This window comes from Halobacteriovorax sp. GB3 (assembly GCF_028649655.1).
Lineage (GTDB): Bacteria > Bdellovibrionota > Bacteriovoracia > Bacteriovoracales > Bacteriovoracaceae > BSW11-IV.
Window position 1 is genome coordinate 289,766 of the sequence record NZ_JAQSLN010000005.1, and the last position, 56,387, is coordinate 346,152.

Consider the following 56,387-nt stretch of genomic DNA (forward strand, 5'->3'; position numbering starts at 1 on the left):
AGCAGAAGTAAAAGATATTATTGAGAGGGTAAAGAACCCAAATACTCAAAAAACTCTAACAGAAGAGTCAAGAATTGTTGAAATGGTAATAGAAGATGACTCTTTTAGTCTGACATATAAAAGAGATGGAATCACACCTGCACAGAAAAGACAGGTTGAAGATGTCATTGTTAATGAGCTCAGCAAGTATTACAGCGAAGAAAAGATAACTGTGAAAACAGTATCAACAGACTCAAAAGACGTCTTAGGAGCGAAACCAGCGCCTGCTAGTGCTCCAAAACAAGATAATGCACAGATTAAAGCGGGACATGGTCCTGTAGGGGCAAATAAGAAACGTGTACCAGGTGTTAAAAATGTTATTGCCGTCTCATCTGGTAAAGGTGGTGTTGGTAAATCAACTGTAACAACGAATATGGCCTTCGCTCTTAAGAACCAAGGAATGAAAGTTGCGATCCTAGACGCCGATGTCTACGGTCCATCAATTCCAATGCTTATGGGAAAAAGAGATGCTAAGCCACAGGCAAATGCAGATAAGAGAATTATTCCAGTTGAGACTAACGGAGTTGGATTTATCTCATTTGGTCTTTTTATTGGGGAAGATGATGCCGTTATTTGGCGAGGTCCAATGCTTGGTGGAGTTCTAAATCAATTTCTTTTTGATGTTGAGTGGGGAGAGCTTGATTATCTTCTCATTGATCTGCCTCCTGGAACGGGTGATATGCAGCTTTCTATGGTTCAGGCAACTGAAGTTGATGGAGCTCTTGTTGTTTGTACTCCACAAGATGTGGCCCTTCTAGACGCTAGAAAAGGTGCTCAAATGTTTAAAAAAGTGAATGTTCCAGTTCTTGGGATGATCGAGAATATGAGTTACTTTGCACCAGATGATATGCCAGAGAAAAAGTATTATATTTTTGGTGAAGGTGGAGTGAAAAAGGCCGCTACACAATTTGAGGCACCATTTTTAGGTGAAATTCCAATGGAAATCGCGCTTCGTGAAAGTTGTGATAACGGGAACCCATATATGAGTAATGGCGACTATGAAGGTCGTCCGGTATGGAATGCCTATATGGAGTTAGCTTCAAAGCTTGTTAACATGAATAATGGTGATGAGAAGAAGGGATTCTTTTCTAAAATTTTTAAGAGATAAACATTGGCTTTTTTAACGACAATTGAAGAACAGGCATCTTTTAAGTTTACTGGTCGAATTAACGTCCTAAGTGTTGAGAATAATCAATTCTATGGTTATGTCTTAATGAGGGATGGTTATCTTGTTCAGGCGAAATTTAGAGGAGAGAAACTAGAACATGCTCTTTATAGTATTGTTTTTGCCGATATTGAGAACCAACTCAATCTAAAATTTGTTGTCGAGCCAGAAATCGTATCTGATGATGAAGCAATCTTTAAAATGTCGTTTTCAGACTTGAAGAAAAACGCTGAGACATCTTATGCTAAATTCAAAGATTCTATAAAGTTACGTCCTCCTGCGGACCTACATCTATTGATTAGGCCGGAATTTATTATCGAGGGTGCTAATTTAGAATTGATAGAGTTTAAGACTTTAGAGACAATAACCGAGTATTCTAAAGTAGAAGACATCTATAAAAATAGTGATTTATTAGATCATGAAATAACAGAGGCCCTCGTTTCTTTAAGGAAGAAAAAGGCCTTAAAAGTTTGTAGGTAAAATAACTTAGGAGAACCTGTGAAATCTCAAGTCCACAACGAAGGCGAGCTAAGAGAGCTCAAAGTAAACATCGAAAAAAACGTGGTTGATTCAATTGAAAGAATGGCCGAGAACTCGGGCTATACGATTGATGAAATTGTGGTAATCGCTTTAAAAAGATTTAGAGCAAGCCACTCTGATTATGACGGTAGCATTCTAAACGGTGACTAAAAAAATAAAGGCCTCTATATCGAGGCCTTTATTTTTACCAAATTTCAATAGTTTACTAAGATAGCTTTTTTGAACATATCTCCTTACTCCCAGTAAAAATCGTCCTTTTTTTAGATAGTGTAAAAGAATTAAACAGTCCTGTAATAAATTCTCTTCATTTGATTCACGTAAATTCAGTCACTTCTACTATGTTTTGGTCTTATACCCCTGTTAAGTCCTTTGGCATGCGCGTTGCATTAGTATTAGGCATACAGGGGAATACTTATGAAACTACTAACAACAAAAAAACTTATGACAACTTTTGCATCACTTGGATCTGTTCTTGTTATGGCATCAGCTTACAAGACAGCTCAAATGAATAGTGCAGATTTTATGCAAGATTCTGAGATCAAGTTTGCTAAGAGATTTGATAGTTCAATGGTTAGAAATGTTGCCTCTGCTAATAAGAATACACCAGAGATTTTCCCATTTGTATTCAATGCTCAAAATAGAGAACTAATTGCAGGACAGTGGGAAGTAGTAAGTATTAGAGATGAAAAAGAGAATAAAGTTTATGATATTTCTGAAGAAGATAAGCAACTTATGATTAACCTTGAGTTAATTGGATCAAGTCTTGTTAGAGTTGGAAATGATGAAGAAATGAAATTTGATATTTCTTTCATGCACGAATCAGGAAAAACAATCACTCTTTTTAGATCATTCAATGGTGGATATGAGATGATCAACGCTAGAAGAGTTAGAATTGTTACAGAAACTTATGAAGAAACAGTTGCACCATCTAGAGATGAAGCTCCTGCAAAGAAATCGGATGTACTTGTAAATTCTTTAAATAGAAATACAGTTCTTGAAAGAGCTCTATTCCCAGAGAAAACAAGTGAAATTCTAAAGAATAGAAGTGTTGAAGGTGAGCTTGCTCTTGGTGAAGGTTCAATTGAAAACTTAAGCTTCATCATCGAGATTAACGAAAATGAAGTAATCGACTTCTCTCAAGCGGGAATCACATTACAAGATGGTGGATCGTTTCAAGCTGAAGTAGATGGAGAAGTTATCTCAGGAGTACTTACTAACAACGGAAATAATGGAGTACAAATTAGATTTGTAACAGGAACAAAGCTTAAAGGTGCAATGCTTAGCTTTGTAACATACGAAGAAAAAGAAAGAATCAGAATGAAAGAAGAAGAAGCTGAAATGTTTAAAGAAGAAAAACTAGCTGAAGAAGTAGAAGTTAAGACAGAAGAGAACATGATTCAAGACCAAGTAACTAATGAGAGAGAGCAACTTGCACAAGAAGAAGCGATGGAAGTAGAAATGGTTTCTGAAGAGCAAGCTGCGGAAATTGCCCAAGAAGAAGGATTTGATTGGTAAGTCGATACAAAATGAGAAAAAAGAATCATCTGAATAGGTGACTCAAAGGCAAAAAAAAGCCCCTCAAATTGAGGGGCCTTTTTATTTCTTAACCAAGAACTTTCTTTAATTCATCTTTAAGAATTGGAACAATTTGGAAAAGATCTCCAACGATTCCATAGTCAGCTTTAGTGAAGATTGGAGCATCAGCGTCAGTGTTGATAGCAACGATAACTTTTGATGTTCTCATCCCAGCAAGGTGTTGAATAGCACCAGAGATACCACAAGCAATGTAAAGAGTAGGAGCAACAGTTTTACCTGTTTGTCCAACTTGCATTGATGGAGCAGCATATCCAGAATCAACAGCTGCTCTCGATGCACCAACTGTTGCACCAAGAACGTCAGCTAGCTCTTCAAGAATTTTGAAGTTCTCAGCAGACTTCATTGCACGACCACCAGAAACAATAATATTTGCTTCAGTAAGGTCTAGCTTTTCAGAAGCACCTTTAATGATTTCTTTAATAGCGGCACGGATATTTCCAGCATTACCAGTTACTTCATTTGTAGCACCAGCACCAGCTGTTGGAGCCTCTGGCATACCAAGAGCGTTTGGTCTAATTGAAACAAAGTGTGGCTTAGGTCCAGAGATTTCAACTTTTGCAAGACACTTTCCAGAGAACATTGGTCTCGTTCCTGAGAAATTATCTCCATCCATAACAAAGTTTGTTACATCTGAAGCTAGACCAGCTTCGAAAGCACCAGCTAATCTTGGAAGAAGATCTTTACCAAGAGAAGTTGCACCACCAAAAACGAAGTCATAGTTTGAACCGATGAATTCTTTAAGAGCATTTGTATAACCCTCTGGTGAGTAGTTATCTAGACCCTTAATTGAGTGAACATTAGCTGCACCATATTTTGCAAGTTCAGTTACAGCAGCAGCTGGAACTTCACCAACAGCAGCAACGTCAACATCGTGTCCTGTAAGTTTTCCTAGAATTTCATAAGTTACAGACTTAACTGTATCACCTGATATTTCAGCAAGTACTAATACTTTAGCCATTTTATATACTCCTAATTAAATAACTTTTGCTTCTTCTCTAAGAAGCTTAACAACGTCTGCAACAATAGAGGCTTGGTTAGCTTCTTCCATTGCATCAAATTTCTTACCAGCTGGTTTCTCTGGTGGAAGTTGGAACCCAGAGTATTTAACTCTTCTGTCATCTTCAGAAACACCAACGTCAGCAAGTGAGTGTTGTGTAAGTGGTTTTCTCTTAGCTTTCATGATTCCTGGAAGAGAAGCATATCTAGGAGTGTTAAGACCTTTGTTACAAGCGATAACAACTGGTGCGTTTACTTCGTAAACTTCCATTGCTCCACCTTCGATTTCTCTTTTTAGAGTGTACTTTCCACCTTCTTCGTTGCATTCAACTACAACTGAAACGTGTGGAAGATCCATCATTTGAGCAACAAGTTGTGGAACTTGAAGACAGTCATCATCAATAGCTTGTTTTCCAGTGAAAACTACATCTGGAGTTTTCCCAGACTTCTCAATCGCACCTTTGATTGCCTTAGCAGTCATGAATGAATCAAGATTATCGTCACCTTCAACAAGGATTGCTTCATCAGCACCCATTGCAAGAGCTGTTCTTAGGGCTTCAGTATCTTTAACACCACCAACTCTAACAACTGTTACTGTTGAACCACTGTTAGCTTGTTTTGTTAGAAGAGCTTGCTCAACTGCGAACTCATCATAAGGGTTCATGATCCATTTAATCGAAGTCGTTTCGATAAATGAACCGTCTGCTTTAGGCGTAATTTTAGTTTCCGTGTCTGGAACTTGCTTAATGCATACGAAAATGTTCAATTTTAGCTCCTTGAAAAAATTTCTTTAGCAATTACTAATCTCTGAATTTGTGATGTTCCTTCATATATCTGAATGAGTTTTGCATCTCTCATCAGTTTTTCTACTGGGTATTCTTTAGAGTAGCCATAGCCTCCAAAAACCTGAACAGCATCAGTGGCTACTTCCATGAACGCATCTGCTGAAAAAGCTTTCGCATATGAAGCAAGTTGCGTATTAGGCTTACTATTATCTAACAACCAAGCCGCTTTGTGAACTAAAAGACGAGAAGCTTCTACTTTCATTGCCATATCAGCAATCATGAATTGGATGGCTTGGTGCCCCGAAAGGGGTTTACCAAATTGTGATCTTTCTTTTGAATATTTGACTGCGTGGTCAAGAGCACACTGCGCTCCACCAACGGCGGAAGCTGAAACCATCGGTCTAGAATGATCTAGTGTCTTCATTGCAATCTTCCAACCTTCGTTAACATTTCCAAGGACATTTTCTTTTGGAACTTTAACGTTGTTAAAAGTTACAGCTCTTGTATCAGAACAACGATGTCCCATCTTATCTTCTTTCTCTCCAATTTCTATGCCTTCACATTTCTCAACAACAACTGCAGTGATTCCCTTATGCTTTAGTGCTGGATCTGTTGTGCAATAAACAACAAAGAGATCAGCGTAACCTGCATTTGTAATCCACATCTTGTTACCATTTAAAAGATAGTGATCGCCATTATCTTTAAGAGTTGTCTTTATGCCGGCAGCATCAGAGCCATTTCCCGGTTCAGTTAAACAGAAGGCTGCAATTTTATAATCTTCTGTGAATGGAGTAAGAAATCTTTTTTTCTGTTCATCGCTTCCTCCAATGACAATTGGAAGGAGAGCAAGATCATTTGCCATGATGGCCGTATTCATACCTAAGCATCCATAGGCGAGAGATTCTGTGATAATCATAGAATCCATTGCACTAAAACCAGCTCCACCATATTCAGCTGGAATACAAGTATTGACTAAACCTAGCTCCCAAGCCTTTTTGAGAATAGGTAGTGGCATTTCAGCTTTTTCATCATATTCACCAGCCTTTGGCATCATTTCATTACGAGCAAATTTTAGGGCCATGTCATGAATTTCTTTTTGTTCGGGAGTCAATTCGAAATTAATCATAAGAAGATCCTTAGATAAGAAAATAATATAAAGAAATTATAGGTAGTGACTGGACTGGGGTCAATTTATGAAAAACTAGGCAAGTTTAATATCGAACTTTGGTTGAGCACAGTTGTCAAACTTCTTAGGAAACGAGAAATGCTTTTTGAGTACTTGAAAATATGGAAGTTCTTTTAAAGGTAAAACAACAAAACTTCTTTCAAAGAGTCTTGGGTGAGGAGTTGTTAGTACCTCTGTATTAATTTTGTCTAAACCGTAGAAGAGAATATCGATATCAATGAGTCTAGGCCCTTTATCAATATCACGAGTTCGTCCTAGAGATTTTTCGATCTTTAGTAAGTGCGCCATAATATCTTCTGGCTTTCTATTGCGTGGAAGTTCACACTCTATAACCATATTATAAAAATCAGGTTGATCACAATAATCTACTGCTTCAGATTCATATACTTTGCTAAGAGCAATGATAGGATACGAAAGATGGATAAGCTTAAGTGCTTCAATGAGATTATTTTCGCGGTCAGCTAAATTTGTTCCCAGTGCTAAAACTAATGACATTAATCTTCCTTCTTAATAGAGGACTGATCATCACTATCATTTTCATCTAAAGTATCAGAATTTCCTGTTTCTACTTTTGGAATGACATATTGGTATTCTGCCGATGGAAGAACGCGACCTGATTTATATCTAGGAGGAGACTTCACACCGCAACCAAGAAGTAGAGAAGAAAGAAGAATAAGTGTGAGCTTAAAACTCAAGGCTGAATCCAACATTAAGGATATCATTACCAAAATCCGCACGTAAAAACCAGCCTGGAACAAGCCTTTTTAGAACAGTGACACCAAAAACAACCTGCTTCTTTTGGATTTCACTTACGAGATTGAGCTCATTTTGGAGTTCAGTATCTGTTTTTGGATCGTCGGGATCTTGTACACCTGCACCAGGGCTATCTGCGTTTACAATTTGAAACCCAAGATAAGGTTGGAAATAAGTAAACATTGGTCCTGCAAAAGTGTACTTTGCTCTCAGAGTATAAGTTGTAATTTTTGTACCAAGTCCGTCATCAGGAAAGTCCTGAAGAACACCCTCTCCATAGAGCGCTTCACCCCAAATATTGTCATCGAATTGATAGGCCCACGTCGCATTGAAGAGATTCGTTCTACTTGTGTTTTTGTCTTTGTCTAAAGTAGAGAGAAACCCTAGGTTTGCAGAAATGATATTATCTGTTTTGATGGCCCTATTTTTATTATCCTCGATCTCTAAATTGTCATCGAGAAGTTCTGTACTATAAAGATCTTCTTCACTGTTGATAAGAGTCGCTTCTTCCTCTTTCTCTTTCTTTTTAACTTTAAAAAAACTGTCATCACCACGTATCACTTTAACTTCGGTGCCAAGTCTTAACTCTTTGAAGAGTTCCATCGAATAAATTTTTAAGATTTTAATACCAGAGACATCGGATGTATCTTTTGCTACTAGAGCACGCGTTACAAGCTTATTAGAGTGAACGAGAGAAATGAAATCACCTTTTTGAAAAGATTGATTTGAATTCGTTAATATAATGATGCGTCCAGATGTTGATATCTTTGTAATCTTCTCTGTTGGAAGATCTGATGCGAATGAATCGAGACTTCCCTGATCCTCAAATTCATCAACGAATGATTGAGCAAATGAAAAGTTGATTAAAAAAGTCAATATTAAGAGAGTTATAACTTTCATCGTTATATTGTAAATGACTAGGAAAATATCGTCTATGCGGACGAAGTTTCTCTAATAATTTGAAAAAAAACTAAATAAAGATTTTTATGCGCCGAGTGGGTAATTGAGTATGACCAAAGAAGGGAGCATCTTATGAAATTAAAGAATATACTACTCGTTTTATCAGTTTTTTCACTGGTAGCTTGTTCGTCTAACAGCGAAAAGAAAGAAGTCGCTGAGACGAATGTTGAAACATTAGAAGATCAATTACTTGAAGAAGATGCGGACTTTATAGTTGATGCAGATGATTCAGCCCTTTTAGAAGAGGCAAAGACTGACCAACCGCTAATGGCAGAACAAGAAAAAGTAGAAGAAACGAATCCAATCATGGCAGAAGCAACTATGGCGCCATCGATTATGGAGCAAGCAGAATATACAGTTCAAAAAGGTGACACTTTAATGTTAATTGCTTTCAAAGTTTGGGGTGATTATGAGAAGTGGAGAGAGCTATCTCAAGCTAACGGTGGAATTCAAGAGAAGAATTTAAAGCCAGGAACTGTTCTTAGATATGCACCAAATGGTTTTGCTTGGAATCCACAAGGACTACCTCACTTAATTAAGACAGGTGAGACTCTTGGAACTATTTCTGTTGATAAATATGGAACAGATAGAAAGTGGAGAGATATCTGGGACAATAATAAGCCAATGATTAAAGATCCAAATTTGATTTTTGCTGGTTTCACGCTGTATTATATCCCTAGCGATAATAGAGATTTGGCATCAGAGCCTGAAGCACTATAAGAAGTATTTATATGTTGAAAATATCTGGCCCTCTAACGAGGGCCTTTTTTATTTGTATTGTTCTATTAATAACAGGTTGCTCGACTAATAGGAGTAAGCCGGAATGGAATTTTGAAGTTAATAAATCTGCAAAGGGTGACTATGGCGATCATTTTGAAAGTATCGGCCAAAGTTTTTTAAAAACTCCTGGTACGAGAGTTATTAATCTTACATGGTCATCGAAAAACTATCTGAAAGATATTTACGATAGAATCGTAAAAAACAATGAACTTCTTCTAGCAAATGCTCCAAGACCAACATTTAATATCATTAAATCTGATACGCCTTTTTACTTTTCCTTACCTAAGGGACATTTCTTTTTTAGCTCTGGCTTGATTACGAAGTATCTTAGAAATGAACAGCTCCTTGTGGCCATGATGTCAGCAGAGATCTTTAGAAGTGTTAATTCAATTTATGAGAAAAACGTCGTAGTTCCTGTTGGGTATATGACCTTAGAACACATCTTATCGATTCTAAAAATATCGTTGAAATTAAAATCTGAAGTAAATAAGAATTCATATATTCTATTAAGAAGAGCTGGATATGATCCATCGGCATATTTAGTTTGGCTACAAACACAAAATAAAAACATGCTCGACTTTGCTCTTCAACACGGTACTTCGAGAAGAATGTCAAAAGAAGAGTATTTATTCAAAAATTATATCGCATCTAAGAAAGACCGATTTGAAGGTATCGAAGAGAAGAACTCAAGTCGAAGTTTTTATAGATTCCTAAATAACATCAAGGGTAGAAGATGAAATTAGAGCAATCTGAAAGGTTATTTGTCGAAGAGCTCTTTGAGCAGTCAGTGAAAAAGAAGGGCGATCTTGGTGAACTGAAGGATGTTATTCGTCTTACTGGTGATGCGTCGACAAGACGTTATTATCGAATTGAAACATCGAAAAAGTCATATGTGATCTGTATCGATGGCCCAAGTGATAAAGACTGTGACTTCGATCAAATGCAATGTCTCTTAGAAGAGCATGGCGTTCGAGTTCCGATGATTCATGATAAAAGAAATGAATTTGGATATCTATTAGAAGAAGACCTAGGTGATGTAACCTTATTGTCAAAGCTCGCTGGGATCGACAAGGAAGAAGAATTTGTACTTTATAAGAAAGCGATCGAAGAACTAGTTAAGATTCATTCTATCGATATTGAACTAAACGCTCCTTTTCGCGAAAGGTATTTCGACTTTGATAAACTAAATCAAGAAACAAATATGACTCATAATTATTTTGTTCTGCAATATTTAAAAAATACGAACGAACAAGATCAAGTTACGGTTAAAGAAGAGTTTGAAAAAATAAACTCATATTTAGAGCAAGGAAAGCAAGTCGTCTGCCATCGAGATTATCATAGCCGAAATTTAATGCTCAAAGGCAATGAAATGATCGTTATTGACTTTCAAGACGCACGAATTGGATTGCCACAATATGATTTAGTCTCCTTATTAGAAGACTGTTACTACAAGATTAATGAAGATAATAAAGCGAAATTAATTCGCTTATACATCGATAGAATGAATTTTTCTGAAGATGACTTAGAAGAGTTTTATAGGGCCTATGATTATTCTGCGCTCCAGAGAATTTACAAAGCAATTGGTAGTTTCTGTTATATTAACTTTGAAAGAAAAGATAGTCGATATTTAAAATATGTCGGCTATAGCTTCGAAGGAATGAAAACAATATTACAACGAAGACCTGAGCTTAATGATCTCTATATAAGTTTATCTAAAATATATTATGAAAGTTAAATCAGCTCTTATCTTATCAGCAGGATTTGGAACAAGAATGGGGAAGATTGGAAAATCTCTGCCTAAACCTTTATGGCCATTCAATGGAACAACTCTGTTAGCTGAGCAAATTCAATTTGTAAGATCACTTGGAATAGAAGACATTTATGTCAATGTCCACCATCAAGCAGAAGATGTTATTAGTTACGTTGAACGATTTTTTCCTTCTGTTCACATTCTTCATGAAAAGGAAATTCTAGGATCTGGGGGAGCGATACATAACGTCGCCCATAAACTGTCTTATTGTGGTAGCTTACTTACGATAAATAGTGATGTACTCATTAGTATGAATCACGACGAATGGAAAGAGTTCTTCTTACCATTAATGGGATGCTCTCGTTTACTGGCCTTACCTGTGAAAGAAATAGGATATAATGAATTCATATTGAATAAGTCTCTGTTGTCTAAAATCGAAAAGTCGACGAAAGAAAATTATTATACCTATGCAGGTGTAGGAATCATTGACTTAGAGAAGATTGATGAGACTCCTGGAGAAAGTTCATTTTTTCAAACGGTGGCAGACTTTAAAAATAAAGAAGTAGAAGTCTATCGTCCTAAAACTTTGTCCTACACTGATTATGGAACGCTGGATCTCTATCTTGCAAATATTGGAAAGATAAAAATCTCTAGTGAAATAGGATTTTTAAAAATCTTAAAAAAAAATGGAAAGACGAAACTCGAATACTTGAATTATGGATCAAAAACAATAACTCAAGATGAGATTAACCCTCTTCCTGAATAAGTTTAATACAATCAACAGGACATGCTTCAACGCACAAGTCACAGAGAGTACAACTCCAATTATCAATCGTGTAAACGTTATCGTTCACAATGATCGCGTTTTCTGGGCAGACCACATTGCAATTGTCACATTGAATACATCTATTGTTGATTTGTAATTTAGGTAGCATAATATTTAAATAATGCCACTGATTAAGATATATGCAATAGAGGGGTTTTTTCCTTAAGATGAAAATTATAAGTAGAAGTGCAGTTGTTCGAAATGTCTTGTTATTTAGCCTCCTAAGCTTGGGCTACTTGCATATTGTTTATGCTTTTCACGCAGGAAAGAGTGCGGTTTCAATGCCAGATATTATTGCCTTTTTGAAATCAAATTTTCCATTGCTTGCTCTTACATTGGCCACAATAGTATCTGTTTTTAAATGTTGGAAACTCTCTACATACATTTATGGTATCTTTACGGTTACAGTCACATTCCACAGCTTAACCATTTTCTTCGATTCATTCGATAAAGTAGTACTTGTCTTCAATCTCTTATATGTGCTTGCAGCTTTTTATCTCTATCAACTATTGTATTTAGAATTCTCTGAAGCAATTTATAATCCTAAATTTAATGGGCGAGATTTGGATAAAAGAAAAGTCATCGATGGAATTGTTCTCAATTTTGGCGACGAAAATATAGAAGGTTTTATTACTCATCTCGATAAAACCAGCTTCTTTTTTAGGGCCTATGAAAAGAAAATTGGAATAAGAGGTAAAGCAAAGTTTTCTTTAAATTATCTGAGTAAAGAGTTCAACATTAGTGGAAAAGTTATGACTCAATTTCATGATGGTTACGGAATTAAAGTTATTGATAGTGAAAATAGTGCCGAAGGTGACCTAAGTTGGCGAGAGCTTTATGATATTCTTATAGATAGAGGTCTCTATTCAATTTAAACATTGGATTTTTAATGAAGGTTAACTTTTTACTTTTTACTATTGCAGCACTTTTTATTTCTTGTAGTAAGGATTTAGGTCCTGAAGAAACGCTAAGGGAATTTATTAATTATAGATTCAATACTGGTCAATCTAAAAGTAAGGTTCTCTCTTATCTAGAAGAGACAATTAAAGAAGAAACAGAGCAATTCCTATTTATTAATAAACAAGAGTTAACAGCTGAAGAAATTGAGAAAAAGAATAAAGAAATAGAATTATTCTTAAATCCAGAAGGTTATAAGAAAAGAGACTTCAAAATTTTACACAAAAACTGCAACGAAACTCGTTGCTTCATTACATACTCACTGGCCTATACACAAGGTGGAAGTGAGAATGATTCTCTTACAGAAGTTAAGAAAATAGCCGAGATTAAAGTCTTTGATAAAGAATGGAAGATTGTTGATATCACGAATGTAAAAACATATATCGAAGGTAAAAAAACAATCTCTAACTAGGTAAAGTTTTCCGCCCTAAGTCCGAAAAGCTTAGTATGAGCGTGAAAACGAACGAAGAACATTTAATTAGCCAGCTTTTAAACGAAACTTACGGACTTGTTGAAAAAGTAGGTCCTGTCGAGCTTTCATCACTTCCAGATTACTTTGAGAAACGTAATCGTCAAATCAACTTTGATGACAAGAGTTTTTTAATTAATCACCTTCTTTTAAGTAATATTGATTGTGAAAAGATCTCTCTTTCTAAGGCAAGCGACTTCTTTCACATCCCAATGAATGGAAAAGACCTACACGCACCTAGAAATTGGGGTGTTTTTCACGAAATAACCTTGGCCATGAAAAGCAATGAGAATAAATTATTTCGACTAAAAGACTGGGATGAAACGTTCTATTCTGTTTTAATGAATTCATATCAGTTGAATAAAGAACCTATTTTCTTCGTAGAGAATAATGAAGTTTACTTTATTCTTATTGAAGATGGTGATACGACGTTGGTTCGTGAAATAGAAAATATACTAATGAATGAAAATGAGCTTTTAAAAACAGCGGCATAAAAAAAGGCTCCTTTCGGAGCCTTTCTTATTTATAGTGACATGTAATAGTCTTTAATCATGAGAGCATCGTCTTCGAGGTTAGGGCTGTTACAGATAACATATCCTCTACAATCGTACTCTTTAAGAACTTTAAAAAGTCCTCTCCAGTTGAAGTCAGATTGCTCAAGGTTAAGATGCTTTAGATCACCTTTAGAGTTTGAGCTAATTCCTGAAATATGGATGTGCATATTTTCGAGAGCTTCTGGAGTGAGTTCTTCTTTCAATTTATCAAGTACAAGTCTGAACTCTTCTTCAGTATTGTACTCACCAGTTCTTGCGTAAAGGTGAGAAAAATCCATACAAGGACGACATGAGGAAACATTCTTTGTTAAAGAGATTAGTTCTTCAAGAGATCCAAATTGAGATGTCTTACCTGTAAGTTCTGGACGTAGTTCGATTTCGATATCAAGACGACTAAGTCTTTCTTCGATAACGTTCATACTTTTTTCAACGAGATCAAATACGTCATATGGCGAATCTTTCATATAGAAAGCCGCGTGAAAAGTCATAGATTCAGCACCGCAAAGATCAGAAATCTTAGCTGTCTGAATAATTCTTTCTACAGATGAATCGATTTTATCTTGCTCTCTAGCATTTAGGTTAATGTAATAAGGACCGTGTGAAGTAAGTGGAACACCTAATTCATATGAAACTTTACGTAAACCAGAGGAAACTTCTTCTTTCATTCGCACGCCATGCGCGAATTCTAATTGCATGCAGTCTAATCCTAATTCATGGATTCTTCTAACACCATCAATTGGATTATTTTTTTTGGAAGTTGAGTTAGGAACTCCCGCAGTACCAAATAGTAGACGTTCTATTTGCATCAATTCCCCCGATTAATAAGTTTGAAAGGCAGAAAACTATCGCTGTCATATCACATATTGGAATTTCGCTGTAGGCGCACTGTGGCAAACCTATTGATTACAATATGTTATGTGACTAGTTTTACGAATCCCGCCCCTCGTTGACTAAACGCATAACTTATAGCCGTATTAAAAATTCTTGTCTATAATCAAGCTTTGAGAATTGTAAGAATGACAAAAGATTGTAAAAAAGGAAAAGCCTTATTAAGTTAATTTTATTGTATTTTTGGTGGTTGGCCTATGTACTTTTCTTTGCATTAATTGGATACCTCACAGGTGGTCTCGAGTTGATGTATGTTCTAATTCTTGCTTTTGTCTTTGCCTCACTAATTCTTTACGCCTTTGGTGATCGAATCGTTCTCGGTCTTGTTAATGCTCGTAAGGCCATTATTGATCGCGAGTTATGGAGAAAGGCCAATAACATTGCTTCGAAACAAAATATTGGCTCCGTCCAAATTTACACAGCTAAACATCTCGCATCTAATATCTACTTTATCGAGTCTTCATTTGGTAATAGGGCCCTTATTTTTGGCGGTAATATTGAAAGATATTTAAGTGATTCAGAAATTGAAGTGCTGACATATGCTAGCTTGAAGATGTTTAACGGTCATTTTGCAAAAATTAGAATCATGTTTGGACTTCTCAATTATGCCTTCGATCTTCCGTCTTATCTTTTTAGAAAGACAACTAAACTGCAGTGGCTCGATTTAATTTATGGTTACCTAAGGTCTCCGCTACTTCTAATTCAAAACACGCTCTTTAGAAGCCGTAAAATCAGATACTTAGATGAGCTTGTTGCCGAGGAAACAGGCCTTGGTAAAGAATTGGGATCTGCAATTTATAAACTTTCTGATGTTCGAGCTTTAAACAATACTTTTCTACAAGAAAGTATCATGAATTCACTTACTTATGCCGATAATAAAGTAAATGAAAACACTTCTTTTTTTGTCGATCAACCTAGATCGCAGGAGCGTTTTCAGATTCTTTTATCGGAATAAGGTGAATGAGAAAATTTAGTTTTAAAGATTTAGACTTCTCAAAATTATATCCTTTTATATTTACGGTCATTCTCGTGGCCATTCTTTTTCAGTACTCTTTTTCTAACTTAGAATCAGTATTTTATGATCTTCGCGTTAAATACGACTTTGGTATAAGCTTTCGCGATAATATCGTCATCGTTACGCTAGATGAGGAAAGTGATAACTTTCTTGGTGAATCTTATCCTTATACATATGCGACTCACAACAGAGTTTTAAAAAGAGTTTTAGATGAAAAGCCACTAGTAATTAATTATCTTGTTCAATTAGATGAGCCAGATTCAGCAAGATCAGAAGCGAATTTAAATAAATTGAAAGCAACGATAAAAGATTTTGTTAAAACAGGTGGTGCCTTTCGGTTTGGTACAAGCTTGGATGCGTGGGGTGAGCAATTACCTCCTGAGCCTTTAAAGGATCTCGGTTTTTCCTTGGCCCTAATCAATGTTGATAATGCTTCATTTGCAAGAGATGACGTTTCTAGAAAAGCGATCCTTAATCATTCAGGTGAAGATACACTTCACTTATGGACGGCTAATGCTTACAGAAGAAGGATTGGACGCTTACCGCTGAAACTAAATGACATAACAGGCGCTTATTATGTCGTTGAAAGCGATGCTACATTCGTTAATTTTAGATATTATACATCGACAGTAGAAGACACTGGTAGAATTAAGAGAATTCCATTTCATAGAGTTGTTGTTGGAAACTTCCCTAAGGGATTGTTTAAAAATAAGATCGTTCTCTTTGGGCCAAGTTATATTTCGAATGCCTCTGATTTTGTTATGACCCCTTATGATCGAGAGAAGTACTCATCTTCAAAAATGAGTGTTCATGGCGCAATTATGCAGTCCCTGATTCAAAATAAAACAATTTTTCAATTACCACGTGCCATTTCTTATTTCATTTCACTCATTCTAGGTCTTGTTCTTGCTTATGTGATCAATCGAATTAAGCCAACTCGTGGACTAGTATTTACTGTATCTACAATAGTCATAGTTATATTGATTTCATATTTAGCCTTCTGTTTGTTTGGAGTCTGGATATACTTGTCACACATTCTCTTAACTATATTCGTTGTCTATTACATATGGGTACCTTTCAGAGCGATTGGAGAATACCAACGTCGATACGCAATTCAGGAAGAAACAAAACTTCTTAAGAAAGTTGAGAATCTAAAGCAGAATTTTATTTCGTTGATGAGTCACGATTTAAAAACACCTGTCGCAAAGATTGCTGGTATCGCAGATGTGGCCATGCATAAGTTTGGTCGTTCAGAGCCTGAAGTGAAACATGAATTTCAAAGAATTATTGAAGCGACAAAAGAATTAAATAAATTTATCACCTCGATTTTAGATTTAACAAAGATCGAATCGCGAAATATTAGTTTGAATAAGACGTCGAAAGATATCAATACAATCATTGATTCAGTCATTGATAACTTAAAATTTGAAGCTGGCCAGAAAAATGTAAAAATAGATAAAGAACTGAGTCCGCTTTATCCAATTCAGGTAGACGTTATATTAATTAACAGAGTTATTTCTAATCTAATTGAAAATGCGATAAAATATTCAGGAGAAAACACTTCTGTTCATGTTCGAAGTTGGGATGATGAACAATGGGTTTATCTTGAAATCAAAGATGATGGAGTAGGTATTCCGCTAGAAGATCTAGAAAATATCTTTGAAAAGTTTTATCGAGTGAAAAATGACCAAAGTCACGTCATTAAGGGAAGTGGTCTTGGTTTATATTTAGTTAAATATTTCGTTGAGTTACATGGAGGGACAATTGAAGCTTCCTCTAAACTTGGTGAAGGGACAACTTTTACGATAAAGCTCATTAATGAATAGGAGAACAATATGTATAGAGTACTTGTAGTTGATGATGACAAAGTCTTGCAGGACAATGTTAAACAAGCACTAGAAATTCACCATTTTAATGTTGATGTTGCTAATAATGGAAAAGAAGCAGTTAGTGCTGTCTATAAAGAGAAGTATGATCTCGTCGTCATGGACGTTAACATGCCTGAGATGGATGGAATTGAAGCTCTCGCTGAAATAAAAAAATATGATCCAACAATCATTGTTCTAATTCTCACAGCATATTCAAACGTTTCTGATGCCGTTAAAGCAGTTAAAGAGGGGGCGTTCAATTATTTAGAAAAGCCAATTTCTAGTGAGAACTTAGTTGCTCTTATCAAAAGGGCTCTTAAGGCCCGTTCACTCGTTGAAACATCAATGTTCTCGGCTCCAACACTTTCTCTTGGTGATGGTAACGATAAATTTGTTGGTGAATCGGATGTCATGAAAAAGGTTTTCAATGTCATCAGTAAGCTCGCTCAAGTTAACACACCTGTATTGATTCGTGGTGAATCAGGAACTGGTAAAGAGCTTGTTGCAAAGGCCATTCACTATAACGGACCTAGAAAAGATGATAAGTTTGTAACGATTAACCTCGCTGCTATTCCTGATAGTCTTATTGAGTCTGAACTTTTTGGACACGAAAAAGGTGCTTTTACAGGAGCTACAGAAAGAAAAATTGGTAAGTTTCAATATGCCGATGGTGGAACAATCTTTCTCGATGAGATTGGAGATATTTCTGGAACGATGCAGGTTAAACTTCTTCGTGTTCTTCAAGAAAAGAGTTTTACACCTGTTGGATCAAATAGAGATATCAAGTGTGATGTTCGTGTCATCGCGGCTTCACATAAGCCATTTGAGAAAATGATTAAAGAGGGAGATTTTAGAGAGGATTTATTTTATCGTCTCAATGTTCTACCTGTTTACTTACCGCCTTTAAGAGAGAGAAAGGATGACATTAACTTTCTAGTTGATTACTACGTAAAATATTTCAACAACCTTCATAACTTAACAATTTCAGAAGTTGCTCCAGATGCCATCGAATTGCTGAAGAATTATTCATGGCCAGGAAATATTAGAGAACTTAGAAATGTTATTGAGCATGCTTTTATTATAGAATCTACTGATATACTAACGGCGAGTTCTCTCCCTGAAACAGTGAGAACAAATAATAATTCATTAAGTAAAGTTCCGGCTCCAGCGCCAGAAGATAGAGATGATGAAAGTATTATTGATTTCGTTGGAATTAAAGAGTCTGTTCTAGACAAAGAAATTAAAGAAGAAGAAAGTAATGATTATAAATTTACTTTTGCTACTGTAAATGACAACAACGAAGTTAAAATGGACTTCCAGGTAGCGAAGGAATTATTTGAAAAACAATTTATAATAGAAGCTTTAAAAGTAAATAATGGAAAGATTAATCAGACGGCACTTAAGGCCAATATTCCTAAGAAGACACTTCTTAGAAAAATTGAGAAGTACGAGATTAATCCAAAAGAATATTACTAGAGGAAGGTAATGGATAGAATTTGGAAAATGACATTGATGATGGTTGGAATCATCTTGGTAGATCAATTTACTAAAGGCTATATTCAGCACGAATATACACTTGGAGAAATTAGACCCGTGATAGATGGTCTTTTCAATCTTACTTATGTTCAAAATAAAGGTGCTGCCTTTGGTTTTGGAGCAAACCATTCTGACTTATTTAGAATCATCATGTTCCTAGTCTTACCGACTGGAGCTTGTTTTTGGCTCATGTATTTAATCTGGCAAACAAGGCATACAGCGCTTTTACTTTGTACATCGTATTCAATGATTTTAGCTGGAGCGATCGGGAATCTCATCGATCGATTTAGTTTGCGATTTGTCGTTGATATGTTTGATTTTTACTATGGCACATGGCACTTTGCTGCTTTTAATGTGGCAGATAGTGCGATTACAGTAGGTGCTATTTTTCTAATTTATGATTTTTTATTTTTAGAGAAAAAGAGAATTGAAAAACAGGAATTAAAAAAGACCTCTTAAAGAGGTCTTTTTTTATGCTTCAGCAGTTTTTGATTCTGCTTGACCTTCTTCTGTTTGCTCTGGCTCGAGACTAATTCCGTAGGACTCGTTTACTTCTTCAAGAGCTTCTTCACTAACGTAAAGTTCTGTCTTCAAAGTTTCATTTCCCCAGGCTATGAAAGCATCATTGTGCTCGTACATTGTGATCGTTTCCCAAGGGCAATCTTGAGAACAGTTTTGGCAACCGATACAACGCGCGAGGTCGATTTCTACCGTTTGACGAAAGGCTGGATTATTTGCATCAGGTCCAGGTACGAGCTCAATAGAGTCTACTGGACAACCTTGGATACATACTTCACAACCAGTACATCCAGATTGGTGAACAACTGCTAGTAATTTCGGTGGTTTTTTCCCTTTTCTTACCGGCTTAAGCCTTGCTGTATGATAAGGGTTCTCAACTAATACTTTTCTTTCTTCGCTCATCAGTCTTCTCTTAGTTTCGCTAAAATTATAGCTTCCATCATAGCTTATTTTCGCTAATGGATAAAGCCTTGAGGTTTTGTAACCTCGTATATATTAGGATATATTTCATATACTTTAAAAAACCGATTTTGGGAATCTAAATAAATTATATTTGCGGGGAACTATGAAAAGTTTAAGGTTTGTGACAGCTGCGAGTCTATTTGACGGTCACGATGTATCAATAAATATCATGAGAAGGCTTCTTCAGGCCAATGGAGCCGAGGTAATTCACCTTGGGCACAATAGATCTGCACAAGAGGTTGTCGATGCAGCCCTTCAAGAAGATGCAAATGCCGTTGCTCTAAGCTCTTATCAGGGTGGGCACAATGAATACTTTGCCTATATTAGAGAGCTTCTTGATGAAGCTGGCGCTACACACGTTAAAATCTTTGGTGGTGGTGGGGGTGTTATTACACCTTCAGAAATTAAGGCCCTACATGAAAAAGGTATTACAAAGATTTATTCACCTGAAGACGGTATGAAATTAGGGCTTCAGGGAATTATCAAAGACATGATCGATAGAGCGAGTTTTTCAACTATTGAAAATGTTGAGTTTATCAATCTAAAGAGTAAGTCTCTTCCAAAGAGTGATATTGCAAGAGTGATCACATATATCGAAGATAATGGTGACCTCCCATTTGAAGTCGATCAAAAGAGTACGCCAGTTCTAGGTATTACTGGGACAGGTGGAGCAGGGAAGTCGTCTTTAATTGATGAAGTCCTTCTTCGATTTCACAGGTCATATAAAGATAAGAAAATTGCCCTTGTCTCTGTTGATCCGACAAAGAAAAAAACTCAGGGAGCACTTCTAGGGGATAGAATTCGTCTTGGTAGTGCTGTTTATGAAAACTTCTATATTAGATCTCTTGCGACAAGAGATTCTAAATCAGAACTATCACCACAGATTAAAAAGGTTGTTTCTTTCTTAAAGTCGCAGGATTTCGATTTAATTATTGTTGAAACTTCTGGTATTGGACAAGCTTCAGATGAAATTACAAAAGTAGCTGATAAGTGTATCTATGTGATGACTCCTGAATATGGGGCTGCATCGCAGTTAGAAAAAATTGAAATGCTTGAGCAAGCTGATTTTATTGTTCTTAATAAATTTGAAAAGCCAAGGTCTGAAGACGCTCTTAGGGATATTAGAAAGCAATACCGTAGAAATACTGGTCTATTTGCAGGGCACCCTGGAAGTCCTACAGATGAAGAGCTACCAGTATTTGGAACAATGGCATCACAATTTAATGATGCTGGTGTAAATGCGCTATTCTTTGAACTTGCAAAGACATTTGACTTTGATGTTAAAGACCTTGAAGAGCTAAAAAAAGAGAGAGTTCCTTCAAATAAAACGAAGATCATACCACCTGAAAGATCACTTTATTTGAGAGAGATCTCTTCTGCTTGTAGAAAATACAATGAAGCAGCTGAAAGAAATGCTGAACTTGTTAAGGATTATGAAGCTCTTCAAAACGTTGCTTTAATGATGCCTGAAAATAAGGATGTTTTAGCGAAGCTTGAAGAAGTAAAAGAAAAAATCCCATCAGATGTTTTCAAAGAGATTGAAGTTTTTGAAAGTGCTGTCGAACAATATAGATCTGGGATTTTTACTTATAAAGTAAGAGATAAAGAGATTAATGTTAAAACAAAATATACATCACTTAGTCACAATGAAATTTCAAAAGTTGGTTTTCCAAATCTCAATTCAACTTATGAAAAATACCGTTATATCAAAAAGACAAACCTTCCTGGACACTTCCCATATGCTGCTGGGATCTTTCCATTTAAGCGAGCAGACGAAGATCCAAAAAGAATGTTTGCAGGAGAAGGTGGACCAACGAGAACGAATAAGCGTTTTCATTACCTTTCTGAAAACGATCCGGCCAAAAGACTTTCAACAGCTTTTGATTCTGTAACTCTCTATGGAGAAGACCCAGATTTAAGGCCTGATATCTTTGGTAAAATTGGTGAAGCTGGTGTTTCTATTGCTACCCTTGATGACATGCAAGAGCTTTTTAAAGGGTTTAAATTAACAGATCCAATGACATCTGTTTCAATGACTATTAATGGTCCGGCTCCAATCATTCTCGCTATGTTTATGAACACCGCTATGAAGCAAGATCTAGAAGGTGATGACTTTTGGGATGAAGAAAAACGTGCCAATGTTATGAGAATGGTAAGGGGGACAGTTCAAGCTGATATCCTAAAAGAAGACCAAGCTCAAAATACATGTATTTTTTCTCTAGAATTTGCTCTTAAGTTAATGGGTGATGTACAGGCATACTTCTGTAAAAATCTTATTAAAAATTATTACACAGTATCGGTTAGTGGATACCATATTGCTGAGGCGGGAGCGAACCCAATTTCGCAAGTTGCTTTCACGTTGGCCAATGGATTTACTTTTGTTGAGTACTACCTTTCTAGAGGAATGAATATCGATGAGTTCAGTGGAAATTTATCATTCTTCTTTAGTAATGGATTAGACCCTGAGTATACTGTTATTGGAAGGGTTGCCAGAAAAATTTGGGCCGTAGCGATGAGAGATAAATACGGTGCAAGTAAGAAGTCTCAAATGTTTAAATATCACGTTCAAACATCTGGGCGCTCACTGCATGCTCAAGAAATCGACTTCAATGATATTAGAACAACACTACAAGCTTTCCTTGCTCTAAGTGACAATTGCAACTCACTTCATACAAATGCATACGATGAAGCTATTACAACTCCTACTGAAGAGTCTGTAAGAAGAGCAATGGCGATTCAGATGATTATCAATAGAGAATTTGGGCTTAATAAAACAGATAATCCTCTTCAAGGTTCTTACATCTACGAAGAATTATCAGAAATCGTTGAAGAAGCTATTCTGGCAGAGTTTGAAAGAATTTCTGATAAAGGTGGTGTTCTAGGTGCAATGGAATCGATGTATCAACGTGGAAAGATCCAAGATGAGTCTCTTTATTATGAAACATTGAAAGACAATGGTGAGTTACCGATTATCGGTGTAAATACTTACATTGCAGATAATATTGATGAGCAATTAAATCAAGAGATTGAACTTTCAAGATGTTCTGATGAAGAGAAGAAGGATCAGATCAATCGTCTTGAAGAATTTAAAAAGAGAAATTCGAAAGAGTCTAAAGAGGCCCTTGAAACTTTAAAAGAAGTTGCCTTAAGTGGTGGAAATATTTTCGAAGAGCTTCTTAAAACAGTTAATTACTGTTCTTTAGGCGAGATTACTGGTGTCCTTTATGAGATCGGTGGTCGTTATAGAAGGAATATGTAATGACTAAAAAATCAAAAGTTTATACAAGAACTGGTGATAAAGGAACTACGGGACTCGTTGGAGGGTCCCGCATTTCTAAAGGTGAAGATTTAATTGACCTCTATGGTGAGGTTGATGAATTGAACTCACACTTAGGATATGCCATCTGTCTTAATAAAGAAGAAGAGCTCAATAGTTTTTTTAAAAAGATCCAAGTTAAACTTTTTGATTTAGGTAGCAATCTTGCTTGCGAGCAAGATAAGCGATTGCAATTCAAGTTACCTCAGATTTCTGAAGAGGATATTAAAGAATTAGAAAGTGAAATTGACCGCCTTGACTCTACCCTTGAGCCATTAAAATACTTTGTCTTACCTGGTGGAGATAAAGGTGCTACTTATTTCCATGTTTGCCGAACTGTTTGCCGTCGAATTGAGAGAAAACTCGTTAAAAGGCAAGAGGATGCAAATGATTTACCATCTAATTCAACTCAATATATGAATAGGTTGTCGGATTATTTCTTTGTTGTCTCTCGATATTTAAATAAAGAGTCTGGAGAGAAAGAGAATTACTGGATACCTAATTCGTAATTACTTTTTAAACAAAGAAAGAATCTTATTTTTAATACCTGTTGATTCTTCATCTTCGTCTTCTTCTTTTTTTAATTTTCTCTTTTTTGTTTTTTCTTGAACCTGTGGTTTCTTGCGTTCAATTTTAATCATGCGAGTTTGACCACTTGATTCCTCAAGATCGAAAAAGTTCTCGCTAATCCTTCCTGAGGACTTCTCATTTTCTTCTTTCTTGATGGCAGTTTCTTCTTTAAGAGTTGTCGCTTCAGATTGATTAGGCTTTAAAACTTTTACTTCAGTCTTTTGTCTACGCTCTTGCTTCATAACAAGAGTTGCATGTTCAGATGACTGTCTATCAAGACCGGTGCTTAAGTTGATTGGATTATGATTAACTTCAATTCTATCCATTTCACCTTTCGTGAGCTTTGCTTTATCGATCATGATCTTAACATTAGGACCAATTGTAATGATATCATTAACTCGAAAACGAGATTCTAAGACAGAGTTTTGATTGAGATAAGTTCCATTTGTTGAACCGAGGTCTTTGACAAGAACAGATCCATTTTCAGAAACTTTCAGAGCAAGGTGCTGGCCACTTACATGAGAATCAGTAAGCTTGATATCACTTTTACTAGAACGCCCAATAATGCGCGATTTTCTATCAATGTTCAGAGTGAATTTGTTCTCACCCTCTGATATCAAAATAATAATTGCCATTTAAACCTCATTCTAAATACTTATCGTAGATTATCATAAATAATTGAGGATTTTCTCTTTAGTTTTCTTTAATATTATATTGTGATAAATGAGTTAAAATAGAATTAATTCTTTTAAAAATAGGGGTCATTCTATGAGTGATACAAAAATAATTGAAATTACTGAAAAAGCTGTTGAGCAAATCGCCAAAATTTTTAGCGATCAAGAGAATTCTGAAGAAAAAGGCGTTCGTCTTGGCGTTGTCGGTGGTGGTTGTTCAGGTCTTTCATACAAAATAGATTTTGATTACAAGAAAGAGAAAGATAACGTTCTAGAATTTGAAACTTTTAATGTATTCATTGATCCTAAGTCATCTATTTACCTTAAGGGTGTCGTTTTAGATTTTAAAGATGGTCTTCAAGGTAAGGGATTTGTCTTTCAAAACCCAAATGCTACAAACACTTGTGGTTGTGGTGAATCATTTTCAGTCTAATTACTAAGGAATCAATGTGTCTTTAGAAAGTCGTCTAGCTGGTGGCCAGTTTTGGCTGCAAAACTATGCTGTTCTCGAAGTTAAAGGTGAAGATAGATCTCGCTATATGCAAGGTCAGCTCACTCAAGATGTTGAATCATTAAAAGACGGACAAGGAACACTTGCTACACGTCTTACGAATAAAGGAAAACTAGTCAGTTTTTTCTTTTATGTTCGTTCTAAAGACTTTGACTATATCGTCGTTGAGAAAGGTCTTGTAGAAATAACAAAAAGTGATCTCGAAAAATTTATTATCATGGATGACGTTGAGATTGAAGTTGCCGATCTTAAAATTCTTGCGGAAGTAGGAACATGCGCTCTTTTGAGTAAGCACGATCAGTCTTTTGAATTGAACTTATTTGAAGAACCAGGAAAGTTGTCTTTTTATCAAGAGTCATTTGAATTAAAAAATGAATTAAGTTTCGAAGAGCAGGAAAGCTATAGGTTTTTTTCATGTTTTCCTAAATGGGACTACAATGTCGATAATTCGCAATTTATTAACGATTCGCGATTAAATGAATTAGCAATTAGTTATAAGAAAGGATGTTTTCTTGGACAGGAAACTGTTGCTAAAATTAATAACAATCGTGGTGCATCTTATTACCCTTGTTTTTTAAAAATTGAAAATGTGCAGTTTGATCATTCGAAATTTTTACCTTTTCAAGTTAATGACAGAAAAGGCGGAACTTATTATGGACATCAAAGATTAGGTGAGGATGTTTATTTAGAAGTTTCTCTTTTTAGAGAATTTAGAGTTCAGGGAAAAAAGTTAGAATTTGAATTAGATGGTAAAACTTATCATGGTGAAGTTTGCTATGCACCTTTTTATGGCACGTACTGTTCCACAGAAAAGTCCAAAGAATATTATGAAAAAGCTGTAGAATTGTTTCAAGCTGATAAAGAGGAAGAAGCTCTTCAGTTACTTGAAGCATCTGTCTTACTAGACTCGCAATTTGCTGATGCTTATGAAGTCATGGGTGTAATATTAGGTCGTCATCATCGCTATGATGAAGGTATTCAATTTATGGATAAGCTTTTAGAAGTAGATCCAACTTCTGTCATGGCCCATACAAATAAGTCTCTTTATTTGATGAAGCTAGGAAAAATTGAAGAAGCTGAGGAAGAAAAAAGTAAGGCAACAGTTAAGACATTTGAGAAATTTGGTGCCGAAGCGCAAGCCAAGAGAAGAGCAAAAGAAGAAGAAGAGGCCAAGAAAGCGGATATCGAAAGACGAGAAGGGATGTTTCTTCAAGTTTTAGAATTAGATGCTGATGATACTCTTGCTAATTATGGGCTTGCTGACATTGCCTTCTATAGAGAGCAATATGATCAAGTTGAAAAATATATTGAAATCGTCTTAGAGCAAGATCCTAAATATTCAAATGCTTATTTACTCTTAGGTAAAGCACTTGTTGAGTTAAAGAAAAATGAAAGGGCCATTGAGATCTTTGAAAAAGGTATTGAGGTTTCATCCAAGAACGGTGATTTGATGCCGGCCAATGCCATGCAGGCGAAATTAAATGAGCTTAAACGTTAAGATTTAAGCTCATAATGTTTTCTTTGTTCTCTTAAGTGTTCTGCTAGCTCATTAAGTTCTTTAGAAGCATCTACATGATGTTGATTGAGGTAGCTAAATGTTTGACCGACTCTTTCTTTCATTTCATTAACGAGTTGATAGATTGATTGAATCAGTTCATTTCCTTCATCTGTTACTTTTTCATTGTCGTAGGCGTGAGAAAGATCCTCTACACAATAAGTGAGCATGAGGTATTCCTCAACTGCACGTTTTTTGATTTTAAGTAATTCGTCATCACTAAATTGATGTATTCCTTCAAGCTTACCCTCTTCAATTGCTAAGTCGAGGTCGTGAAAAAGTTTTAAGGCCCAGAAGAATGTAAAACAAGCGTGATAAATTCCTCTTACTGGTCTTAGTGCTCTTCTCCATGGGCTGTAGTAGATCTTGTCATCGTCTTCATTTAGTAATTCTGAATAATTAAGAAATGTATTGAGATAGTGGTGGCCGTTTTCGTGAAGAAGGTCATCCATGAGATCTACAAAGTCTCTATCAAACATATTGATTGAAGAAAACCCTGGTAGTGATTGCATAGAATAGCTAACGATCCCTGTTTCATTAACTGGAACGAGAGAGTGTGTGAAACTTAAAAATGTATCTAAAAGACCTTCAGAAGAAGCTTCAATAATATTAAGCGCCTTGAGAGTGTCTGCTTTAAATTGTTCGAGATTTTCTTTTCCTTTATTACAACTCGGTAGAAGATATACTTTCTTGCCTTTGAGTTTAATAAAACTATCGTTAGATAGAAGAGGAACTTCAAATAGGTCTGTATTGATTTCTACTTCGATTCCAGACTTGTTTGAGAAGATTCTCTTAAGTGCGATATTTGGAAAAATATCTGATGGTTCTTCAAAGTCTGCCATTTTATGAGACTCACCAATATAGAGTCTCTCCTCATTATCACCAATTTCGGGAATCGCATTATAAAGAATGACGTCTTTAAGATTCGGTTCTTGGTTGCTGATATGAAGGTAGTAGAAAGATAGAATTTGATTTTCAAGTAAAGTGAGTAGGTGAGCTGAGGCTTCGATAATATTGTTATTTTCATCGAGCATTTCTAGAAAGCTCTGTGCCATTTCAGAATCATTCCAAAAATTGAATAATTCATCTTCTGCTTCAGAAAATTCAAACTCTTCATTTCGTTCTGTTTCAAGAATCTCTTCATGAAGTTGAACAACATAGATTAGATTTTCTAGAAGAGTCGACCAGTAAAATTTTAAAGGTGTATAAGACTCTAATTTATTATCCTTAACTAATTCCTTAAGTGCTTGAAGAAACTCAGCAGATAGATGCTCAGTTGTGTAACCAGCAAGCATGTCCTCTCTTATATCCTGAATCAATTCAGCATAAGACATCATTACATTTTGTTTAATCGTTCCATGAAATTCTTTAGAACAAATGTTTTTTGAAGTAATCATGTGGAAATCTCTTGGGAAAGAAGGAAGGAAGTATAAATGGCTGGGATGGCCGGATTCGAACCGGCGACCAATAGATTAACAGTCTACTGCGCTACCGCTGCGCCACATCCCAACTATTTATGAGTAATTGTTATAAGTGTTTTTTTGATTGTTGTCTAGCCCCTTTTTTTAAAAAAAATGCGTAAATACAACTTGTTGTCAGGCATATACCCGATAAAAAAGCTCAAGATTTTTATGATACTGACCGATAATAGTATTAGAAATCTAAAAGGATTGATAATGGCAGCAGCTCAAAATCTTCTCATGGATCTCTTAAGGATCTTAACTCCTGAAGAAATCAATAAGTTAACCTCATCTTCTGAAGGCGATAAGAGAGTTTCGCTTACAGATATGATGAACTTACGTGCAACTGGAGAAGAAATTGATTTTAGCGATAAGGCCAATATGGCAAAAATCCTTCCTTTTAAAAGAAAAGATGAAGCTGATGGTGAAGCTGAGGATAGTGAAATTTTTGCAGGAAAAGACTGTGTTGAATATATTGCTCAGCACTATTTAAAAAGAGAACTCAACGATAATTTGGTTGATAAAGAAACCGGTCAAACGGTTGAGACATCTCACTTTATTTTAAATGAGAAAAAGCGATTTACTTATTCCCAGTCTAAGCTGAAAGGGAGTGAGGTTTTAAAGCTTTATCAAAAAAATAGTGTCGTAGATATTGAGCAAGAGAAAAAGCTTAAAGATGATCTTTCAAAGTCTGCGCAAACTGGTGTTCTTGTAAATAAGAGACAATTCTAAAAAAAGGCCCTCTTATAAAGAGGGCCAAATATCTTAGTCCATAAGACCAGGGACAGAATCTAATGTTTCGGTAAAATCATTATCGACTTCCAGTGAAGCTAGCTGATAAACACATGAATCGATTGTTGTAACAGCGGCAGGATGGTAGTTCCCAGAATTTTTAACACCACCAAATGGTAGCTTAGCACTTGCCCCAACTGTTGATCTATTTCTGTTACAGAGACCTGCATCAATATCGATCAAACATTTTTCAAAAATACTATCGTCTTTAGTAAATACAGATGAAGCTAGGCCATATTCTGTTTTATTGGCCATCTCAATCGCTTCTTCAATATCTGTGTAAGGAATAAATGTATTGTTTGGACCAAAAATTTCACTCGCAAGAAAGTGACTATTATCATCCCATTTTTCAGCGAAATGAATTGATGGAGAAACAAAGTATCCTTTTGTATCTCTTTCAAGTTGCTTACCGCGCATGATTTCTTCAAGACCTTCGCGTTTAGCCATTCCTTGGAAAAGTAAATATTGATCAAGTGATCTTTGGTCAATGAGAGGTCCCATGAATGGTTTAACTTCTTCATTGAGAGGATGATCAACAATGATTCTCTTAGCAAGGTCATGAAAACGAGAAATGAATTCGTCTTTAAGCGAGTCGTGAATCAGTGTTATAGCTGTTGAAGTACATCTTTGACCTGTTGTAAGAAAAGAAGCCTTTAACAACTCAACAAGTGCGTGCTCAATATCTGCATCAGAGTGGATGATTGTTGGGTTCTTCCCACCAAGTTCTAGTGAAACTTGTTTACCAAGATCTTTGTGCGTTTGTTCAACAATCTTAAGGCCGACTTCTTTTGATCCAGTAAAGAAAACACCCTTGATATTTTTTTCTTTTAAAATTCTACGTGCAATCTCACCGTCACCTTGAATCAAGTTTAGAACGCCTTTTGGAAATCCTGCTTCAACTAGACATTCAAACATTAGTTGAGCGCTGTAGCACGTTTTCTCTGAAGGTTTGAAAATAATTGAGTTCCCTGCAATAAGACAACTTAGGATCTGTCCGTTTGCCAGGTGACAAGGAAAATTAAATGGACCAATGATCAGAGATGGACCAATTGGTTTATAGATTACATTCCCTTCTGTGTGGGCCATGATCTCCGGATAATTTTTCGTGTTGATTCTTGGTAGGGAGTCACTAATTGTAACATCTACTTTAGAAGCGAGAGCACCAGCTTCTGTACGTGCTTCCCACAATGGCTTTCCTGCTTCAAGAGCAATTGCTGTTGCAATCTCCTCTTTTTTAGCAATAACCATTTCTTTATATCTTCTTAGAATTTCAATTCTTTTTTCTAGGGGTGTTTTTCTCCAAACTTTGAAACCTTCATTAGCCGATTCGATAATGGCATCGACATGGCGGTATTCAACAGGACATTCCCATAATGTTTTCTCAGTATCGGCAGGACATTCTCTTACAATGATTTTGTCCGCGCGGTTGGTTCCGTTCGTTTCAACTTGATGAAATTCGCCGTGAAAGTAGTTACCTTTGAGTTGCATATAAAATCCTTTTAAATAAATGTTAAATTTACTTCTAGACTGTCGTCGAGATCAAATTCTGATTGATAGTCTTTTGAAATAAAATATTTGCCATCTTCTGTGATTGAAACTTCTGTGCAAACTGATAAGAACTTATGCTCTTTCGAAGGTAATTGTATCAGAGCTAACTTTTTATTCTTTTCATCTAGCTTGTCGCTAAAAGAAATGGTGTTCTTTTCAATATTTTTAACGACAGAAACTTCATTAAGTTCAGCACGATAGTGAGGTCCACCATCAAAAGGGTCAACTTCTTCAGTATAGTTAAAACCAATTTTCTCGAGCATCTTCTTAACTGGAATCGTATCTTTACCAACTTTTCCAATAGCATTTCTTGCTTCAATAGGGAGGAGTGTTTCATAGATAATTCCAGAAGGCCAAAGGCTTAAAATAAACTCTTTGTTGCTTCTGCTGAGAATGTCGGCATCATGATATTCCATATTGAGAAATCTTCTACCAATCGCTTCCCAAAGTGGAGAGCGACCATCTTTATCAAATGGAGGCATAAGTTCAGAGTGAATAGTGCTCTTGAATTGCTTTTGATTTAATCCCATATAAAGAAAACGAACGAATGAAAGTTGCTTTCCTAATTTATTTGGGTTGCTTCTATATTCTGGATCAAGAATTAAACCACCGATTTCTGTCGGTCCGTTAGTATCGTGACCAAGCTTCAAAGTACCGTGTATGAAACCAGTATTAATAGAACGAGAGAATTTGTTTTCCTGACTTACTTTTAAAAAGAAGTGAGGTTCATCTTCTGTTCCATGTTGGGCATGAATCATTGAGCAGCCAATAACAGATTTTTTTTCCACATCTTCTAAAACAAAGATGTAGTGATTTTCAGCGAGATCTTTTGACGGATTCTCAAAAGCTAGAATAGAGCTTTTAATTTTCGCTTCAATAATGTCTCTATCTTGAGGCAGGTTGATAAAAACGTAATGCTGACTCAAGGCAAATAAATCATCTAAATCTTTTAAAGAAGCTGGTCTAAGCAAAAACATTGAAACTCCTATAAAACTTCTGCAGCCGTCTTTTCGATAATAGAAAAGATCTCATCAATATGCTCATCTGTTAGAGCAAGTGGAAGCAGAAATCTAACTCTTACAGGATCTTTACCCGCTAAGAATGAAACGATTCCATTTTCAAAAAGTTTCTTGATGAAAGCAGATGTTGTTTCTTTAGAAGCATCGCCAACTTCAAAAGAGATCATTGTTCCAACTCCACCAGCATAACCAATTTTATCTTTGCAAGTTGTGTTTCCAAGGTGGTTCAGTTTAGAGATAAACTTCTCTTCTAATTGTTGAATCCTACCATTTTCTCCATAGAAATTACCTTCTGTTAAATAACGAACAATCTTATTACCAGCATTAAGTGCAGCAATAGAACCATTAAATGTACCAGCGATTAGACCAGGTTTTGGATTCAACTCTTCTGTAAAGAACGTTCCACAAGCTTGAAGAGCTTTTCCTGTTGTTACAATATCAACGTATTGATCTAATCCAAAGTGTTGGAAAGCAAATAGTTCTCTCGTTCTAGCGAATGACTGAACTTCATCAACCCAGATATAGAGACCGTTTTCCTTGGCCCACTTAAATACACCTTCATAATATTCTTTTGTTCCATAAACAAAACCAGCTTCACCCTGAACAAGTTCAAGCATGATGGCACAGTGTTGATTAGGATACTCTTTTACAACTTCTTTTAGAGCGTTAAGAGTTTTATCAAGCGCATTTTCTGGATCTGTATGATCAAAGTGAGGAACGTGATCAACTTTGATCGATGAAGGCATACCTTCTCGATAGGCTGCATTATAAGTAATATCTTGCGTTGCAATACTTCTTCCTGCAAAAGCTTTTTGAAAAGCAATGAGTCTATAGTTTGGAGCTTTCTTTTGCCATAGCATTTTAAGAGCAGAGTCATTAGCAAATGAACCCGATCCAGCAAACCAGAAATGCTTTAAGCGTGATCCTTTAACAGAATCAATAAGTGTCTTAGAAAGTTCATATGGCTCAAGATGTGAAAGTAAGTTCCCACACATCATCACGTCGTTTGTCGCTGCCTCAAGGTGAGCTTTGATATAAAGTGGGTGCGAGTGTCCTAAAAGATTTGGTCCAATCGCTCCAATTAAATCATACTTTACTGAACCATCAATGATTTCAGTAAAAGGTCCGTGTCCTCTTCCTGATGCCATGTAATTGAAAAAGAAACCTCTACCTTTGTAACCTTCATATTCCTTAAGCACTTCTTCAGTAAGATGTTTCTTGTCTTCATCGGCTGGCTTAACGGCCATGACTTTCTGTTGTTCTTTAAGAATTTCAGAAAAAAGCTTATTAGAAAGCTCTTGTATTTCGTTTGAATGAACTCCGTGAATCATATGTCTTTCCCTTTTGTTGTTGCTAGGTCAAATGTTCTTTTTTCGCAAAGCCTTGCTAAAAAGATATCATTAGAGATAATAAAAAACATGGAGAATACTAGCACGACAGAAGTCTTAAAGTCATTAGAATCCCTTTATTTAAAAGGTGAGTTTGGTAAAGCACTTGAACTATTAATAAAGAGCAAGACGCAGTTCCCGACTGCAGAATTTCACTACAATATGGGAACCGTTTTAGCGAAACAAGGCGATTTCGCTGCTGCCCGTTATAATTTCGAATTGGCCATTAAAAATGGCACTTTCTCAAGCGCAATTAAAAATAATTTAGAATTCACTAAAACTCAGCTAGCAATAACTGATATCTCAAATTCGCGTGAATCTTGGGAGCTCTGGTTGGATAGAAGTTTAAGTGTGCCTTACGAGGCGACATTCAGTATTGTATTAGTACTACTGTTGGGACTGACTCTTCTTTTTCGATTCAATAAGATAAAATCTAAAATAGTTTATGGCCTTGTCTCTGCTCTGTTGTTAGCAATACCACTATGTCATATGGGACTACATAAGAAATTTGATATTGCCATCAATTTAAAAGATCAAGAAATCTATGAAGGTCCTTCTTCCGTTTATGATTCAATCGGTAAGTTGGATGCAGGTGCAAAAATAATACTAGGCCAAATTGATAAGGACTGGGTTATGGTTGAGTACCCATTAAAGTATGCAGGATGGGTAAAACGAGAAACCCTAGGGAATTTGTAAGATATGGCCAGTTACGAAAATGAGATCACAAATAAAATTGATAACAAAGAAACTCTACCTGAAAAGTTAGATATTCCGACGCTCAAGTATTTCTGGCAGGCAAATCCTCTTGTTCGTAACAAGCAGACGATTCCTAAGTTTCTAAGAAGAGTGGAAGTTCTTAAGAACTTTTCTGATTACCAATTACTAATTCTATCTCGCTTTCTTCATCACAGAAGTTTTTCTAAAGGTGAAGTCATCTTTAAAGAAGGGGATATAGGCGTAGGTTTTTACTTTTTGCTTGGTGGTTCAGCGGCCCTCTATTCAACTCAAGACGATGGTTCTCAGGCCCTCATCGTAAACCTCGATAGAGGCGAATACTTTGGAGAACTTTCGATTCTTCAAGATAAGGGAACACGTAATGCTTCAGCTCTTGCAGGCGAAGGTTGTGAACTCCTAGGAATTTTTAAACCAGATCTAGAGGCTTTGATTGATCAGCATCCAATTGTGGCGACGAAGTTAATTCACTCTATATCAATCATTATTGCTCATCGCTTTTATAATGTTACAAGTGAGCTGAAGATTTTAAAGCAAAGACTTAAACAACTAGAAGAGACTAATGCAAAGAACAACGAGTAAAATTGAAAGAGTAAGAATTGTCTTCTTTATCCTAGTCTTCCTCATATCGTTTGGAATTCTCTTTCAGTTACCAAGAATTTCAGTTCCTATTGCTATCTCATTTATTTTGAATCTAATTTTTAGTCCATTGATTCCGCGTCTTGTTAAAATGGGGCTTAGTAGAACACTCGCGACTTGGTCTATCTTTATTGGAATTATGTTTTTTAGTGTTTACCCGGTCGTAAAAGTTGCGCCAATGATCACTCAAGAGACGCAAAACTTTCAATACTATATTCCTAAAGTTGAACGCTTTATTGAAAATAAATATCGTGAAGTAAGAGTTAAAATAAAGGAAAAGACCGGTTATACAATTGAAGATAAATACGTTGTTGATGGTTTTAATTACGTTAGAACAACAACGGCTTCTTTTCTTTTAAATTTACCTAAAACTCTAGCTAATTTGATTGAGTGGATATTTGTAGTTCCGCTGTTTGTCTTTTTTATGCTCAAAGATGGTCATAGGATTAAATCTCTTATTCTTAAGATTACGCCCAATAGTATTTTTGAAAGATTCTATTTCTTATCACATCAATTTAATAAGAAGTTAGGGGATTATATCTTTGCCAAGATCGTTGAAGCTACGATTGTAGGTCTTGTTATCACCTTAGGGCTTTTGATGTTAGATGTACGGTTTGCCTTACTCTTCGGTTTAATTGCGGCGATTACAAATGTAATACCTTATCTAGGACCAGTTCTAGGAAGTGTACCGGCCCTCGTTTTTGGAGTCGTTGATTACGGTATGGGAACGACTTTTGGTGCTATGTGTATTCTGTATATCATTGCAAACGCAATCGATATTGCGATTGTGTTTCCAATTCTTGTATCGAAGATTGTTGATCTTCACCCAATAATTGTCGTTCTTAGTGTTATCATTGGATCACAGGCCTTTGGTATTTTGGGGATGGTAATTTCAATTCCATTGGCTGCTGCGTTAAAACTAATCTGTAGTGAGATTTATGCTGAAATTTATCAGAATCGATATCGTTAATTGATTTTGACGATAAAGCTCCTGAAGTGATAAACTGCATTGTGTTAAATAATGCAAATAACTCATGGAGTTTGGGTGAAAATAATTAAATCTCTTGGCCTTACGATATCATTACTTTCTGCTTTGTTATTAGGTTCTTGTGCAGTAACAAGACCAGAGGGAAAAACAGAAGCAGAAGTTCTTTTTAAAGAAGCGCAAGAACTTGTTAATGCCGGAAGGTATTTACTTGCTACTGAAAAGTTAAGAACAATTCGTTCAAAGTATTCATATAGTTTATTCAATGCAAAGGCCGAGTTACTTCAAGCTGATATTCTTTATATGCAAGAAAGTTATGTAGAGGCAGCGGCTGCTTATATTATCTTTAGAGACTTTCACACGAAGTATACTGAGTTAGATTACGTTCTTTTTAGAATTGCTGAATCTTACTACAATCAAATTCCTGAGACGTTTGACAGGGATCTCAGTGCTGCACACATGGCCATTCAGTACTACACTGAACTTCTTAGGAGTTACCGTGCTTCTAAATATCTAGAAGGTGCTAAAACAAAGATTGAAAAAGCAAAGCAAATGATTCGAAATAAAGAAAAGTATATTGCTGATTTCTATTATAAGACTGAAAAGTACAATGCCTCGAAAGTTCGTTATGAGAAGATTTTGAAAGAATTTCCTGACCGTGAAGATCTTAGAAGTTATGCAATTTATAAGCACATGCAAGCATCTTATATGCTAGAAGATAAGCAGGCGTGTCTAACAATGTTTGAAAAGTATCAATCTTTTCTTTCTGATAAAGAAAAAACTAAGGCCGCAAACCTCGTTAAAGAATGTGAAACTTTAAAGGTAGAAAATAAAAATGGAAAAAATTGATATTTCTAGTGAACTAACAAGAGGTATTGAAGCCTTTAAAAAAGGTGAGTATGCCAAGGCCTCTACACTTTTTAATGAAGTCATTGAAGTCGATGGAAAGAATGTCGATGCATTTTTCTATCTCGCTAATATCTTTCATATCAGAGGTGAAATTGGTAAAGCGATTAAGGCCTTTAATAAGGTTTTAGAAATCGATCCTAATCACACTGATGCTTCAATTAGTTTATCAGTTCTTTATAATGATATTGGTCACTATGAGAATGCGAAGAAAGTTTTTGAAAAGGCCAATGAAAGAGTAAAGGCAAAGAAAACTGGTGAAGGAATTGAAGATAAGCATATCAATAAAAAATTTGCTATTAAGCACCTCGAAATAGCAGACCTTTATCTTACTTATAATAGATTTGATGAAGCTTTATTTGAGTATAATAAAGTTGTTGCTCTTGATCCTGAGAACTATGAAGCAAGAATCAAAGTTGCAAAAGTCTATGCGAAGAAAGGATTTAGTTCAAAGGCCTTTGATGAACTTCAAAGATTAAAAAATGAAAATCCATCGTATCAACCCGCAAGAGTTGCTATGGGTGTCCTTTATTATGGAAACGGTAAAATTTTAGAAGCTCAAAGTGAGTGGGAAAGAGTTTTATCAATGGATCCAAAAAACTCTGAAGCAGCAATGTATTTGAATCTCTCAAAGACAGCGACTGAAACAAGTTTATAAAAAATTAGAATTTAGAAATAAAAAAGCCCTCTAAGAAGAGGGCTTTTTTTATGCTTCAAGATTTGGTTGTTTTGGTGAAATTTGGTTTTGAGCATCAGGAGAAACAATAGTTGTTTCTGGCTTGTCTTCAATGTGAACATTTGTTCTTCTAGAATCATCAGAAGAATAATTAACAATGTATCTTTTAAGATCAGTATACATTTCACATTTAACTTCTAACTTGCTGTCTTGGAGAACGATTTGTCTTGCAGCTTTCGACTGATTGTTAATTACAATTGGAGCCTTAAGGTTAGCAGACATTTGTTTAACATCAGTTGGAATTGTTAGAATTGTATAAACACTAGCGTTTGATAAACTTTCTAAGTTGAGGCTATTAAGCTCAGCTGGAAGAAGTTTAACTGCATAGTCTGGTTTAAAAATTTTAGGTTCAATGATTGGGAACGCTGTTGCAGAATCGTCAACAGACTGAAGCCAAAGGATAAGTGTTTGATCACCTGGATCAACAATAAAAAACTTAGTTAGTTTTTCAAAACCTAGAAGACCTTCATTAAAAGTAATGATGTCTTTATTATCTACTTCAAGTTCACCAAATCTAGTTGTGTTGATTTTCACTTCAAGCCTCCAAAAGCTAGCGGCCAATTAGGCCCTGACCTAGTGATTCTAGCAGTCGTAGGACCAGAAGTGCAAGAAGGAATTTATTTCTTATTCAATTCGTCATTGAGTGAGGAAATTGAGCTCAGGTCTGCCGTAGAAGCTTCTATGTTCTGATCCTGGATAGCCTGATAGACTTCCTCTCTGTGAATTTTAGTCTCTTTAGGGGCCTTGATACCAAGACGGACTTGTTTCCCTTTAATTTGGACAACAACGATCTTAATGTGATCGTCAATTGCAATGGATTCACCCAGCTTCCGTGTCAATACCAGCATATTCCAACCTCTTCTACTGAACCGTCCTGATTCGGTCTGCACAGCTTCATATATTACCTTGTCTTATAAAAAGCAAGGAAAAAAGTCTATATTCAATGAAAATATTATATAAATTTTATTAACCTTAAAGTTCTTTTCAAAAATCTCTTAACGCAAAAAGTCGAGCAGAGTTTGATTTAACATGCCTTGCGTCGATTTGTACGTTGTCTTTAAAACTTCTTGTTGTCTAGTGAGATCTGAAAAAATTTCAGCAATATCAGCATCGACTAGGGAACTTTTACGCGCCGCTTGGTCAATATTCTCAGATTCAATATTACTCATAGTAGTTTCTACAGAGTTAGTGATCGAACCAACTTTAGTCCTTAGAGTAATTAATCTAGAAATTGCAGTATCAAATTTTTCAAGAAGTCCTTGAACAACTTTAGGCTCATTATTTTCAAGCCCAGAGACAAGGTTGTCGAGGAGGGCAAAAATATTCTCCCTCTTTTCATAACCTTGATTAGCTGGATTCGCTTCATCTACAGAGGCTAGATCACGGCTAGGTTCAATCTCGGTATCTTCAAATTGCTCTCCATCAGGTCGAGATTTATTCATCTGAGGAAAGTTTTTTAATGGACTAGGCTCATAAGAAGACGATTCAGTCTCGCTAAAGAAGACAGAGTGACCATCGATATTAACGGGAACAAAGAAGTCTTTTGCAACTTCTAAAGTGATATTTCCCTTATCTCCATGATAGTTACCACTGCTATCAAAAGGCTGTTTAAGAGTTTTATATCCCGAGAAGATATATTTTTGTCCAATTCTTTTATTAGCAATAGAGAGAGCTAGGTTTCTTAATTGTGAAACTTCTTTAGAAACGTTTTTACGAACATCTTCATTATAAAAATCTGAAGATTGGGCAATCGCTAATTCTTTTGCTTTGGTAAGGATATTTGTGAGCTCATCAAGTGACTTCTCAGTAACATTGAGGTGCATGAGAGCGAAATTCCCATTTCGAACGTATTGTTTATTGTCGTTCATAGAGCTTGTCAGCTGCATAGATTCGACATTACTTACAGGATTATCTGAAGGCTTAGTCATAGAACGTAGAGTTGCACCCTTCAATTGAAGGTTCTCAAGTCTATTCTTTGCTTTATTTAAAGCAAATTGCATTGAAGCATGTTGACTATTTTCAGATACTCTCGTCATCTATTACCTTTTAATATTAATAACAGTTTTAAACATTTCATCAGCTGTTTGCATGACTTTTGCTGCAGCTTCATAAACGTGTTGAAACTTAACCATATTGGCAGCTTCTTCATCAATAGAAACACCACTAATACGTTCTTTAACATTAGTTACCTGAGCTAAAATTCCTTCAGATTGCTCGGCATCTAATTGAGCCTTACCAGACTCAAGCCCAACTTTACCAACGGTCTTTAAGAAGTTTTCTTCAATCGTAGATTGGCCACCTTCCATAAAACGTTCATGTTGAATTTTTGAAATAGCGAGGGCAACGCGGTTGTCACCGGAACTATTTGGACTAAGGGCCGTCGCGATATTTGATAGGTCTGATTTTACATCGTCACTCATATCAATATTTAAAGCGGCGTTTTTAATTGATGTAGGTATTTTAAAAAAGTTAATTCCAGTTACAGGACCTTGAGCATCAAAACTTGACACAGGATTTCCACTTTCATCTGTCTGGATTTCTCTGTTAACGTAACCACGTTTATGAATAGCATTAACAGAATTAATGAAGTCATAAGCAATTTGGTCGATATTTTCTCTTAAATTTTTAATATCTTTATTTCTTACTTCAGTAGTTGCTGAAAGACTTCCTTTCATGAAACCACTTGTGATAGGAGTTGAAGGGCGACCTTCATAGAAGATCTCTCCAGATCCATCCATACCATTTGAAGATTGATCTATACCTTGTGTTCCAAAGCGCAGGGGAACAACATTAGCAGCAGTAACAAGCGTACCTACACCTTTCGCTGCAACGTTAAAATTTCCTTTTTCATCTTCATATGTATGAATTTTAACAATTTTTGATAAGGCCTTAATCGCAAGATCTCGCTGATCTCGTAGATCTCCCGTTTCTCCATGCATTGCTTCTAGTTCTGCAATTTTACGGTTAAGCGTAGCGATCTCTTTAATTTTTTGATTAATATCCCCAACCGTGCGTTCCATAGAGTTATCGATATTTCTAGAAAGCTGGTCGAGTGTTGTGCGAATTCTATTGAAGTCTTTGATGACAAGTTTAGCATTATCGCGAACAACAGAACGAATTGTTTCATTTTCTGGTTGATTAGCTAGATCGCGAAATGAGTTGAAAAATCTGTTTAAAACCTGGTTTAAACCACCATTGTCAATTTCATTAAAAATTTCTTCTACTTGTCTTAAATTATCTGCACGAGATTGGAAGTATTCATTTTCAGAAGTACTATCTCTTAATCTTTTTTCAACAAATTGATCGTGAACACGATTTACACCAGTTACACGAACACCTGTTCCATGAATAAGACCACTTTTAGTGATAGGAACATTTGTTGTTTGTTGGACTTTTTGTCTGGAATAACCGTCAGTATTAGCATTAGCAATATTGTGCCCTGTTGTTTCAAGGGCCTTCTTAGATGCTGCTAATCCGGTTCTTCCAATATTTAATAAATCAGACAAAAAAGTCTCCTAAATATTTAAGCTCTTGGCCTTCGCTTTTCCAAACGAATTATAAGTTGCGTAACTTTTTTGGCCAATAGCATCCTCACGGATTTCCTTGAGGGAATGGATGGCCTTATTAATAAAAACTTGATTTCTCTTATTTTGATCTTGAATCTTTTGAATAATATCAACGAGAAGTGCATTGAAGCGAAATAAATGCTTTTGCTCTTTCTCAGTTTCAAAATCATGAAAAAACTGAGTTAATTCACTAACAGTATTAACTTGTTTGTTATCTAGAATTTTATTCAAATCTGTGATGAGGTGAAGTCTTTGCTTTTCTAAAAAGCCAATTTTCTCAATCACTTTTTTCTTTTTATTAATTGTTTCCTCTAAATCCTCAAGCTCACTCGCCAAGAGGTGAGAGTATTCATCACATGTATATTCAAAAAGTTGATTGTGAAGTTCACAGAACTCTTTCCATAAATCAGTAATTCTAAAATAGAGTAACTGGAGTTGTGATGTCTTTTCCATATCTACCTACTAAACCTCTTCACTTAAAATCTTATCTGCTAGTGCATCGTAATCGACTTTATAAGTTCCAGCTTGGATTTGGCTTTTAAGGCGTGCAATTTTATCTGAGTTATCAACCTCTGGGGCAGAGTCAGCAACTCTTTTGATTTTAGCGAAATCTTTGATTGCATCAGAGATATCAACTTTAGAATCAGACTTTGCATAAGTATTAAGCTCTTTCACACGATCAGGTGAATTTCTTTTAAGCAATGTTTCAGCTAGAGGATTAGAGCTTGTCTTAGTCTTTGTGTTTGGAAAGAAACTTGAACGTGTATCAATGTTAGTCATTGTTCAACTCCTTGGCAGAATCCTTTCGTGCCATTTGGATATCCTGTTTTGGATAATCGTGCATTTCAACTTTGCTCTTTTGGAACTTATTTGAAGTAGCAGCTAGGTAAGCATCGTGGGCAGCTTTCGATCTTTGTTGTTTGGGATAAATCTGATCTAAGATAGAATCTTGAATCCCCAGTTTGTTTTCGAGTGCCATTGCTTCAGCTCTTTTTGAACGCATGAGGTTCTTGTAATAGTCAGAAGCCGTGCTACCATCTTTAGCGCCAGTCGTTTTTTCCATTTCTTGAAGCATGAAGTTGGCAAATTGTTCCTCCATGCCACGAGCAACTTTTTTGTAAGGTTCTGGGATAAATTGACGATCATCTATATGCTGCCCTTTTTTGGGAGCATCTTTTTTGAGTGTGATGTGAGGTCTGTGAATTTTGACTTCGTTCATTACTCTTCCTGAGTTATAGATGATGCTTCAATCCTAGAAACATCTTACTTTTATTATTCTACCATTAAAAATGGGTTTGATGCCAGTCTTAATGGGGCACATACGTATATTAATTACACTAGATGAATTCAATAAGACCAATAATTGACCCATTTTGTTTGAGGGCCTGGAATATTGAAATCAAATCTTCTGGTGTTGTTCCATAAGCATTTAAGCTTTTTACCAGATCATTTAGTGTAGCTTTTTCATCAACGAAGAGAGTAGAACCTGTTTTGGCATCATCTCCCTGTCCTTCACCAATCTCAATAGACAAAGTTCCATGACTTATGGCCACTGGCTTTAAAGCAATATCTCCACCCGCAACGATCGTTCCAGTGCGCTCATTGATAATGATTTTAGCCATTTGGTCGCTTTCCACCTTGAAATTTTCAATGATCGCCATAAGAGAGACGACCTTTCTTTCATAGTGGGCAGGAACAATTAAATCAATTGTCGTAGCATCTTTAGCGTTGGCATATTTACCGCCAAGTTCTTGATTGATAACTCTCTCAATTCTTGCGGCAGTAGTGAAGTCTGGATTTCTAAGACTTAAGCGTAGAGATTTCTTCTGATCAAAGTCCAGGGAGATTTCTTTTTCAATGGTTGCTCCATTAGGGATTCTCGCAGTAGTGGCAAATTTTGCCCCCTTCTCAAGGCCTCCAATTGAAAGTTGGCCATTGGCAACACCGTATACATTACCATCACCACCTTTAAGCGGAGTCACAAGTAGGGTACCACCTGCTAGTGATGAAGCATCACCAATAGAAGAGACTGTGACATCAACCTTCTGTCCGAGGCGTCCAAAAGGAGGAAGTTTAGCAGTAACAATAACGGCAGCAACATTCTTTGAAGTGATTTCGTTTTGAGGATTTAGTCCTAGTTTTTGAAACATTCTCTTTAGAGAAGTATTCGTAATTTCTCCACCACCATCACCGGTACCATTAAGACCAATAACTAGACCATAACCGATTATTGGGTTTTCTCTAACACCCTTCACTGACACAAGATCTTTGAGCCTATTTGTCTTTGCAAGTGCTGTTGAAACACCACTAAAGATAAATGCTAATAATGAAAAACTGATTGCGATTTTTTTCATACTGTTTACCTTATAACCGTAATTGATGATTCTAGAAATTTGCTAGAATTTATTGTGTCATCATCTGAAATATCTTTTCTTGAAACTAAAGCTTGTAGCTCAATAAGACGCTTTCTATTTTTATAGAGAAGTAGTTTTTGTCCACGAACCAAAAGGTGATCTTTACTAATTTCTTCAATAATGACTGAAGAAATTCTGTCGTGAACCTTGGCCGGATCATCTTGTGAAGTTTCATCTTCTTCCTCTGCTGGAGCAGGTGTTGTTGAAGCAGGCTCTTTAGTGTTCTTCTTCGTACTTGGTCTTGGATAAACTGGAAAAGCTCTTTTCAATTCAAGTGTGATTTCTTTTTTCAACTTAGTTTGAACGTTAACGAGAACAATATCACCATTCTTCTTCCATTTGTTTTTAGTGAAGAGATAATTTTCGTTACCTGAACCTGCCCATAAACTTGCCTCGGGCTTAGAGTCCTCTAAGTCTGATGCTGTGTAACGTTTCTTAGCAGCTTGCTCTGGTTGATAATTTCTTTTAATATTCGGCTGTATAACAGTTCTTGACGTTGATGTTACAGTGTTAATTGGATTTGGTGTTGGTCTATAATATTTTGGTTTATAACCTTCATAATTTTGACCACCACGAAATTGTTGAAAAGTATCATATCCTCTTCTGTATCGCCCCTGAGCAACTTTCTCATCTTCACGATCTAGTTCTCTGTGAATACGGTCCACATATCCAGCACAGGAAGTGAACATAAAGAGAACTGTTAAAAGACTAATTAATTTCATAGCTCAACCATAACCTTGTTAAAATCGACAACTTTAGCCGAAAACGTGCGTTTAGATTTTTTATTTCGTAATTCGACCATCTGACCAATAGAGCCACTTCTAAGAGCAGATGCTGCCCCAGTAAGTGTTAAGTGTTTTGTTTTAATGATAACTTGTGTGTCCTGTCCTCTTTGAACAATATTTTGAGGAACGATATCTGTTCTTAACAAGACATGCCCTTTAGAGAGGGAACGATTAGCCTTATAGAAAACGAGTTCTTTAGCATCTTTAATGTATTTTGATGGGAAATCTGCAAAGATAAACGCCTTCTCAAAAAGGGAAGGAGATAGAGTTTCATTTGCTACTCTGATTTCGTCTTTTAGTTTCAGAACTTGAATCTTTCTTTGTATTTTTAATTGTCCCCATTTCGTTCTTTTATTAAACGGAGATTGAATTTCTAAGTTCATTGCATAGTTACCAGGCTCTTTACAATTGAAACATTTAAGTTGAAGAGTTTCATCTTGATTAAGACCAAGTGGCAATGGCATTCCATTCGTGTTGATATTCGTAATGAAGAGATCACTTTCTAAAGAAAGTTTCTCTCGTAAATACTGATTCAACGTTGTTATCTGAATTCTAGTTTTAGTAAACGTTACATCAGAAAAGTTACCCATTTTTTTGAGGTGAGATGTATGAATGGTTCCTTCTAGAGTTTTTATAATAGAAAGAACTTCGTCTTTTTGTTCACTAGAACAACCTTTGAAATTTAAGGCCTGCTCATTGGTTACTTGAGTATCTTTCACAAAAAATAATTTATCAGCTGTGTTAACTTCACAGCTGAACGATTTTAACGACAATAATGTAATGAAGAAGAAAAAAACTTTCGTCATATCTACCTTATGTTATTCACTGTTTGTAGCATTTGGTCTGCGATGCCCATTACCTTAGAGTTCATTTCATAAGCTCTTTGTGCACGAATCAGTCCCGTCATTTCATTCATAATACTGACGTTTGAGTTTTCAAGTGCACCTTGTTGAATTGAACCGGCATTACTTTGGCCTGCAACATTTTGGATCGGCTGACCTGAGGCACTTGTGATCATGTAGTTGTTACCACCATTTGATTTAAGTCCAACAGCATTGATGAAAGTAAAAATCGGAATTTGACCAAGGATTTGAGGCTCAACTTGTCCATTCAAGTAAACTTCAACAGTCCCATTATTAGAGATCATTACGCTTTTTGTTCCCTGTGGAAAAGTGAATGTAGGAAAAACGCGGTATCCTTGTTTGTTAACAAGAGTCCCTGTGCTATCGACATTAAATGAACCATCTCTTGTATAAAGAACTTCATTGTTTGGTGTAATGAGACCAAAGAACCCTTCTCCATTAACCATAAGATCAAATGGGTTATTTGTAATTCTAGGAGCTCCTTGAGAGAATTCTTTCCTAACGGCTGAAATTTTAGAACCAGATCCAACTTGAACACCTACGTTATAACGAGTGTTCTGACTTGAGCGCGCACCTGCTTCAGTAATTGTATTGTAAAGGAGGTCTTCTGATTCAGATCTTTGTTTCTTATAACCAATCGTATTAACGTTAGCGATATTGTTTGAAATCGTGCTCACGTGGACTTCTTGAGTGGCCATACCTGTTGCTGCTACATTGAGAGCTCTAAGCATTGCTTGATTCGTTCCTATAAGTAAAAGAGCGATAACGATAATTTTAGAATACATCAAATTCTCCTAGAACTTTGAAATTTCATTAACACCCTTACTAGAGATGTTGTCGTAAGTTTTAATAACGTTTTGAATACTTTCAAAATGTCTATGGGCCTTTATCAATTCACTCATTTCATGAATTGCATTTACGTTAGACTCTTCAACATAACCCTGATGAATAGCTGTCTTTAAAGGTGTCGTTTTAATATTTGATAAATCTTTATTGATATAAAGTGAGCTTCCTTCTTTTCTTAGGGCCTGCTGATCATGAAACTCACGAACAGTTAAATGACCAACTTTAAGATCATTAGAGAAAACTTCCCCTTGAAGATTAATACTTACTTGTCCATTAGGTATTTTAATAACTCGATCTTCGGGTTTAGGGAGCGCTTGGAGTTGTTCATCAGTGGCATTTGCTGGAATCTCACTTCTCATGAGAACTTTGTGACCTTTATCTGTTACAAGTGTCCCATCGTTTTCGAGTGAAAGCATTCCTCTTCTTGTATAGCGAATACCATTGGGAGTTAGAACTTCAATGAAGCCGTTTCCAAATAGAGCAATGTCTAGGGGGTTTTTAGTCGGACGCATCTGTCCTTGTTCGAAAATAGTGTAGGAAGCATCGACTTCAACTTGTGCATTCTCTGCTCCGTAGCTTCGATAAAAATCTTGAGGAGCCCATTCTTTATTAGGTAGATCAATGTCCTCAACACCTTTATTTAGTGCTGTCATATATTCTTTAAATGTAACTTGGTCTCTTTTAAAACCTGGTGTATTGGCGTTAGCCACGTTGTTAGCAATTGTTTCAACCTTCCTTTGTTGAGCAATCGCGCCAGAAAGAGGGACCCATAAATCCTTCAATTTCACCCTCCTGGTGAACTTCTATAGAAAAATATACCAAGTCCAATGCCAATAGTTCCACAGAGGCAAAAATGACCCACCGAACAAGTCTCTGAAATTATGTGAAAATGACTGTCAGTTGTTAAATATGATGGTATAAAATACAGAAAAAGATACAAATTTTCCTCACAGCGCGGGGACGCGCGTCAAAAAGGTGACATATGGCAAAGTCAGAAAAAAGTTTTGAGCAATCACTCAAGGACTTAGAAGAGGTTGTCGGAAAACTTGAGTCAGGTGAGCTGTCTTTAGAAGAAAGTCTGAAGGCCTTTGAGTCAGGTGTAAATCTCTACAAAGGTTGCAAAGATAAATTAGATAAAGCAGAAAAGAAATTATCAGTTTTATCAGAAAGCTTAAAAGAGGAAGAACTAGATTAAATGAGATTATTCATTCTATCTATTTTCTCAATTATTCTCTCGTCTTGTTCAACGACTTCTAATAAAGAAGTTACATTTGCTAGCGTCGACTTTGACAATAATATCTTCGTTAGAGAAGTACCTTTCATATCCAACAAAAGAGCAATGGGCCAAGTTTTAGGACCTATGCCTCCTGAAGAATTTGAAACACATTTTTCACAACCTGTTGAAAAAAAGAAAGTAATTGGAATGATTCTTTCTCCAGGTCTTTATAAATCGATTTCCTATATCCCGATGCTAGCTTGCTTAGAAGAAATTGGAGCAGAAGTTCATTACGTCTCAGGTAGTGGTTTCTCTAGTATTGTGGCTTCGCTCTATGCCTATGGCCTCACTCCTGAGCAAATTGAGTGGAAGCTCTATAAGTTGGTAGGGGAGTTATCAGAGTATGAAGTTTACTCAAGTGAGTGGAAAGAACTACTTAATGAGTTTATAGATAAAGAGTTTAAGCAGAAGAAAATAGAAAATTCTAAAAAAGCACTTGCGCTCAATAGTTATAGTTTCGAAAATAAACACAATGAAACTTTATTTCGTGGAGAAATAAATAGTATTTTAAAAGCTAATATTAGCTACCAAGATCAAAATGGAAAACTGAATCCTCTCTTTGGTTCACCATATGATGTCATCAAAAATTTAAAAACGAGAGTCGATTACATCATCTATGTTGACTCGCTTGGTAAAGAATTAAAATTGAATTCCACGAATAATTATATTTTTGGACTTTATTCAAAAGCTGTAGGTTATAATTTAAAAAACGAATTTGATGTTGATATGCTCTTATCTATTCCATTGGAAAAATGGCCTTTGGATGAAAGTCGTAGATTTAATGACTTTATTCAAATTGGTAGGGATTTGTGTTCGAATCTCAAAACCAAACTTGAGTCACTTTCAGATGTAGAGAAAAAGGAATAATTTTTCATGAAGAAGATTTTATTGAGACTTTTTGTAGGAAGCTTTGCTTTAGGTATATGTGGGCTTCTTTCGGTGATAATGCTTTTTGTGTACTTCTCATTTGGACTACCAAAAATTACTTCTCTAGATGATTATAAACCAGCACTGCCTTCAAAGATTTTATCGAAAGACGGGGTCGTTCTAGCTGAGCTTGGTAAGGAGAAAAGAGAAATTGTCCCGTTTAAAGATATTCCTCAGCACGTTGTGAATGCTTTCTTAGCGGCTGAAGATGATGGATTCTATGAACATGAAGGAGTTGATTATCTCGGAATCATGAGAGCAATGGTCGCTAACTTAAAAGCAGGACGAGTTGTTCAGGGTGGTTCAACAATTACCCAGCAGGTTGCAAAGTCATTATTACTAACTAGTGAAAGATCTATTAGTCGTAAAATTAAGGACTTCTTACTGGCCCAGAAAATTGAAAAGAAATTAAGTAAAGAAGATATTCTCTTTCTCTATCTTAACCAGATGTATTTCGGTGGTGGATACTATGGTGTTAAGGCCGCCTTTCAAGGTTATTTTGGCAAAGAATTAAGTGAAGCAACACATGCTGAAGCTGCCATTGTCGCAGGTCTTCTTGTTGCTCCTGGGAGATATTCGCCTTACTTGAAGCCAAAATTTGCTAAGAAAAGACAACGCTATGTTTTAGGTCGTCTTCTAACGACAGGAAAAATCTCACAAGAAGAATATGAAACTGCTATCAATGAAAAAATCAAGTTTCGCTTGAGAAAGGAAAGTGGATTTAAAGCTGGTTATTTCACTGATTGGATTAGACAAAGAGTTGTGAATAAAATTGGTGAAGAAGAGTTTCTAACAGGTGGCTACACAGTTCAAACAACTCTTGATTACGATCTTCAGAAAAAAGCTGAAGACGAAACACTAGAAGGTGCAAAAGCGATCGATAAAAGACAGGGATTTAAAGGACCAATTGGTTCTCAAAATATTGATACGATCGTTGATGAATATGTCGTACCAATGAGAAAAGAAGCTTATAAAGATAAGTCACTCTTTTTCACTCTCAATGATGAGTTAACAAGAGATTATGAAATAGCATTTGATCAGGAAGAAATTGAAAGAATCAAAATGCATCGCGAAGAGTTTCGTAATGAAATTAAATCGAAGAACTATCTTGCAGGTAATTTAAAAGATGATAAATTTCTTTCAACGATTGAAGAAAATGATTCACTAGAGGCCGTAGTCGTTCATATCGATGATGCGGGAAGAGTTGTCTATATCAATATTGGTGGCTTGATTGGTATTATGCCTTATCGTTATTTTAGATGGGCCCATGAGAGAAATATTACAGAAGAGCGCCAATACTATCCGTACGTAACGAGACCAAGTACTATTTTAAAAGTTGGGGATAAGGTTTTAGTTCAAGTGAAAGATAAGTCAGTTGGTCTAGACCACCATTTGTGGTCATCACGAAAAACGATCTTAGATAATAGCAAAGATAAAAATTTAGTCTATAAGCAAAGGTATCTTCTCTGTCTTCTAGATCAAGTTCCAGATGCTCAAGCCGCACTTGTATCGATTAAACCAGATTCTGGTGAATTAGTATCGATGGTTGGTGGTGTTGACTTTTCTAAGTCACAATTTAACAGAGCGATACAATCGAGAAGACAGCCAGGTTCTTCTTTTAAACCACTTCTTTTTGCTGCTGGCCTAGAGAATGGATATCTTCCAAACTCTATTATCATTGATTCACCAGAGGCCCTTGGAGGTGTTGATGCAACAAGTATTAACTGGAAGCCAAGAAATTATGATGGAAAATTCAAGGGACCAATGACTTTTAGAAACTCTCTTGAGAAGAGTAGAAATATTCCAACGATTAAAATCGCTGACAAACTTGGTGTTCCAACAATTTTCAATTTTATGGAAAGAATTGGGTTTAATGCGAAATTAGATCCTGATTTGAGTTTATCTCTTGGGTCTTTCGGTGTGACTCTTATGGATATCGTTAAGACGTTTGGAATTTTTCCTAATGGCGGTAAATTAATCAAAGTTAAGTCCATTGTCTCACTTACAGATAGAGACGGAAGACAATATGATGCTATTGCAGATCTCAATAGTGATGAAGATCAAAAGCCTACTGAAGAGATTACCGCTACAGATGAAAAAGTTGAATCAGAAAGTGAAACGGCTCAAGAGAAAACAACTGAAGAGGTTGAAGTTGAGCGTAACCCTTTCCAAGAAAATTTAGACGGTACTCAGGTTTACGATAAGAGACTTGCTTATATCATGACCAATCTTTTAAAGGGTGTTGTGAATTACGGGACAGGACGTGGAGCTAAGAGTGTAAGTACATTCTTAGGGGGGAAAACGGGAACGACTAATAATTATGTCGATGCATGGTTTTTAGGTTTTTCTGCGGACCTTGTTACTGGTGTATGGACAGGTTTTGATGACAATAAAACTCTTGGCTGGGCCGAAACTGGAGCGAAGTCAGCTCTACCTATATGGAAAGAGTTTATGGCAAAAGCAAAGGAAAAATATGGAGAAAGAGATTTCTCTGTGCCTTTAGGGATTGTTAATATTCCTATCAATAAAGAAACTGGGAAGCTTGCAAAAACAGGGGAGAAGGATTACTTCCTTGAAGCTTTTGTTGAAGGATTCGAACCAGGTGATGAGAATTCCGATGAAATAGTAGGTGATCAAAATGGTCAGCTATTAGAAGATGACGAGTATTTTAATAATCAGTAGGATTTTCTTTAGAAAAAATTCATCACGCCGATAGGTTGGATAGCTCTATAATAGGGCCAAGAGGGCGTGATGAATTTTAATCTAAACAGAAAAAAGAAATACATCGTAATTGGAATTTTATGTTCCGTCGCACTCCATATTTTTGTTCTTGTAGAAGATGTTAGCCTAGATCAGTTCATTCAATCAGTAGAGAAAACAGAGAAGAAAGAAAAGAAGATTAAAATTGTTTTCAAGAAAACTGAAAAATCAGATAAGCAAATCGTTAATACATCAAAGTCTGATCATAAAATAAAACCAAAAGATTCAAAGTTCTTAAGTCACTCAAATCAAACACAAGACCGTCAAACGGTTGCGAGTCAGATCGGTGCATTTAAGGAAGCTGGAAAAGGTCAAAAAAATGCTCTTAACAAGAAAAAGCAAGAGATGGCCAAGAAGCAAGCGAAGAAAGTAAAAAAGAAGATTGCTAAGAAGCTCAAAAAGAAAATTAACTTTGCTGATCTAGCCTTTGGAAAAACTCCTAAAAAATTAAAAGAAGTTGTAAGCAATAAAGGAATTAAGCACGGTAAATCTGGTAAAACAGGTTTCTCTGCGGCCAATGACTTTGTTGAAGAAATTCCACTTGGGGATATGACTAAACTTAATACTGTCGAGTACAAGTACTATGGCTTTTATTTCAGAATTAAGCAGAAGCTTGAACAGCATTGGGGTAAATCTTTAAAGGAAAAGGCCCACAATATTATGCGTTCTAACAGGCGTATGCCTGCTTCTGAGAACCACATCACATCTTTGTCTATCTATATAGACCAAATGGGAAATATCGTTGAAATCATCGTTAGAGGAACAAGTGGTATTTCTGAATTAGATAACTCAGCAATCGAGTCTTTTAATAAAGCCGGTCCATTTCCAAACCCACCTAAAGGGCTTGTAAAAAATGGTGTCGCAAAAATTGATTGGGACTTTGTCGTTAAGAGTTAGAATTAATGTGTAGAATTCGACTTAAGCATTGTCTTCAGTTTATTAATACCTTCCATCATTACATAGTCATTCCAAATAGAGTCTAGTTCTCTAACTGTTTCTACAACTTGGATAGCCGCTTGATCGTAAGAAATTTTTTGTGATTCTGCTAAGTGCTGAATTGCAACTGAAAGAGCTTTGATCGCTTCCGTCTGGCAAGTCGCAGACAACCTGTCTTCGTAAGAGCTATCGATTTTCTTCTCTTTCGATTTTATGATTGCTGTGTTGATTAACTGAATAGATTCTTGATTGTTGCTCATTTACTAGTGCCCTCACCGCATACGCATTCTGAAAACGCCCTGAGTATGGGCCTTTGCAAACAATTTGTTAAGTAAAAAATAGGCTAATATAAAATAAATTTGTCGGACTTTAGAATACGGTGAGTTAGATGTTGATAGGTGTGTAAAAATTGTTAGTAACTAAGAAGAAAAAGTGGATAACCTCTGACGTTGATTGTTAAACGCCAGAGGTCATTATTTTTTATTGATCTGCGCAGTGTGATTTGTAAGCTTCAGCATCGAGAAGTTCATTAAGTTCTTCTGTATTAGATACTTTTACTTTAACAATCCAGGCACCATAAGGATCTTCATTACAAGTCTCTGGTGTCGACTCTAGTTCTTCGTTAGCTTCAAGAACTTCACCTGTGATTGGTGAGAAGAGATCACTTACTGATTTAATTGATTCTACGACACCGAAGCTACCGTCTTTTTCAAGTGTTGATCCTACTTCTGGAAGTTCAACGAAAACGATATCTCCTAAAGATGATTGTGCGAAATCAGTGATACCTACTGTTACGATATCTCCTTCGATCTTTGCCCACTCATGGTCTTTTGTATATTTTAATTCTGCAGGTACATTGTGTGACATTACTTGTGTCCTCCGTTAATAAAAGATTTTGTATGATAATTTGCTTCAAACTCGTTTTTTCTAACTCTAATTTTAAATTCTTTATTCTCTGGAAATTTATCAGCTTCGATGTGGCAAAGGGCAATTCCTTTTCCAAGTGCTACTGACATAGTTCCTGAGACAACTTTACCAATTACATCACTGTCAGCATTGAGAACTTCGTAACCTTCTCTAGGAATACCTTTGTCGAGCGATAGTTTCGCCAGTCTAAAGCGCGGCTTATAATCTGCTAATGCATTCTTTCCAATGAAGTCTTCTTTGTTAAGTTTAACTGTCCACTTTAAAGCAGCATCTAATGGTGTAACTTCATCAGTGATTTCATGCCCGTATAGTGGATAACAAACTTCAAGTCTTAAAACATCTCTAGCGGCTAGTCCGCATGGTAGCGCTCCACATGCAATTAACTTATCCCAAAGAAGTGCTGCAGTATCATGCGAGCAGAATACTTCAAAACCATCTTCGCCAGTGTAGCCTGTTCTTGCGAGCAGGACAGTTTCACCATTAAAAGAAGATTCCTTTACTGAGTAGTATGGGAATTCCTCTGTTGATAAAAGTTCTAGCGTTTTGAAGATCTCTTCTGTTTTAGGGCCTTGTACGGCAATGAGAGAATATTCATCTGATTGATTTGTCAGTGTACAGTTGAAATTAGAAACATGCTTTTCAAACCACGCCCAGTCTTTTTCAATATTCGCTGCATTTACGCAGATAAGAACTTTCTTTGGTGCGAGTTTGTAGGCAATAAGATCGTCGATAACAGTCCCGTCTTCACGGCATAGTGGAGAATAAACGGCCTTGTTTTCTCCTGCTCCAGAAAAATCATTTGTTACCATGTAATCAAGAAACTTCTCAGCGTCTTCACCTTCTACTAAAAATTCACCCATGTGACTTACATCAAAAATCCCACAGTTCGAACGAACAGCTTGCGATTCTTCCTTAACTGAAGAATATTGAAGAGGCATATCGAAGCCAGCAAACGGGGCCATCTTCGCACCTAAATCAATATGTTTTTGATGAAGAGACGTTTTCATTAAGGACATTCCATCCTCCTTATCTAAGGTCTATATATGTCTTATTAATATTAAGGATATAAGCTCTTTTTGGCAGCTTGTAAAAGGTTTTGAGCTAGCGAGAGAATCGTCATTGGTCCGACACCTCCTGGGACAGGAGTGATTGCGCTAACATTATCTTTCATATCGTTAAAATCACAATCGCCAACAGTTTTTCCTTCACTATTTTTGCTGATTCCAACATCGATAACTACTTGATTGCCAGACTCATTGAGATAGGACTTATTAAAGAATTCAGGTGCACCTGTCGCTGTCACAATAATATCACTCGATCTAGTGATCTCTTTGAGATCTTTAGTTCCAGAGTGGCAAAGGGTCACTGTCGCATTGTGATTCGTAAGAATAAGTGAAAGTGGTTTCCCAACAATTAGGCTTCTACCAATGATGGCTACGCGCTTTCCTTTTAATTCAATACCGTAGTGTTTACAAAGAGTAACGATACCCTTTGGTGTACAAGGCGCTAGAATATTCGACTCACTATGTCCCTTGAAAAGTTTGAAGACATTGAGAGGATGAAAACCATCAACATCTTTATGCTCGTCGACAAGGGTTGTGACATCAATATGTGAAAGGTGTTTCGGTAGAGGAAGTTGAATTAAAATTCCGTGAACATCATCGCTTTTGTTAAAGCGCTCTACAGATTTTAAAAATTCGGTTTCAGAAACATCAGAAGGGAGTTTATAAATTTCGCACTCGCCACCTAGTTTTTCGACAAACTTTTTCTTATTCTTAGTGTAAAGAACGCTTGCTGGATTATCTCCAACAAGAAGAACCTTCAAAGACGGTATAACGCCTTTCTTTCGCAGTTCTTGGCACTGCTTTTTAAGAAGAGAGATTTGTTGATCGACAACGGGTCGAGAACGCAATTCTAATGTCATATACTTATTTACTCCCAGAATTAGAGTGATTTTATAGTAATTCACCCAATTTAGAAAGCAACCATGTCAAAAAAGGATTGAATGGCTATCTCTGTGGGGCTATAAGAACAAAGTCGGAGGATTCATGCAATTTTATATTGGTTTAGGAATACAACTTATAGGCTTTACTTCGGTTGGTTTATGTCTTTTTGCTGGATTATCAAAAGGTGATTACGGTCAATTAGAATTGATTCAGCTCGTTGGAGGATCACTCCTTTTTTATCTTGGTAATGCCATAAAGTCTCGTGGTGGCTCAAACTAGAATTGGACGAAAAGCCCTTGTCTCACGTAGAATAATGAAATGATTATTCTAGGAATTGACCCTGGTTCAAGAAAAGCTGGTTATGCAGTTATTGAAGTTCAGGGAAAAAAAATGAAATATATAGAATCAGGCGTTATGCGCTATGATGGTGTTAAAGAATTTGTTGATCGCCTCGGTCACATCTATGACTCTTGTGAAGAGTTAATTGAAAAGCATCAACCATCTGAAATCGCGATTGAATCTCTTATCTATGTTAAAAGTGTCACTTCTCTTGCCAAACTAGCACAAGCTAGGGGTGCAATGATTGCAGCTTTTATGAAAACCAATAAGGGAAAAGTTTTTGAGTATTCTCCAAACTTAATTAAATCAGCAGTTTCAGGATATGGGCATGCATCCAAAGAAGGGATTGATAAGGCCCTTACAATGATTTTTGGAAAGAAAGAATTTAAAACTCACGATGAGTCAGATGCACTTGCAATAGCAGTTTGTCATGCTCTCAATCGGAATATGAGACAGCTCACAAATAAGAAGGCCGTTGCATCGTCGAGAGGAAGAACTCTAAAACAAGTTTTTAAGGATAGAGCATGATTGGATTTTTAAGAGGAGAAGTTCTCTTTAGTGATGGATATGAAATTATTATTAACACAGTAAGTGGAGTTGGTTATCAAATTTACTTTAGCCACTTGTTATCAGAGGGGTCTTATACAGGAGTCTTCATTTCACATATCGTTAAAGAAGCATCGGAAGAACTTTATGGCTTTAAGTCATTAAGAGATAAAAAAATGTTCGAATTACTAACATCTGTAAAAGGTGTTGGACCAAAGTCTGCATTCAATCTCATGGCCGCTCTTTCGACGACTCAGATTATTGATGCCGTCATTAATGATGATAAAAAGAGCCTTACTAAAGCGCCGGGAGTAGGTGCGAAAGCGGCATCACAGATGATCTTAGATTTAACTAAGAAAATCGAAAAAATAAAAATGTACTCGAATAGATCAATTCAAATGCCAAATGTTGAAAGTGAAGCAATCGCTAATTTTGAGCAACCACTACTTTTTGAAGAAATCGTTGAAGTACAGGAAACTGTTCATGAAATTCATGACAACGCTCTTATGCAGGAGGCGATGCTCGCTTGCAAGGAACTTGGATTTAAAGAAGATAAAATTATGCCAATCGCATCTAAAATCTTAGAACAGAATACAATTCAAAAAGCTGAACAACTTGTTCATTTAGTTTTAAAGGAAGTTTAGATGTTTGATGAAGATGATAGATTCATGTCAGCTGAAGGCACTGAAGTAGATCATAAGCAAGAGGTCTTTTTAAGACCTAAAGACTTCAGTGAGTATATTGGGCAAAAGAAAGTTGTTCAAAATATAGATGTCATGGTTGAGTCTGCTAAAATAAGAAAGCAGTCAATGGATCACTGTCTTCTCTCTGGTCCTCCCGGACTAGGAAAAACATCTCTAGCAATGATTATTGCAAAGGCGCTAGGAACAGAACTTCATGTTATTTCTGGTCCAGCGATTGAAAAAAAAGGTGACCTCGCAGCGATTTTAACAAATCTCCAATCACATGATGTTTTGTTTATTGATGAGATTCATCGCATGCATATTTCTGTTGAAGAGATTCTCTATTCTGCAATGGAGGATTACCGCTTAGATATCGTCATTGGACAAGGTCCAAGTGCGAGAACGATGCAAATTGATATAGCTCCTTTTACTTTAATTGGAGCAACGACGAGATCAGGACTTTTATCAAATCCACTTCGTGACCGTTTTATGGCCCATCTTCATTTCGATTTTTATAAAACTGATGAGTTGGGAAAAATCGTTAAAAATAATGCGGCTAAAATGGAAATCTTACTTGAGGGAGAGGCCCAGGAGATGATCGCTCGTTGTTCACGTGGAACTCCAAGAATTGCAAACCGAATTTTACGAAGAGTAAGAGACTTTGCAGTTGTTAATGGCGATAAAGTCGTTCATCCAAATGATGTTACGAAAGCTTTGAATCTCATGGATATCGATGAGTTTGGCCTCGATAGAATGGATCGTAAGATATTGGAAGTTATCGACGAATACTATGGTGGTGGCCCTGTTGGGATTGAAGCTCTCTGTGCAACCCTTTCAGAAGACAGAACGACAATAGAAGATGTTTATGAACCTTTTCTTTTGAAAGAAGGGTTTCTCATTAGAACACCGAGGGGTCGTGAAATATCCCAAAAGTCGAAAGATCATTTAACAACTCTTAAACAGGGTTAGTACTTTTTTCAACGTTTCTAGCAATAAACGAACTTTGAAAGAATAATATAACCTCAGAATGAGGTTTATTTTATGCGTATTATTCAAGTAACTATCGTTTTATCCCTTTTATCATCATGTGCTTTCGCT

At 36.2% G+C, this 56,387-nt stretch carries 64 protein-coding genes and 1 tRNA gene (2 of these 65 running past the window's edge); 34 read left to right on the plus strand and 31 right to left on the minus strand.

Features of this window, described 5'->3' with window-relative positions:
- From HBN50_RS16825 to HBN50_RS16840, 4 genes are all read left to right on the plus strand, one after another.
- A protein-coding gene (locus HBN50_RS16825; RefSeq protein ID WP_273871976.1) for an Mrp/NBP35 family ATP-binding protein crosses the window boundary here: on the plus strand, positions 1-1,147 show its 3' portion. Its footprint begins 5 nt before the window's first position; only the last 1,147 of its 1,152 coding nucleotides appear in the window; the start codon falls outside the window, past its left edge; its stop codon occupies positions 1,145-1,147.
- Positions 1,148-1,150: 3 nt separating this feature from the next.
- Positions 1,151-1,684, plus strand: a complete 534-nt coding sequence (locus tag HBN50_RS16830) for a hypothetical protein (protein WP_273871978.1) — start codon at positions 1,151-1,153, stop codon at positions 1,682-1,684.
- An 18-nt stretch (positions 1,685-1,702) separates the two neighbouring features.
- A complete protein-coding gene (locus tag HBN50_RS16835) occupies positions 1,703-1,894 on the plus strand; it encodes a hypothetical protein (protein ID WP_273871980.1) in 192 nt (63 codons plus the stop codon).
- Between the two features lie 264 nt (positions 1,895-2,158).
- On the plus strand, positions 2,159-3,259 hold the full coding sequence (locus tag HBN50_RS16840; protein WP_273871982.1) for a hypothetical protein: 1,101 nt from the start codon (positions 2,159-2,161) through the stop codon (positions 3,257-3,259).
- Between the two features lie 88 nt (positions 3,260-3,347).
- On the opposite strand, the gene HBN50_RS16845 is transcribed toward HBN50_RS16840, so the two are convergent.
- From HBN50_RS16845 to HBN50_RS16870, 6 genes are all read right to left on the minus strand, one after another.
- Positions 3,348-4,298 carry an electron transfer flavoprotein subunit alpha/FixB family protein gene (locus tag HBN50_RS16845; protein ID WP_273871985.1) on the minus strand — a complete coding sequence of 317 codons (951 nt, stop codon included), beginning with the start codon at positions 4,296-4,298 and terminating at the stop codon, positions 3,348-3,350.
- Between the two features lie 15 nt (positions 4,299-4,313).
- Entirely contained in the window at positions 4,314-5,102 is a 789-nt protein-coding gene (locus tag HBN50_RS16850; protein ID WP_273871986.1) for an electron transfer flavoprotein subunit beta/FixA family protein, read from the minus strand.
- Positions 5,103-5,104: 2 nt separating this feature from the next.
- Positions 5,105-6,244 (minus strand): acyl-CoA dehydrogenase family protein, encoded by a 1,140-nt coding sequence (locus tag HBN50_RS16855; protein ID WP_443135181.1) that lies wholly within the window; start codon positions 6,242-6,244, stop codon positions 5,105-5,107.
- Between the two features lie 78 nt (positions 6,245-6,322).
- The gene (gene folK / locus HBN50_RS16860; protein ID WP_273871991.1) at positions 6,323-6,802 is read right to left on the minus strand and encodes a 2-amino-4-hydroxy-6-hydroxymethyldihydropteridine diphosphokinase; all 480 of its coding nucleotides are present in this window, start codon (positions 6,800-6,802) and stop codon (positions 6,323-6,325) included.
- A complete protein-coding gene (locus HBN50_RS16865) occupies positions 6,802-7,002 on the minus strand; it encodes a hypothetical protein (protein WP_273871993.1) in 201 nt (66 codons plus the stop codon). The genes folK and HBN50_RS16865 overlap by 1 nt, the downstream gene beginning before the upstream one ends.
- Entirely contained in the window at positions 6,992-7,960 is a 969-nt protein-coding gene (locus HBN50_RS16870) for a hypothetical protein (RefSeq protein WP_273871994.1), read from the minus strand. Before HBN50_RS16870 ends, HBN50_RS16865 begins: the two co-directional genes overlap by 11 nt.
- A gap of 132 nt (positions 7,961-8,092) precedes the next feature.
- Here HBN50_RS16870 and HBN50_RS16875 point away from each other — a divergent pair, with 132 nt between their 5' ends.
- From HBN50_RS16875 to HBN50_RS16890, 4 genes are read left to right on the plus strand one after another with little or no spacing between them, the layout of a single operon-like run.
- Complete coding sequence (locus HBN50_RS16875; protein ID WP_273871996.1) at positions 8,093-8,740, plus strand: LysM peptidoglycan-binding domain-containing protein; 648 nt, start codon at positions 8,093-8,095, stop codon at positions 8,738-8,740.
- An 11-nt stretch (positions 8,741-8,751) separates the two neighbouring features.
- A complete protein-coding gene (locus HBN50_RS16880) occupies positions 8,752-9,537 on the plus strand; it encodes a hypothetical protein (RefSeq protein ID WP_273871997.1) in 786 nt (261 codons plus the stop codon).
- Entirely contained in the window at positions 9,534-10,535 is a 1,002-nt protein-coding gene (locus HBN50_RS16885) for an aminoglycoside phosphotransferase family protein (protein WP_273871999.1), read from the plus strand. The genes HBN50_RS16880 and HBN50_RS16885 overlap by 4 nt, the downstream gene beginning before the upstream one ends.
- Positions 10,525-11,316, plus strand: a complete 792-nt coding sequence (locus HBN50_RS16890) for an NTP transferase domain-containing protein (protein ID WP_273872001.1) — start codon at positions 10,525-10,527, stop codon at positions 11,314-11,316. Before HBN50_RS16885 ends, HBN50_RS16890 begins: the two co-directional genes overlap by 11 nt.
- On the opposite strand, the gene HBN50_RS17630 is transcribed toward HBN50_RS16890, so the two are convergent.
- Complete coding sequence (locus HBN50_RS17630) at positions 11,297-11,485, minus strand: 4Fe-4S binding protein (RefSeq protein ID WP_443135180.1); 189 nt, start codon at positions 11,483-11,485, stop codon at positions 11,297-11,299. The two genes, HBN50_RS16890 and HBN50_RS17630, sit on opposite strands and share 20 nt — an antisense overlap.
- A 58-nt stretch (positions 11,486-11,543) precedes the next feature.
- Between HBN50_RS17630 and HBN50_RS16900 the strand changes: the two genes are divergently transcribed.
- The 3 genes from HBN50_RS16900 to HBN50_RS16910 are packed head-to-tail and all read left to right on the plus strand — an operon-like array spanning position 11,544 to position 13,296.
- Entirely contained in the window at positions 11,544-12,251 is a 708-nt protein-coding gene (locus HBN50_RS16900; RefSeq protein ID WP_273872005.1) for a hypothetical protein, read from the plus strand.
- A 14-nt stretch (positions 12,252-12,265) separates the two neighbouring features.
- Complete coding sequence (locus HBN50_RS16905) at positions 12,266-12,745, plus strand: hypothetical protein (protein ID WP_273872006.1); 480 nt, start codon at positions 12,266-12,268, stop codon at positions 12,743-12,745.
- A gap of 41 nt (positions 12,746-12,786) precedes the next feature.
- Complete coding sequence (locus HBN50_RS16910; RefSeq protein WP_273872007.1) at positions 12,787-13,296, plus strand: hypothetical protein; 510 nt, start codon at positions 12,787-12,789, stop codon at positions 13,294-13,296.
- Positions 13,297-13,325: 29 nt separating this feature from the next.
- Here the strand turns inward: HBN50_RS16910 and HBN50_RS16915 are convergent, their stop codons facing one another.
- Positions 13,326-14,162, minus strand: a complete 837-nt coding sequence (locus tag HBN50_RS16915; protein ID WP_273872008.1) for a TIM barrel protein — start codon at positions 14,160-14,162, stop codon at positions 13,326-13,328.
- Between the two features lie 272 nt (positions 14,163-14,434).
- Here HBN50_RS16915 and HBN50_RS16920 point away from each other — a divergent pair, with 272 nt between their 5' ends.
- The 4 genes from HBN50_RS16920 to lspA are packed head-to-tail and all read left to right on the plus strand — an operon-like array spanning position 14,435 to position 19,122.
- Positions 14,435-15,199, plus strand: coding sequence for a hypothetical protein (locus tag HBN50_RS16920; protein WP_273872009.1), 765 nt, complete (start codon positions 14,435-14,437; stop codon positions 15,197-15,199).
- A 5-nt stretch (positions 15,200-15,204) separates the two neighbouring features.
- On the plus strand, positions 15,205-17,085 hold the full coding sequence (locus HBN50_RS16925; RefSeq protein WP_273872012.1) for a CHASE2 and HATPase_c domain-containing protein: 1,881 nt from the start codon (positions 15,205-15,207) through the stop codon (positions 17,083-17,085).
- A gap of 9 nt (positions 17,086-17,094) precedes the next feature.
- On the plus strand, positions 17,095-18,603 hold the full coding sequence (locus tag HBN50_RS16930; protein ID WP_273872013.1) for a sigma-54-dependent transcriptional regulator: 1,509 nt from the start codon (positions 17,095-17,097) through the stop codon (positions 18,601-18,603).
- A 9-nt stretch (positions 18,604-18,612) separates the two neighbouring features.
- Complete coding sequence (gene lspA, locus HBN50_RS16935) at positions 18,613-19,122, plus strand: signal peptidase II (protein ID WP_273872015.1); 510 nt, start codon at positions 18,613-18,615, stop codon at positions 19,120-19,122.
- Between the two features lie 12 nt (positions 19,123-19,134).
- Here lspA and HBN50_RS16940 read toward each other — a convergent pair whose 3' ends face one another.
- Entirely contained in the window at positions 19,135-19,584 is a 450-nt protein-coding gene (locus HBN50_RS16940; protein ID WP_273872017.1) for an indolepyruvate ferredoxin oxidoreductase subunit alpha, read from the minus strand.
- Between the two features lie 163 nt (positions 19,585-19,747).
- Here HBN50_RS16940 and icmF point away from each other — a divergent pair, with 163 nt between their 5' ends.
- On the plus strand, positions 19,748-22,903 hold the full coding sequence (icmF, locus tag HBN50_RS16945; protein ID WP_273872020.1) for a fused isobutyryl-CoA mutase/GTPase IcmF: 3,156 nt from the start codon (positions 19,748-19,750) through the stop codon (positions 22,901-22,903).
- Positions 22,903-23,469 carry a cob(I)yrinic acid a,c-diamide adenosyltransferase gene (locus tag HBN50_RS16950; RefSeq protein WP_273872022.1) on the plus strand — a complete coding sequence of 189 codons (567 nt, stop codon included), beginning with the start codon at positions 22,903-22,905 and terminating at the stop codon, positions 23,467-23,469. The genes icmF and HBN50_RS16950 overlap by 1 nt, the downstream gene beginning before the upstream one ends.
- Here HBN50_RS16950 and HBN50_RS16955 read toward each other — a convergent pair whose 3' ends face one another.
- A complete protein-coding gene (locus tag HBN50_RS16955; protein WP_273872024.1) occupies positions 23,470-24,165 on the minus strand; it encodes an FHA domain-containing protein in 696 nt (231 codons plus the stop codon).
- A 133-nt stretch (positions 24,166-24,298) separates the two neighbouring features.
- Here HBN50_RS16955 and HBN50_RS16960 point away from each other — a divergent pair, with 133 nt between their 5' ends.
- Positions 24,299-24,637: a HesB/IscA family protein gene (locus HBN50_RS16960; RefSeq protein WP_273872026.1), complete on the plus strand. Its 339-nt coding sequence runs from the start codon at positions 24,299-24,301 to the stop codon at positions 24,635-24,637.
- A gap of 16 nt (positions 24,638-24,653) precedes the next feature.
- Positions 24,654-26,213: a tetratricopeptide repeat protein gene (locus tag HBN50_RS16965; RefSeq protein ID WP_273872029.1), complete on the plus strand. Its 1,560-nt coding sequence runs from the start codon at positions 24,654-24,656 to the stop codon at positions 26,211-26,213.
- Here HBN50_RS16965 and HBN50_RS16970 read toward each other — a convergent pair.
- Together HBN50_RS16970 and HBN50_RS16975 are read right to left on the minus strand one after the other, a co-directional pair.
- On the minus strand, positions 26,210-27,667 hold the full coding sequence (locus HBN50_RS16970) for an aKG-HExxH-type peptide beta-hydroxylase (protein ID WP_273872030.1): 1,458 nt from the start codon (positions 27,665-27,667) through the stop codon (positions 26,210-26,212). The two genes, HBN50_RS16965 and HBN50_RS16970, sit on opposite strands and share 4 nt — an antisense overlap.
- Positions 27,668-27,704: 37 nt before the next feature.
- A tRNA-Asn gene (locus HBN50_RS16975) sits at positions 27,705-27,779 on the minus strand.
- Between the two features lie 167 nt (positions 27,780-27,946).
- Between HBN50_RS16975 and HBN50_RS16980 the strand changes: the two genes are divergently transcribed.
- The gene (locus tag HBN50_RS16980) at positions 27,947-28,462 is read left to right on the plus strand and encodes a hypothetical protein (RefSeq protein ID WP_273872032.1); all 516 of its coding nucleotides are present in this window, start codon (positions 27,947-27,949) and stop codon (positions 28,460-28,462) included.
- A 33-nt stretch (positions 28,463-28,495) separates the two neighbouring features.
- On the opposite strand, the gene HBN50_RS16985 is transcribed toward HBN50_RS16980, so the two are convergent.
- Genes HBN50_RS16985 through HBN50_RS16995 form a run of 3 tightly spaced genes read right to left on the minus strand, consistent with a single transcriptional unit; the run spans position 28,496 to position 32,420 of the window.
- Positions 28,496-30,010: an aldehyde dehydrogenase family protein gene (locus tag HBN50_RS16985; RefSeq protein ID WP_273872036.1), complete on the minus strand. Its 1,515-nt coding sequence runs from the start codon at positions 30,008-30,010 to the stop codon at positions 28,496-28,498.
- 11 nt (positions 30,011-30,021) lie between these two features.
- Positions 30,022-31,047 (minus strand): arginine N-succinyltransferase, encoded by a 1,026-nt coding sequence (locus tag HBN50_RS16990; protein ID WP_273872038.1) that lies wholly within the window; start codon positions 31,045-31,047, stop codon positions 30,022-30,024.
- An 8-nt stretch (positions 31,048-31,055) separates the two neighbouring features.
- Positions 31,056-32,420: an aminotransferase class III-fold pyridoxal phosphate-dependent enzyme gene (locus HBN50_RS16995; RefSeq protein ID WP_273872040.1), complete on the minus strand. Its 1,365-nt coding sequence runs from the start codon at positions 32,418-32,420 to the stop codon at positions 31,056-31,058.
- Between the two features lie 87 nt (positions 32,421-32,507).
- Between HBN50_RS16995 and HBN50_RS17000 the strand changes: the two genes are divergently transcribed.
- The 5 genes from HBN50_RS17000 (at position 32,508) to HBN50_RS17020 (ending at position 36,397) form a co-directional block, all read left to right on the plus strand.
- Complete coding sequence (locus HBN50_RS17000; protein WP_273872042.1) at positions 32,508-33,173, plus strand: tetratricopeptide repeat protein; 666 nt, start codon at positions 32,508-32,510, stop codon at positions 33,171-33,173.
- A gap of 3 nt (positions 33,174-33,176) precedes the next feature.
- On the plus strand, positions 33,177-33,791 hold the full coding sequence (locus tag HBN50_RS17005; protein ID WP_273872043.1) for a cyclic nucleotide-binding domain-containing protein: 615 nt from the start codon (positions 33,177-33,179) through the stop codon (positions 33,789-33,791).
- A complete protein-coding gene (locus HBN50_RS17010) occupies positions 33,772-34,818 on the plus strand; it encodes an AI-2E family transporter (protein WP_273872045.1) in 1,047 nt (348 codons plus the stop codon). The genes HBN50_RS17005 and HBN50_RS17010 overlap by 20 nt, the downstream gene beginning before the upstream one ends.
- A gap of 75 nt (positions 34,819-34,893) precedes the next feature.
- Entirely contained in the window at positions 34,894-35,682 is a 789-nt protein-coding gene (gene bamD / locus HBN50_RS17015) for an outer membrane protein assembly factor BamD (protein WP_273872046.1), read from the plus strand.
- Positions 35,669-36,397: a tetratricopeptide repeat protein gene (locus HBN50_RS17020; protein ID WP_273872048.1), complete on the plus strand. Its 729-nt coding sequence runs from the start codon at positions 35,669-35,671 to the stop codon at positions 36,395-36,397. Before bamD ends, HBN50_RS17020 begins: the two co-directional genes overlap by 14 nt.
- Before the next feature lie 48 nt (positions 36,398-36,445).
- Here HBN50_RS17020 and fliW read toward each other — a convergent pair whose 3' ends face one another.
- The 12 genes from fliW to HBN50_RS17080 all read right to left on the minus strand — a co-directional run bounded on the left by fliW (position 36,446) and on the right by HBN50_RS17080 (position 45,731).
- Positions 36,446-37,009 (minus strand): flagellar assembly protein FliW, encoded by a 564-nt coding sequence (gene fliW / locus HBN50_RS17025; RefSeq protein ID WP_273872049.1) that lies wholly within the window; start codon positions 37,007-37,009, stop codon positions 36,446-36,448.
- Between the two features lie 83 nt (positions 37,010-37,092).
- Complete coding sequence (csrA, locus tag HBN50_RS17030; RefSeq protein WP_273872050.1) at positions 37,093-37,323, minus strand: carbon storage regulator CsrA; 231 nt, start codon at positions 37,321-37,323, stop codon at positions 37,093-37,095.
- Between the two features lie 147 nt (positions 37,324-37,470).
- Positions 37,471-38,511, minus strand: coding sequence for a flagellar hook-associated protein FlgL (gene flgL, locus HBN50_RS17035; protein WP_273872051.1), 1,041 nt, complete (start codon positions 38,509-38,511; stop codon positions 37,471-37,473).
- 3 nt (positions 38,512-38,514) lie between these two features.
- Positions 38,515-39,981: a flagellar hook-associated protein FlgK gene (flgK, locus tag HBN50_RS17040; protein WP_273872052.1), complete on the minus strand. Its 1,467-nt coding sequence runs from the start codon at positions 39,979-39,981 to the stop codon at positions 38,515-38,517.
- Between the two features lie 9 nt (positions 39,982-39,990).
- The gene (locus HBN50_RS17045) at positions 39,991-40,494 is read right to left on the minus strand and encodes a flagellar protein FlgN (RefSeq protein WP_273872053.1); all 504 of its coding nucleotides are present in this window, start codon (positions 40,492-40,494) and stop codon (positions 39,991-39,993) included.
- Between the two features lie 9 nt (positions 40,495-40,503).
- Entirely contained in the window at positions 40,504-40,821 is a 318-nt protein-coding gene (flgM, locus tag HBN50_RS17050) for a flagellar biosynthesis anti-sigma factor FlgM (protein ID WP_273872055.1), read from the minus strand.
- Entirely contained in the window at positions 40,814-41,260 is a 447-nt protein-coding gene (locus HBN50_RS17055; protein ID WP_273872058.1) for a hypothetical protein, read from the minus strand. The genes flgM and HBN50_RS17055 overlap by 8 nt, the downstream gene beginning before the upstream one ends.
- Positions 41,261-41,378: 118 nt before the next feature.
- Entirely contained in the window at positions 41,379-42,395 is a 1,017-nt protein-coding gene (locus HBN50_RS17060; protein WP_273872060.1) for a flagellar basal body P-ring protein FlgI, read from the minus strand.
- Between the two features lie 5 nt (positions 42,396-42,400).
- On the minus strand, positions 42,401-43,177 hold the full coding sequence (locus tag HBN50_RS17065) for a flagellar basal body L-ring protein FlgH (protein WP_273872062.1): 777 nt from the start codon (positions 43,175-43,177) through the stop codon (positions 42,401-42,403).
- Complete coding sequence (flgA, locus tag HBN50_RS17070) at positions 43,174-44,046, minus strand: flagellar basal body P-ring formation chaperone FlgA (RefSeq protein ID WP_273872065.1); 873 nt, start codon at positions 44,044-44,046, stop codon at positions 43,174-43,176. The genes HBN50_RS17065 and flgA overlap by 4 nt, the downstream gene beginning before the upstream one ends.
- A 2-nt stretch (positions 44,047-44,048) precedes the next feature.
- Entirely contained in the window at positions 44,049-44,888 is an 840-nt protein-coding gene (flgG, locus tag HBN50_RS17075) for a flagellar basal-body rod protein FlgG (protein ID WP_273872067.1), read from the minus strand.
- A gap of 9 nt (positions 44,889-44,897) precedes the next feature.
- Positions 44,898-45,731 carry a flagellar hook-basal body protein gene (locus HBN50_RS17080; protein ID WP_273872068.1) on the minus strand — a complete coding sequence of 278 codons (834 nt, stop codon included), beginning with the start codon at positions 45,729-45,731 and terminating at the stop codon, positions 44,898-44,900.
- 200 nt (positions 45,732-45,931) lie between these two features.
- Here HBN50_RS17080 and HBN50_RS17085 point away from each other — a divergent pair, with 200 nt between their 5' ends.
- The 4 genes from HBN50_RS17085 (at position 45,932) to HBN50_RS17100 (ending at position 50,809) form a co-directional block, all read left to right on the plus strand.
- Complete coding sequence (locus HBN50_RS17085; protein ID WP_273872072.1) at positions 45,932-46,144, plus strand: exodeoxyribonuclease VII small subunit; 213 nt, start codon at positions 45,932-45,934, stop codon at positions 46,142-46,144.
- A complete protein-coding gene (locus tag HBN50_RS17090; protein ID WP_273872074.1) occupies positions 46,145-47,092 on the plus strand; it encodes a hypothetical protein in 948 nt (315 codons plus the stop codon).
- Between the two features lie 6 nt (positions 47,093-47,098).
- The gene (locus HBN50_RS17095; protein ID WP_273872076.1) at positions 47,099-49,834 is read left to right on the plus strand and encodes a penicillin-binding protein 1A; all 2,736 of its coding nucleotides are present in this window, start codon (positions 47,099-47,101) and stop codon (positions 49,832-49,834) included.
- 69 nt (positions 49,835-49,903) lie between these two features.
- A complete protein-coding gene (locus tag HBN50_RS17100) occupies positions 49,904-50,809 on the plus strand; it encodes a TonB C-terminal domain-containing protein (RefSeq protein WP_273872077.1) in 906 nt (301 codons plus the stop codon).
- Positions 50,810-50,811: 2 nt separating this feature from the next.
- On the opposite strand, the gene HBN50_RS17105 is transcribed toward HBN50_RS17100, so the two are convergent.
- From HBN50_RS17105 to HBN50_RS17120, 4 genes are all read right to left on the minus strand, one after another.
- Entirely contained in the window at positions 50,812-51,108 is a 297-nt protein-coding gene (locus HBN50_RS17105) for a hypothetical protein (protein ID WP_273872078.1), read from the minus strand.
- Positions 51,109-51,328: 220 nt separating this feature from the next.
- Positions 51,329-51,715 (minus strand): glycine cleavage system protein GcvH, encoded by a 387-nt coding sequence (gene gcvH, locus HBN50_RS17110; RefSeq protein WP_273872080.1) that lies wholly within the window; start codon positions 51,713-51,715, stop codon positions 51,329-51,331.
- Positions 51,715-52,791 (minus strand): glycine cleavage system aminomethyltransferase GcvT, encoded by a 1,077-nt coding sequence (gene gcvT / locus HBN50_RS17115; RefSeq protein ID WP_273872083.1) that lies wholly within the window; start codon positions 52,789-52,791, stop codon positions 51,715-51,717. Before gcvT ends, gcvH begins: the two co-directional genes overlap by 1 nt.
- A gap of 41 nt (positions 52,792-52,832) precedes the next feature.
- On the minus strand, positions 52,833-53,699 hold the full coding sequence (locus HBN50_RS17120; RefSeq protein WP_273872085.1) for a bifunctional 5,10-methylenetetrahydrofolate dehydrogenase/5,10-methenyltetrahydrofolate cyclohydrolase: 867 nt from the start codon (positions 53,697-53,699) through the stop codon (positions 52,833-52,835).
- Between the two features lie 124 nt (positions 53,700-53,823).
- On the opposite strand from HBN50_RS17120, the gene HBN50_RS17125 reads away from it, so the two are divergent.
- The 5 genes from HBN50_RS17125 to HBN50_RS17145 all read left to right on the plus strand — a co-directional run.
- The gene (locus HBN50_RS17125; RefSeq protein WP_273872087.1) at positions 53,824-54,000 is read left to right on the plus strand and encodes a hypothetical protein; all 177 of its coding nucleotides are present in this window, start codon (positions 53,824-53,826) and stop codon (positions 53,998-54,000) included.
- 39 nt (positions 54,001-54,039) lie between these two features.
- Positions 54,040-54,588, plus strand: coding sequence for a crossover junction endodeoxyribonuclease RuvC (ruvC, locus tag HBN50_RS17130; RefSeq protein ID WP_273872089.1), 549 nt, complete (start codon positions 54,040-54,042; stop codon positions 54,586-54,588).
- Positions 54,585-55,250: a Holliday junction branch migration protein RuvA gene (ruvA, locus tag HBN50_RS17135; protein ID WP_273872092.1), complete on the plus strand. Its 666-nt coding sequence runs from the start codon at positions 54,585-54,587 to the stop codon at positions 55,248-55,250. The genes ruvC and ruvA overlap by 4 nt, the downstream gene beginning before the upstream one ends.
- A complete protein-coding gene (gene ruvB / locus HBN50_RS17140; RefSeq protein ID WP_273872094.1) occupies positions 55,251-56,258 on the plus strand; it encodes a Holliday junction branch migration DNA helicase RuvB in 1,008 nt (335 codons plus the stop codon). It begins immediately after the preceding gene.
- Positions 56,259-56,330: 72 nt separating this feature from the next.
- Positions 56,331-56,387, plus strand: partial view of a hypothetical protein gene (locus HBN50_RS17145; RefSeq protein ID WP_273872095.1) — the 5' end (the start) only. The gene runs 423 nt beyond the window's last position; only the first 57 of its 480 coding nucleotides appear in the window; the start codon lies at positions 56,331-56,333; its stop codon lies off the right edge, out of view.

What these genes read in the sequence shown, in the direction of transcription:
- HBN50_RS17060 (WP_273872060.1), bottom strand. Translation starts at nt 42,395, where the DNA reads ATGAAAAAAATCGCAATCAGTTTTTCATTATTAGCATTTATCTTTAGT.
- flgL (WP_273872051.1), bottom strand. Translation starts at nt 38,511, where the DNA reads ATGACGAGAGTATCTGAAAATAGTCAACATGCTTCAATGCAATTTGCT.
- ruvC (WP_273872089.1), top strand. Translation starts at nt 54,040, where the DNA reads ATGATTATTCTAGGAATTGACCCTGGTTCAAGAAAAGCTGGTTATGCA.
- HBN50_RS16845 (WP_273871985.1), bottom strand. Translation starts at nt 4,298, where the DNA reads ATGGCTAAAGTATTAGTACTTGCTGAAATATCAGGTGATACAGTTAAG.
- HBN50_RS16960 (WP_273872026.1), top strand. Translation starts at nt 24,299, where the DNA reads ATGAGTGATACAAAAATAATTGAAATTACTGAAAAAGCTGTTGAGCAA.
- HBN50_RS16940 (WP_273872017.1), bottom strand. Translation starts at nt 19,584, where the DNA reads ATGAGCGAAGAAAGAAAAGTATTAGTTGAGAACCCTTATCATACAGCA.
- HBN50_RS16870 (WP_273871994.1), bottom strand. Translation starts at nt 7,960, where the DNA reads ATGAAAGTTATAACTCTCTTAATATTGACTTTTTTAATCAACTTTTCA.
- HBN50_RS17065 (WP_273872062.1), bottom strand. Translation starts at nt 43,177, where the DNA reads ATGAAATTAATTAGTCTTTTAACAGTTCTCTTTATGTTCACTTCCTGT.
- HBN50_RS16840 (WP_273871982.1), top strand. Translation starts at nt 2,159, where the DNA reads ATGAAACTACTAACAACAAAAAAACTTATGACAACTTTTGCATCACTT.
- HBN50_RS16950 (WP_273872022.1), top strand. Translation starts at nt 22,903, where the DNA reads ATGACTAAAAAATCAAAAGTTTATACAAGAACTGGTGATAAAGGAACT.
- HBN50_RS16930 (WP_273872013.1), top strand. Translation starts at nt 17,095, where the DNA reads ATGTATAGAGTACTTGTAGTTGATGATGACAAAGTCTTGCAGGACAAT.
- HBN50_RS16925 (WP_273872012.1), top strand. Translation starts at nt 15,205, where the DNA reads ATGAGAAAATTTAGTTTTAAAGATTTAGACTTCTCAAAATTATATCCT.
- HBN50_RS16900 (WP_273872005.1), top strand. Translation starts at nt 11,544, where the DNA reads ATGAAAATTATAAGTAGAAGTGCAGTTGTTCGAAATGTCTTGTTATTT.
- HBN50_RS16985 (WP_273872036.1), bottom strand. Translation starts at nt 30,010, where the DNA reads ATGCAACTCAAAGGTAACTACTTTCACGGCGAATTTCATCAAGTTGAA.
- HBN50_RS17005 (WP_273872043.1), top strand. Translation starts at nt 33,177, where the DNA reads ATGGCCAGTTACGAAAATGAGATCACAAATAAAATTGATAACAAAGAA.
- HBN50_RS17095 (WP_273872076.1), top strand. Translation starts at nt 47,099, where the DNA reads ATGAAGAAGATTTTATTGAGACTTTTTGTAGGAAGCTTTGCTTTAGGT.
- csrA (WP_273872050.1), bottom strand. Translation starts at nt 37,323, where the DNA reads ATGCTGGTATTGACACGGAAGCTGGGTGAATCCATTGCAATTGACGAT.
- HBN50_RS17120 (WP_273872085.1), bottom strand. Translation starts at nt 53,699, where the DNA reads ATGACATTAGAATTGCGTTCTCGACCCGTTGTCGATCAACAAATCTCT.
- HBN50_RS17090 (WP_273872074.1), top strand. Translation starts at nt 46,145, where the DNA reads ATGAGATTATTCATTCTATCTATTTTCTCAATTATTCTCTCGTCTTGT.
- gcvT (WP_273872083.1), bottom strand. Translation starts at nt 52,791, where the DNA reads ATGTCCTTAATGAAAACGTCTCTTCATCAAAAACATATTGATTTAGGT.
- HBN50_RS17085 (WP_273872072.1), top strand. Translation starts at nt 45,932, where the DNA reads ATGGCAAAGTCAGAAAAAAGTTTTGAGCAATCACTCAAGGACTTAGAA.
- HBN50_RS16875 (WP_273871996.1), top strand. Translation starts at nt 8,093, where the DNA reads ATGAAATTAAAGAATATACTACTCGTTTTATCAGTTTTTTCACTGGTA.
- HBN50_RS16880 (WP_273871997.1), top strand. Translation starts at nt 8,752, where the DNA reads ATGTTGAAAATATCTGGCCCTCTAACGAGGGCCTTTTTTATTTGTATT.
- ruvB (WP_273872094.1), top strand. Translation starts at nt 55,251, where the DNA reads ATGTTTGATGAAGATGATAGATTCATGTCAGCTGAAGGCACTGAAGTA.
- HBN50_RS17010 (WP_273872045.1), top strand. Translation starts at nt 33,772, where the DNA reads ATGCAAAGAACAACGAGTAAAATTGAAAGAGTAAGAATTGTCTTCTTT.
- HBN50_RS17100 (WP_273872077.1), top strand. Translation starts at nt 49,904, where the DNA reads ATGAATTTTAATCTAAACAGAAAAAAGAAATACATCGTAATTGGAATT.
- HBN50_RS16955 (WP_273872024.1), bottom strand. Translation starts at nt 24,165, where the DNA reads ATGGCAATTATTATTTTGATATCAGAGGGTGAGAACAAATTCACTCTG.
- HBN50_RS16885 (WP_273871999.1), top strand. Translation starts at nt 9,534, where the DNA reads ATGAAATTAGAGCAATCTGAAAGGTTATTTGTCGAAGAGCTCTTTGAG.
- HBN50_RS17105 (WP_273872078.1), bottom strand. Translation starts at nt 51,108, where the DNA reads ATGAGCAACAATCAAGAATCTATTCAGTTAATCAACACAGCAATCATA.
- HBN50_RS17055 (WP_273872058.1), bottom strand. Translation starts at nt 41,260, where the DNA reads ATGAACGAAGTCAAAATTCACAGACCTCACATCACACTCAAAAAAGAT.
- icmF (WP_273872020.1), top strand. Translation starts at nt 19,748, where the DNA reads ATGAAAAGTTTAAGGTTTGTGACAGCTGCGAGTCTATTTGACGGTCAC.
- flgG (WP_273872067.1), bottom strand. Translation starts at nt 44,888, where the DNA reads ATGTATTCTAAAATTATCGTTATCGCTCTTTTACTTATAGGAACGAAT.
- HBN50_RS16970 (WP_273872030.1), bottom strand. Translation starts at nt 27,667, where the DNA reads ATGATTACTTCAAAAAACATTTGTTCTAAAGAATTTCATGGAACGATT.
- flgM (WP_273872055.1), bottom strand. Translation starts at nt 40,821, where the DNA reads ATGACTAACATTGATACACGTTCAAGTTTCTTTCCAAACACAAAGACT.
- lspA (WP_273872015.1), top strand. Translation starts at nt 18,613, where the DNA reads ATGGATAGAATTTGGAAAATGACATTGATGATGGTTGGAATCATCTTG.
- HBN50_RS17125 (WP_273872087.1), top strand. Translation starts at nt 53,824, where the DNA reads ATGCAATTTTATATTGGTTTAGGAATACAACTTATAGGCTTTACTTCG.
- HBN50_RS16915 (WP_273872008.1), bottom strand. Translation starts at nt 14,162, where the DNA reads ATGCAAATAGAACGTCTACTATTTGGTACTGCGGGAGTTCCTAACTCA.
- HBN50_RS17020 (WP_273872048.1), top strand. Translation starts at nt 35,669, where the DNA reads ATGGAAAAAATTGATATTTCTAGTGAACTAACAAGAGGTATTGAAGCC.
- HBN50_RS17045 (WP_273872053.1), bottom strand. Translation starts at nt 40,494, where the DNA reads ATGGAAAAGACATCACAACTCCAGTTACTCTATTTTAGAATTACTGAT.
- folK (WP_273871991.1), bottom strand. Translation starts at nt 6,802, where the DNA reads ATGTCATTAGTTTTAGCACTGGGAACAAATTTAGCTGACCGCGAAAAT.
- HBN50_RS16995 (WP_273872040.1), bottom strand. Translation starts at nt 32,420, where the DNA reads ATGATTCACGGAGTTCATTCAAACGAAATACAAGAGCTTTCTAATAAG.
- HBN50_RS16890 (WP_273872001.1), top strand. Translation starts at nt 10,525, where the DNA reads ATGAAAGTTAAATCAGCTCTTATCTTATCAGCAGGATTTGGAACAAGA.
- flgA (WP_273872065.1), bottom strand. Translation starts at nt 44,046, where the DNA reads ATGACGAAAGTTTTTTTCTTCTTCATTACATTATTGTCGTTAAAATCG.
- HBN50_RS17000 (WP_273872042.1), top strand. Translation starts at nt 32,508, where the DNA reads ATGGAGAATACTAGCACGACAGAAGTCTTAAAGTCATTAGAATCCCTT.
- HBN50_RS16905 (WP_273872006.1), top strand. Translation starts at nt 12,266, where the DNA reads ATGAAGGTTAACTTTTTACTTTTTACTATTGCAGCACTTTTTATTTCT.
- gcvH (WP_273872080.1), bottom strand. Translation starts at nt 51,715, where the DNA reads ATGTCACACAATGTACCTGCAGAATTAAAATATACAAAAGACCATGAG.
- HBN50_RS16980 (WP_273872032.1), top strand. Translation starts at nt 27,947, where the DNA reads ATGGCAGCAGCTCAAAATCTTCTCATGGATCTCTTAAGGATCTTAACT.
- ruvA (WP_273872092.1), top strand. Translation starts at nt 54,585, where the DNA reads ATGATTGGATTTTTAAGAGGAGAAGTTCTCTTTAGTGATGGATATGAA.
- HBN50_RS17630 (WP_443135180.1), bottom strand. Translation starts at nt 11,485, where the DNA reads ATGCTACCTAAATTACAAATCAACAATAGATGTATTCAATGTGACAAT.
- HBN50_RS16990 (WP_273872038.1), bottom strand. Translation starts at nt 31,047, where the DNA reads ATGTTTTTGCTTAGACCAGCTTCTTTAAAAGATTTAGATGATTTATTT.